The following is a 57,671-nucleotide window of genomic DNA, read 5'->3' on the forward strand; positions in this document are numbered from 1 at the left end:
AGATCATTCTCTGCAGCAATGGCCGTCGCAGCGCCGCCCCTTAAGATGACTTGGGTGTTTTCCCCGAAAGTCACCAGATCCCCATCCGCAAGCTCTATGACTACAAAAGCGGGCGGTGCGCCTGGCGCTGCCGGACCTGTGCCGGAGCCCGATTCAACGACGGCTTCAACGCGATCGCTCAATTGCTCAAGTTTTCTATCAAACACAGCTGAGATTTCAGACAGTCTTTTTTCCACGTAGCTCTTTGTTACAACCGGATCCGTAGATGTACCTGGATCACCGGAAGTTGCGACTGAAACCGCTCCAAAAAGCGCAAGCGCCATAATAGCGCCAAGTGCCATGTGACCCAGATTTTTTATCACTTTGTTCAATTTTTTACCTCCTACAACCCTTGTACCGGCTTGGCCCTACAAATGGTTGAGATTCCCATATTTAAAATCTCAATGTGAGAGGCCTCCAGCTAACGCCGGACGCCTCCGCCAAGATCATATAGTCCTAAGCTGACCAATAAAGCCACATCTATCTTCTCCATAACTTCAGGACTCAACGCCCCGAGCTTTTGGATCAGTCTCTTCTTGTCAATGGTACGGATCTGTTCAAGAAGAACAACAGAATCCTTGACGAGGCCCAGCTCATCTTTTGAAATTTCCACGTGGGTTGGCAGCTTTGCTTTGCTGATTTTGCCCGTGATGGCAGAAATAATTACCGTTGGGCTGTATTTGTTTCCCACGTCGTTCTGAATGATCAGTACAGGTCTTTGCCCCCCTTGCTCGGACCCTACGACTGGACTCAAATCAGCGAAAAATACATCACCGCGTTTAACATTAGAAAAAGGCATCTTCGTCCTCTTCTACTTCAAGCATGTGTTCGTAACGCTCATAGGTACAATTGTCACAACGGAAGCCGACTTCACAGTAGTCCAGATTAAAGCTGGCCATAGTCTGATAACCGCTTTCGAGTTCAAAAACCTTCTCTTCGAGCAGCTTTCGCAGACTTTCTACACGTGAGTCAAAGCATACGACAAAGTCGTTTTCATAATAGCATTTGATGTCCGGATCATTCTTGATATCATCCATGATATCTTCCGGGTACTCAAGCCTTGTAAGGCAATGACTCTTGCCATGCATGCCCATGACCTCTTCGCCCATTCTGAACACCTCCTGTCTGACCTGGGGGATCGATTCAATTTATTTTACACCATCCGGACGTGTTCGTAAAGTCCAGTGCCATGTAAACACAACTACCATGTGAAATGTGAATTCTGAAACTGCAACATCCTGTAAGAAAAAAATCCTAATCAATCATAGAAACATAGTCTTTAACCGCTGTGATCTCGCCGCTTCGGACATAAACTCTCGGTACCCGTTTGTCAATCATACAGACCATTTCGTAATTGATAGTACCCAGCTTGTCTGCGAGGGATTCCACAGGCAGCACGTTTCCCTCTCCGTCTTCGCCAAAGAGTATGGCCACATCCCCAGGCTTGGCGCCAAGACCAGTCACTTCAAACATGCACTGGTCCATGCAAATTCGGCCGGTGAGAGGTCTAAGCTGCCCTTTAAAAAGAACTTCGCCCTTTCCGCTGAGCATACGCGTGTAACCATCGGCATAACCGAGAGGCATTGTGGCGATTTCCTCAGTGCCCTGAGTGATGTATTTCAGTCCATAACTGATCCCGCTGCCGGCCTCGAGGGTCTTGACATGGGAGAGGCAGGCTTTCAGGCTCATGACCGGCTTCAGGACAACACGGTCTTTAATCACATCCTGTGACGGATAGAGGCCGTAGAGCATGATCCCCGCCCGCACCATGTTGTAGTTGAGTTCAGGCAAATCAATGATGGCAGCACTGTTTGACACATGATGGATCGGAATCATGAGACCGCCAGCTTCCAGCCCTTTCACCACAAAATTATATTTTTCGACTTGCTTCATGGTATAGGCTTTATCCACCTCATCCGCGACGGCAAAGTGCGTGAAGATCCCTTCAATCACAAGACCCGGCAGCTTTGAAATCTCCAGAATTTCTCGGATCGTCTCCTCATTGGCAGGCATCCCGATTCGGTGCATGCCCGTGTCGAGCTTGATATGCACCCGAATTTCTACGCCATTTCTGACAGCAGCTTCTGAGAGCGGTTTAGCGTGGGACATGCTGTAAATGGTCTGAATGATACGGTTGGCAGCCACCTGATCATATAGATGCGGCGGCGTGTAGCCCAGCACCATGATGTCAGTTTCCGGAAACGCCTGGCGCAGCTGCAGTGCTTCATTGAGAACCGCAACAGCGAGTCGGTCTGCGCCGGCTGCGAGCAGCGTACGTGAGGATTCAACCGCGCCGTGGCCATAGGCGTCCGCCTTGACGACCGCCATGACCATGGCATCCTTCCTGGTCAGCCGTCTGACTTCAGTCAAGTTGTGCGACAGGTGCTCCAGGTTGATTTCCGCCCAAACGGGTCTTGGAATTTGAGTCAAATCGATCATATTAATGCCTCCATCACATTGGAATGAGCAAAACTGGGCAGCATCGCAATTGACGACAACGCAGTCATGCGAAATTTCATTCTGTATTCAGTCTGGTTTTTGTTTTGCCGGACACTAAGTCTCCACCAATTCACGAATGGCTTTGGTCAATCCAAATACCAAATCGCCTGCAAGCAGTCCATGCTCACCGCGCTCAGCCACCATGAGGTCCCCGGCCCGGCCATGCAGATAGACGCCAATCACTGCGGCACCCACAGGGTCGAGTCCCTGGGCGATCATGCTGGTGATGACGCCGGTCAGCACATCGCCGCTTCCGGCAGTGGCCATGCCCGAATTGCCATTGATATTGACATACACTTCACCCTCCGGTGTTGCGATGACCGTGCGCGCACCTTTGAGTACAGTTACAGTTTTCCAGGTCTTTGAAAACTGAACTGCTGTCCCGATGGGATCCGCGTTGATCTCCTCTGCACTGAGTCCGGTCAGACGGCACATTTCTCCGACATGTGGTGTAAGTACCACCGGGCATTTTTTGTTTTCCAGCCAGTGAAGGCTCTTTGAAAGTGCGTTGAGGCCGTCTGCGTCAATGACCATCGGCACACTGGTTTCGTTCAGGAGGCGCTTTATAAGCTCTGAAATCTCGGCATTGACGCCGCATCCGGGACCAATGGCGATGACGTCCGGCCAGCAGGTATCTTCAATAATTTTTTGGAAATTACTGATCCCTATGACCCCGCGTCGAACTTCGGACATTGGCACAGTAATGACTTCAGGAACGCTGGTCGTGATCAGCGTATTTAAACTTTCAGGGATATAGAGCTTCAGCAGCCCCATGCCGGACCTGAGCGCCGCCCGACAAGCCAATATTGCCGCGCCGGCCATGCCGATGGATCCTGCGATGATCTGCCCCTTACCATAGTCCCCTTTGTGAGAGTTGCGCTTTCGATGTGGAATCAGCGGTGTGATGATGTCGCTTGTAATCAAATTATATTTGATGCCGACCTTTTCGATAATGACATCCGGTACGCCAATGCCTTTGATAATGACTTCGCCATTGTAATCTGACCCCGGAAACATAATATTTCCGACCTTGGAAATGACCAGTGCAACAGTCTTGTCCGCGTCAATGGCCGTACCCAAAACGTGGCCTGTATTGCCGTCAATACCGGAAGGCAGGTCGACAGACAGGACTTGATGAGCCATCTCGTTAATGGCATCAATGGTGCGTTCGTAAATGCCCTCTACTCTTCTCGTCATCCCCGTTCCAAATATGGCATCGATAATCAGGTTTCCGGGTCTTAGAAAACGCTCAAATGCCAGGATGCTGGCGTCATCTTTAATTTCGTCTATTTGAAACTCAAGCTTTTTGAGAATGGAATAATTCAGCATGGAGTCGTGATTCAGTTCAGACACTTTTCCGACCACAAAGACTTTGACGGGTACATTCAGATTGAAGAGGTGGCGCGCAATGACGAAGCCGTCGCCGCCGTTGTTCCCGGGACCACAGACAATAACAGCCTTCTGGAACTCATGTCTCATTTTCATTATTTCATCTACGACGACCTTACCGGCATTCTCCATGAGGACAATGCTGGGGATTCCGTATTCTTCTATAGCTTTTCGGTCAATCTGCTGCATCTGATGATTCATGGCGAGTCTCATAATTCTATATTACCTCCTTTGACCTGTTGCGAAAGCCAGAGCTTGTGTTTTTGAATGGGAAAGCGAAATCAGAATCTCTTCGATTTCCAGTTGCTCGGCGAGGTCAGCCGCAGAACCTGAAAGCCTGACATAGGGCTTTCCGGACATCTCTCTCAGGATCTCAATATCCTTCCATGACAGTCCTGTAATGCCCGTTCCCAAAACCTTCAGTACAGCTTCTTTGCCGGCAAAATTCGCAGCAATACTGGCCATGTCCATGCCCCGGCTCTCGAAAAGATCAAGTTCATTCCTTGTAAAAACCCGTTCCAAAAACCGGCTGTGACGCGAGATTGCACGCCGGATTCTATCTATTTCAATTATATCAGTACCAATGCCAGTCAGCATATTATTCCTCCCGCAGTCACTTCTGCAGTTTGAAGCAGTCGCATTTTTGCCACCTATAGTATAATCTTTTTTATATTATTTGTATATCCATACTTCGTAAGAGGAAATGGTGATCGATAAGCGTGACAGGCGTCAGTCGCAATAGGCATCAGTCGCAATAGGCATCAGTCGCAATAGGCATCAGTCGCGATAGGCATCAGTCGCGATAGGCGTCAGCCGCGATAGGCGTCAGCCGCGATAGGCGTCAGCTGCTGACACCAACTCCCACCCAATCAAGACCGTCGCCTCCCATCAATAAAAAGGCCCCCGGAACAATGTCCCGGAGACCTTTGGCTTACTGGCTTTCTGGCTTTCATACTAATAACCCGTTCTCAATTCAATGTTGACACCCGGAATGTCACGCTCCAGCTGAGCCTTCCAGGCTTCCAGCGTCCCCATGGGCGGAGACGCAAGGGTCTCCTCCTCAGGAATCGATGGTGCTGGCTTATAAGCCTGCAGTACCCATTTCCCTGCTCCCGCGACGCGAACCCCAATCCGCCGGACTTCTTCGTAATCATGCAGCGGAAAGACCACCGTTGTCCTGAATTCGTGAGCCACCGTTGAGCTCATCAGCAGATCCATGCTCCGCTCCACTGCAGCCCGATCCCCCGCTTTGCCGCCGGTTACCCGCTCATGTCGGTCCGCAGAGCTTTTCACGTCCATGGCCACATAATCCAGCAGCCCCCTGTCCAGCAGGCGTTTCAGCACCTCCGGCCGAGTGCCGTTGGTATCCAGTTTAACCTTGTACCCCAGGTTTCGGATCTCTACAACTGCCGCTTCAAGTCCCGGCTGCAGCGTAGGCTCCCCGCCGCTGATTACCACGCCGTCACAAAGCCCAGCCCGTTTCTCGAGGTGTGCCATGACAGTGCCTTTGGTCAGCGTCTCGGCAGATGGCAAAATCAGCGGCCGGTTATGACAATAGGGACAATTGAAATTGCATCCCGTTGCGAAGAGTACCGTGGCGACTTCGCCCGGAAAGTCGATCAGTGTCGTCTTGATGAGTCCCCCGATCGCCATGGTTTCCATTAGTTCGCCACCTCAAACTCGACGCGCTCCTCGTACTCCTGCTGCTTGCCGTCGTTCCAGTTCTGAACCGGTCTGTGATAACCAACGACGCGCGACCAGACTTCCGTGACCTCGCCGCATTCCGGACAGGTTTTCTGCTCGCCGCGAAGGTATTTGTGCGTCGGGCAAATACTGAAAGTCGGCGTGATGGTGAAATATGGCAGCCTGTACCGACTTGACACCTTGTGAATCAGGGACTTGAGCGCTTCTTTTGAGTCGATCTTCTCAGGGATAAAGGCGTGGAACACCGTCCCACCGGTATAGCGCGTCTGAAGGCTGTCCTGGTGGTCCAGCGCGTCGAACAGATCCGGCGTGTAGCCTACAGGGAGCTGTGTGCTGTTGGTGTAATACGGCACGTCTTTGCCGGCCGTCATGATTTCCGGATACTTCGCGGTGTCGAGTCTCGCAAATCTGTAAGCCGTTCCCTCTGCAGGGCTGGCCTCCAGGTTGTAAAGATGCCCCGTCGAAACCTGGAACCGCACCAGCACTTCGTTCATGAAGTCCAGTACCCGCTCAGCCATCGCTCGTCCGGCTTCCGTCGTAATGTCCTCCCTGCCTTTGGTGAAGTTCTGAATGCACTCATTCATCCCATTTGGGCCGATGGTCGCAAAATGGTTAAACCAATACGCGCCATGTCCCTCGTAAATGTCCTGAAGATAGTACCTGGAATAAGGATACAGGCCTCGCTTCATATTGATCTCAAGAATGTCCCGCTTCAATTCCAGCGACGACTTCGCGATCTCCATCAGGCGCTCCAGGCGCTCGCAGAGCTCATCAAAATCTCTGGAAAGGTAGCCCAGTCTCGCCATATTGATGGTGACGACACCAATGGAACCCGTTTTTGGATTGGCGCCGAACAAGCCGCCGCCGCGTCGCCTCAGCTCGGTATTGTCCAGTCTGAGCCGGCAGCACATGGACCGCACGTCTTCCGGATCGAGATCTGAGTTGACGAAGTTGCTGAAGTACGGAATGCCAAACTTGCCCGTCATCTCCATGATTTTGTCCGTGACCGGATTTGACCAATCCCAGGACCGGGTAATGTTGTAAGTTGGAATTGGAAAGGTGAAGACGCGTCCCTTGGCGTCGCCTTCCATCATGACCTCGCAGAACGCCATATTGATCATGTCCATTTCTGCCTGAAACTCGCCGTAGGCCTTGTCAAAGTGGTGCTTCCCGCCAATGATGACCGGTAGGTCCTTATGAGTGGAAGGTACCTCTTTATCCATGGTAATGTTGAAAAACGGCGTCTGGAAACCCACGCGCGTCGCGATGTTCATATTGAAGACAAAGGCCTGCATAGCCTGATAGACGTCGTCATAACTCAGGTTGTCATGGCGTACGAACGGTGCCAGCAGCGTATCAAAGTTGGAAATGGCCTGAGCACCCGCTGCTTCACCCTGAAGTGTATAGATAAAGTTGACCACTTGCATCAGCGCCGACTCAAAATGGTTTGGCGGTCCTGACTCAACTTTGCCTGGAACGCCGCCGAAGCCCCTCAGCAGCAGGTCTTCGAGACTCCACCCGCAGCAATAGGTCGACACGAGACCAAGGTCATGAATGTGCAGATCCCCGTTCTCGTGGGCATTTCGAATGGTCTCGTCATAGACGTGGTGCAGCCAGAAGATCTGGGAGGCCTTGGCGATAATATGGTTGTTCAGCCCTTGCAGGCTGTAGCTCATGTTGGAATTCTCCCGGACCATCCAGTCGCTTTTTCCTATGTAATCGTCAAACATATTGAGTATATCCTTGACCGACTGCCGCTCCTCGCGAATCTTCTTGTGTTCATAACGGTATTTGATGTAGGTGCGCGCCGTATCATGCTCGCCTATAGACATCAGCGTGTTTTCAACGAGATCCTGAACTTCTTCAACTTTTGGAATCCCGCCTTCAAAAGCACGACTCCCTGCAGCCTCTACCACATAGTCCGTCACGACCTCTGACAGCTTCTTCAGACTGCTCCTCGATCTTTGGGGATGCGTGGCGACCAGCGCCTTTAAGACTGCCTGTTCAATCTTGGATCGATCAAAGAAAACGATCTCTCCGTTGCGCTTTTCAATACTCGTCATCATAGTCTTGGCAAGCCTCCCAACACAATATGTAGAATGTTTTTAGAACGTATACACTAGATATAGAACATCAAAGCCGAAAAAATCCCCCACCCTGTTCAAGCGGGAGTGCGGTGACCGTTTGATCTTTGAACTTATCCTACCAAATTAAGGCTGTAAAATCAAGGTCATCAAAACGTCCATATTGCCCTCTCAAACCTGTGGACAAGTCCCTTGAGACCTTATTATTGGCTGGCCAAATTGTGGAAATCCTTAACGCTTGCCTCGAAAAAAAATTATGCCGATGGTCATTTGAACGACCATCGGCACAAGCTCTTGCTTTATACGCCCAGCAGACTCCGGATCAAACTGGCCAGCAGCACTGTCGCCACGCCGGTCAACCCCATGGAGAGGCCGCTCGCCGCTCCGGCTTCGCTGCTGATCTCAATAGCCTTGGCAGTACCGACCCCATGGGAAGCCGCCCCAAGGGCAATCCCCTTGGCAGTATCATTGTGAATACGCGCTGTCCTGAAGACCGCAGTGGAAACAGAAGCACCAAAAACCCCGGTGATAATCACTGAAGCCACGGTTATGGCGGGGATCCCCCCAAACATCTTGGTTACCTCAATAGCCATGGGATTGGTAATGGACTTTGGCATCAGCGAGACGATCAACTCCGGCGACAGACCAAAGGCTTTGGAAAGCCCATAGACCGTCCCTGCGGAAATCGCAATGCCCGACGCGATACCCGCCGAAATTGGCAGGAAATGCGTCATCAGGGTTTTGCGGCTCTGATAGAGGGGAACCGCCAGCATGACCACCACCGGTCCCAGGAACCAGGTCACCGTCTTGCCCGCCTGATCATAAGGTTCATAGGGAAGCCGAAACATCAAGATCCCGCCAATCACCAGCGAAGTTCCAATCAGGAAAGGATTGAGCAGAGACAGACGGACGCGTCCGCTCACCCACCATCCAAAGGCATAGGCCGCCAGCGTCACGCCCCAGACTATGGCCACAATGGGAAACTCAGATAAAATCTCTGTCACGAGCGCACCTTCTCTCTTTTCGCCAGCCACTGCACGATCCAGCCGACGCCTGTCATCACTGCCAGGTTGGACAGGATCAGCAGAAACGTCATCTTCATCCAAATAGGTGCGATCAAATCCACCGCCCCGAGAAATCCGACACCCAGCGGAATAAAGAAAAAGCTCATATGTTTCAGGAACACACCTGTCACTGGGGTGAGCCATTCCATTTTCACCAAGCCCGTCAACAGCAGCACAAACAGCATCAGCATCCCGAGAATGCTCCCGGGAATTAAAATTATTGGTTCGATCAGACGACTCAGCGCGTTTCCGGCTTCAAACATCAGCCAAATCAGCCCGAACGCCATGAAATATTTCAAACGATACACCTCCAAATTCCAATAATGACCGGTATAAACCGGCCTTTCAAACAGAAGAAACGGCCGCCATCACTTGGAAGCCGTTTCCTATGATACCTCAAGTTCTGTTTACTTGGCAAGGTAAGCGAGGATTCGATCCGCCACTTTGTCCGGGGTAAATCCAAAATGAGCCATAACAGCCTCTCCCGGTCCGGACTCTCCGAAACGGTCAATGCCTATAGTCAGGCCCCCTAGGCCTGTAAAGCGCTCCCAGCCCAGCGTTCTGCCCATCTCAATGGTAACCCGCTTCTCAACCGCCTTTGGAAGCACGGTTTCAATATAAGCAGGGCTCTGCTCAAGAAACTGCTCCACACAAGGCATGCTGACAACTCTCGGATCCTTTCCCAGCGCCCTGAGCTTCAGAGCCGTCTTAACGGCCAACTCCACTTCAGAGCCCGTCGCCATCAAAATCAGCTCCGGTTTCTCACCCTCTTCAGACAAGATCACGTAGGCCCCCCGATCGACCTGCGGGTCGCGCTCCCCGAGGCTGCCCAGGTTCTGCCGCGTCAAAATCAGCGCAGAAGGTCCTTCAACGCGTTTCAAAATCTCGATCCAGCTCGCAGCGGTCTCGATCCCGTCCGCCGGCCGATAGACAAATAAATTCGGAATAGACCTGAGGAGCAGCAGATGCTCGATTGGCTGGTGCGTCGGCCCGTCCTCCCCAACGGCGATGCTGTCATGAGTGAAGACGTAAACCACCGGAACGCCCATGATCGCGGACAGGCGGATTGAAGGCTTCATATAATCGGCAAAGACCAGGAATGTGGAACCAAAGACCCGCAGCCCCCCATGAAGCGCCATGCCATTCAGGATCGCGCCCATGGCATGCTCCCTGACACCAAAATTAATATTCGCGCCACCGCGGTTCATGCGGCTAAAGTCGCCCTTGCCCTTCAGATAGGTCTTCGTGGAGCTGCCCAGGTCCGCTGAGCCCCCCATCAGGTTTGGCGCCAGCCTGACCAGCGCGTTCATAACCTCTCCGCCTATGTTGCGCGTCGCGTCCGCTTTATCAAATAGCCTGAAGAAGGACGCTGCGTCAAAGCTGTCATGCATCAGTTCATAGTCAAACCACTGCTTCCACTTCGCCGCCTTTTCGGGATAATTTTGAATATAGGACTCGACTTTTTCCTCCCACATGAACCGGTCGATCTCCCGACGGTCAATAATGTCATTCATGTGGGCGAGCACCGCTTCAGGTACATTGAAAAACTCATCCGGATCCGCCTCCATGTGCAGCTTCGTCATGGCGAGCTCCTCAGTGCCGAGCGGCGCGCCGTGGGCAGCGGATTTTCCAGCCTTATTCGGACTGCCGTAGCCGATGGTCGTCTTTACCGAAATCAGCGACGGCCTCGACGTATCCAGCCTCGCCTCTCGAATCGCATCATGAATGGCCCTCAAGTCATTGCCGTCCTCGACCTTTGAAACGTGCCATCCATAAGCATCAAAGCGCTTTTGGACATCCTCCGTAAAAGCGATTTCCGTACCGCCGTCAATGGTAATTCCATTGTCGTCATAGAGAACAATGAGTTTTCCGAGCCTCAGATGCCCGGCAAGGGAAGCCGCTTCAGAGGCAACCCCCTCCATCAGGTCGCCGTCACCTGCCAATACATAGGTGTAGTGGTCCACCAGATTAAAATCCTGGGTATTGAATTCCTCAGCCAGCCTCATCTCAGCAATGGCCATGCCGACGGCATTGCCAAAACCCTGACCCAGGGGTCCGGTGGTCGTTTCAACCCCCGGTGTCACATCGAACTCAGGATGGCCTGGGGTGATGCTCCCAATCTGACGAAATTTTTTAAGATCCTCCAGGGTGACCTGATAGCCAAACAGGTGAAGCAGACTGTAAATCAGAGCGGAGCCGTGCCCCGCGGAGAGTACAAATCGATCGCGATCAGCCCAATGGGGGTCTGTGGCGCTGCCTTTCAAAAAGTCCTTCCAGAGAACATAGGCCATAGGCGCCGCGCCCATAGGAAGCCCGGGATGTCCTGAATTTGCTTTTTCAACCGCATCCGCTGACAACAGGCGAATGGTTTTAATGACTTCTTGGTCCATTGAATACATAGTGACACCTCCCAATGAATCTGTTTTATATATACACCATCTCAGAACTTTGAAACTTCATCTGAAAGGCGTATAATGAAATGGTTGGGACATTCAGACAACCTTTTGGGAGGCGTCATGTCATGAAACTCTATGAAGCCATTCACACCATCATGAAGGCACATCAAGGTCAGATCCGCAAGCTGGATGGGGATCCCTACGCAGTTCACCCCATAGAAGTCTCTCTAATGGTTTCTAAGTGGGGCGCTGATGAAAGTGTTGTTATTGCCGCCTTGCTGCATGATGTCGTCGAAGACACACTATGGACGCTTGACGAAGTGGCCGCGCAGTTTGGCTCAGACGTCGCGGCCTTGGTCGCCTTTTGCTCAGAGTATGATAAATCGCAGACCTGGAGTGTCCGAAAACAAGCTATGATTGAAAAGGTCAGTCAGCCCGGCAATCTGGATGCAAAGCTCATTATTCTGGCGGATAAATTATGCAACCTGAAAAGTATAGCCCGCAGCCTTGAGGAAATGGATGAAAGCGATGTGTGGTCGAGCTTTAATGCGCCAAAAGAGGATCAGTACTGGTACTACAGGGAGATGACCCACGCCCTGAAAGCCCTTGAGTCCAATCCCCTGTGCAGGGAGGATTACGGCTTGCTGACACGCATGATAGAAAAAATCTTCAATACACCACTTTAAGTGCAGTGCTCATGTTCACATGTATAGTCAATTTGCTCAAACAAACAGGGACTGCCGCAGACTGATCTCAAATCATGTCGCGGCAGTCCCTTAAATTTTGAGCCAAAGTGGAAGCGGGTGTCTGACACCGCCTTCCGCCTTCCACCTTCCGACAGGCGCAAGCCGTTGGCACACCCCTCCGCCCGTCACCCACTTCTGAAACTTATAACTCGTTCACCGGACCAAGCGCTTTAGCGATCTCCGCTGCCAGCTTCGCATTATTCAGCACTAAGGCAATGTTGGATTCAAGGCTCTGACCCTCCGTCAAAGCCTTGACTTTGGCAAGCAGGAATGGGGTAGACTCTTTGCCCCGGATGTGGTTTGCGGCAGCCTCTTCCAGCGCTGTCTCGATGGCGTCGTTGATCAGGTCCTCATCCATGGCAAAGGCTTCCGGAATTGGATTGGCAATGACGACGCCCCCGTTGAGTCCCAGAGCCCATTTCGTCCTTAAAATTTCCGCTGCATCTTCCGGAGACTCCAGCTTTGCATCCACGCGATAACCGCTGGTTCGCGTATAGAAAGCAGGAAAATCCTCTGTTTTATAACCCAGTACCGGCACGCCCATGGTCTCCAGATATTCAAGGGTGAGGCCAATGTCCAGAATGGACTTTGCTCCGGCACAAACCACGGCCACATTAGTTTTCCCGAGCTCCTGTAAATCCGCAGAAATGTCAAAGCTCTCGGAGGCACCCCTGTGGACACCGCCAATACCACCGGTGGCGAAAACTCTGATCCCTGCCATTTCAGCCAGGATCATAGTCGTGGCAACGGTTGTAGCGCCATTCAACTTTCTGGCCACTACGGTTGCCAGGTCTCTTCGGGAAACCTTGACCACATCGTCAGACTTTCCGAATTCTTCGATTTCCTCTGGCGTCAGACCAATCTTAAGCTTACCGCCCATGATGCCGATGGTCGCAGGAATCGCCCCCGCCTCCCTGACCTGCTCTTCAACTTCCAGGGCAGTCTGGACGTTCTGTGGATAAGGCATCCCATGCGAAATGATGGTGGACTCGAGAGCGACAACTGGAAGTCCCAGTGCAAGGGCTTCCGCCACCTCAGGATGGATCTCAGGTATTAGTTTCATAATTTTAGTTGCTCCTTTCTCTACTCGGCAGAGACATTCACAGTCTTATGCCGGTCACAGGTTTTCACTTACAGTCGATCTTCGATTTTATGGGTATTGAGTCGGTTCATCAGCAAATTTTCATTCAAATTCTGAGCAATGGCATCCACACTTTCAAGGGTCAATTCTGCCATGGACATGGCGCAATCCATTGCGGCGCGGTCATCAAACTTGTTGATGGCACTGTAGATGAGCCCCGCCATAAAGGCGTCACCTGCACCTGTGGCATTCGCTGATTTTACAGGCAGTGACTTGAAAAATTGAACTGTCTCACGGGTCGCGAACAGTGCACCTTGAGCTCCAATGCTGACGACGACTCGCCGAATACCGCTTTCGCACAAGACCTTCGCCGCTTTCTTCGCCTCGTCTAGGGTGTCCGTCTTCATTCCGGACAGCGCCTCCAATTCTTTTTGATTGGGTTTCAGTGTATCTATACCCTCCAGCGCGCCTTTAAGCCGCTCGGATTTTGGGGCGGATACCGGATCGACGTAAATAGGGATATGGCGATATTGTGACATCAGGTAGGTCAGCGTCTTTTCCGGCAGATTTGTATCCGCTATGATGGCCGCCGCCCCGCTGAGCAGCGCGTCCTCCCGGCGCAGCGCTTCCACATCCAGCTGATCCATGACCGCCATACTCGAAAGCGCCAGCTTCATCTCCCCATCCGGTTCTATCATGGCCAGATAAAGAGAAGTGGACGCTCCGGGAATTTTCAAAGTCGAGCGTGTGTCAATGCCTGCCTCTCTGCAGCGCTCCAACAGCTGCTGGCCATAGAGGTCCTGACCGACCGCCGTCATAAGATGAACTTCCAAGCCCAAACGGGCCAGGTTTTCAGCGATATTGCGCCCCACACCGCCAGGCGACAGCAGCGTCCGTCCCGGGTTGGATTCTCCGTCCAAAAAGGTTCGGTCCGAGAATCCCATCAGATCCATTGTCGCACCGCCGATCACCACCACATAATCACCGGTATTCAGGATGTAGCCCTTACCGGCGATCCAGCCTTTCTTGATCAGGTTCGAAATGTGTACCGCCACAGAGGACCGTTGAATCCCGAGTCGGTCTGCAATCTCCTGCTGGGAGACCATAGGATTTTCGCGGATGAGTTGGTAGATTTCCTGTTCTCTCTGAGTCATGCTTCACCTGCTTTCATGAATTGCTTTAGAGCAAAGCTCGTAATCATTTGTTTACTTCGTAATCATTTGTTTATTTTATTATATGAACCTCTTTCCGATTTGTCAATACCTTAAACAATAAAAATCGAATAAGACATTGGAAGAAGGTGTCAGACACCCGCTTCCTTATGTTCAAAAAAAACCAGCCCAAATGTCGTCATTCCGACATTTGGGCTGAGCAATAATTGACCGATTTGACTCTTCCGCCTTTTATTCCAATCGATTCTCCGGTCGATTCAAAATCAAAAATCCATTGTCATTCTTGATCTTCTTTGTGTTGTACTTGAATAGCGTGTGATCGAGCTGCCTGAAATAGCCTCCCGCCTCAGTCACGATCAGATCCACAGGTGCCGTGTCCCACACCATGGTGTGACCGAAATTATAATAGATATCATAGTCTCCGCGGGCGATCAGGCAGCCTTTATAAGCGCTCCCCATCCTGTGAATGACTAGAATGCGCTCTGAGTGTTTTGCCAGAAGCTCAGCATAGCGAATGGTTTCATGGGATCTGGATTTCAATGCGTACAGGTCGACCAATCTCTCGGACACGTGAAGGCGGGTTAACTGTCCCTCTTTTTCCATATATGCCCCTTCTCCACGAATTGCGAAAAACAGTTCTTCCTTGACCGGCGCGTAGACGATCCCCATGACGATCTCACGGTCTTTGGCCAATGCGATATTGATCGTAAATTCACCATTTTTCTTGATAAATTCCTTAGTGCCGTCCAGCGGATCTACAATCCAGCAATATTCCTTTTCCAGTCGGATTGGATCATCAATGGATTCCTCCGAAAGGAAGCCGTGATGCGGAAACGCGTGAATCAACCGATCCAAAATCAGCGCGTTGGAAGCGTAATCCGCTCTTGTCACAGGCGTATCATCACTTTTCAGAACAACTTCAATCTCTTCAAAGTAGACCTCAAGAATAGCGCGTCCCGCTTCCAAAGCCGCCTGTCTGGCGACTTCCAATTCATAGTCATACGCCATAACATCACATCCAAACCGTTAGTTTCAGACCATCAGTTCACTACAACCTGAACCCGGGTGCCCGAGACACCAGGCTCAGCAGGTGTCACATCAAGCCTGACCGGGACCCTGGCTTTAAGCGCTTCTACATGGGAGATCAGTCCTACGCTGAGCTGATCGCCAATCAACGTCTCAAGGGAATGCATCACGACATCGAGAAGCGCCGCGTCCAGACTGCCAAAACCCTCGTCCAGCAAAAAAGTCTCCAACCGAATCTTGCCTCTGAGCTGCAGCCTGGAGGACATGGCCAGTGCCAGTGCCAGAGACGCCATAAAGGTCTCTCCGCCGGACAGAGATCTCAGATCCCTGCTGACACCGCCTTGATGATGGTCCGATATCCTAAAGTTACCCCGTGAATCCACTTCTAAACGATAACGATTCGCGGTCATGATCATAAGCCTTCTCGAGGCTTCCTTCAAAATGTAATCCAATTGGTTCATAGCCAAAAACTCAACAAATCTGTTGCCCCTCAGGAGTTTTTGAAGTACTTCAAAATAACCGGCTTCCTGTTTCAAGTCGGTCAACTGTTTTTCTACGCCCCGCTTTTGTTCGAGGGATAAAGTCATCACCTTTAAGGATTCCACGGCTGTACTTCTGGCCTCCAAAGCGCGTGTCCATGCCTCCTGGACTTCAATCGACGCCGTGGCTGCGCTCGCAATGGCATCTTCAGTGATCACAGAAGCTCCAGAAAGGTCCTGATACTCTTCCATTTTTTCCTTCAGTGTCCGCCCCTGCACTTCATAATCTTGAATCCACTTATTCAGGCTCTCTGCCTCATCAGAATTGAGCAATGCCGCCCGCCATTCAAGTACATCCAAAAATCCTGCACCTTTCCACTTTTCCTCAAAACTCTGGCGGCTATCCTCAAGCTGATTCCCACCGGCTTTCAGAGCAGCTTCTGCAGAGATCCAAACGTTTTTAAGCCGCTCACTTTCTGCCTGTAAGACACTTTGCTTCGATTTCTCCAGCGGATATTCAGACTCAGTGACTTCAATCTGTCTGCATAAACGCTTATAAGTTTTTTCCAGCTCCTCTGCGTCCGTTGCTGCTCCGACCTCTGAAGTCAAGCGGTCCAGCTCTGCTTCAATTTGCTTCAGTGCGCTGTCCAGTCGTTCCTTTTCAAGAGTTGAAGCATTAACGTTCTGGAGCTGTATCATCTTCTTTTCATTCTCGCGTTCGCGTTCAGCCTGAATCCTTTGAATTTCGGTCAGCCGCAATTCCGAGTGCAGCTTCTTCTCAGCAAGTGTATCGAAAAACTGCTCGAGTTCTGCATCGGCCAAAGACGCTGACTCTATCCTGCCATGCCATGTCTCCAAATAAGTCTGAATCGCCTTCTCCAACTGTATGAGTGATTCCAGTGTCATGTCCCTTTTGGACTCCAGTACTGCCTTTACCTGTTTCTGAGCTGATAATTGTGCCAGATCCCTATCCGCCTGATCTCTATGTGCCTTAACCTGACTTTGATGAGCAGCCTGGTCTTTTTTCAGGGCTTCCAGCCTTGATTCGCACACAGCGCGTTCCTTTTGCTGCAGCTCCTGTGACAGTGCAAGCGCTTTGACCTCGGCTTCGAGGGCCGCAAGACGTCCCTGTCCTCTGTCACCCTCGACCGCCATCAGTACCTGACGTTTAGTCAGGCTCTCCACCAGTCGGAGCTCTTGGTGTCTTAGGACCGCAATTGCCTGGTCCTCTTCTTCAAACCGGCGCAGCCACGCGTAATCCGCTTCGTCGTGGAAGTCAGTCTCATGAGCGCTATAAAGGTGTCCACACACAGGACAAGGATCGCCCTCATTTAAAGTCGTTCTGAGTCTGGCTGCCAGCGACGCGTTGTATTGATCCCGGCTTTCCTCCAGCCGCTTGGCTCTTTCGCTCAGATCTGACCTCAGCGCTTCCAAAGCCTTTTCTTCATCCATTTGATCGCGCAAATGACCTTTCAGTGTCTCCAGATCAGAAGCGAGGGCCAAACTCTGCCGCTGCATTTTTTCCTGTTGATCTCTGGACTGATCACGCTGAACAGATAATGTCTCAAACTCATCTATGACAGCCTGCAGCTTTGCTTCACTGTCTTTGACCTTCCCCTGAGACTCACCCAGTGTTTGCTCAAATTGCGCCAATACCTTCTGGCTCTCTTCAAGGGATCCTTCGACCGCCTTCAAGCTTTTCATTTCCTCTGCCCGTTTTTCCCACTTGCTTTGTACTGCCAAAAAGGCTTCCGTCGATTTCGACGACATACCCTCTTTTTCCTGAAGCTCAGTCAAATCCTCCAGCTTCCTAGAACACTCTGTCAAGGTTTGATCCAGCGCCTCAAGTTTATGGCGTTCCCCTACCAAATCAAATCGCTGAGCTTCAACCAAAGTTATAAGTTTCTCGCGTTCCAGCTTAAGCTGAGCCACAGCCTGCCCTTGTATCCATTTGTTTTTGGCCAAAGCAGCTTCATGCTTCATAAGCGGCAGGTTTAAAAAGGCTTGCTCCAGATTCTTAAACGCCATACCGTGGGACTCAAAGGCGTCCTTCGCAGCCGCATAATCAGCAGCGGCAGACATCTCCACCCTATGACTCTCCTCAAAAAGCTTTTCACTTTGTCTGAAGTGCCGCTCTGCTTCCGTTGCCGCGGCTGCTTTCCCATAAAGCTCCAGCCGGCCTTTTTTATTCAGATAGTCACTCCTGGCCTCTTCATGGCGCAGGGCTGCCTCCTTCAATGCCTGCAGCCGCTTCTGGCGGTCATATTGCTGCGACAGCGCATCATAAACCGCCTTCAGACGCTGAACCTCACCCTCCAGCTGCAAAGTCTGCCTGTCCCAGTGTGCAGCCTTATCCTTCAGGAGCATCAGCTTGCTCTGATCCACATCAGCATAAGCCGCCAGCTGACCTTCAAGCTGATCCCTCTGGGACTGAAGCTTGCCGAGTACCTTTTTTAACCGCTCAAGCAGCTTGTCACCATAGATCTCCAGCCCAAAAAGATATTGCAGCATATTTCGTCGGTCCTTGGGATCCAGTTGTATGAACTCGCTGAATTTCCCCTGGGGCAGCACCACCATCTTCAAAAATTCGCTGTCGCTCAGACCCAGGATATCCTGAATCCTGTGATTCACTTCATTTTGCTTGTCTTCAATCTGAAGAATCTCTCCCTCGAGGGTCCGCACCACCAGCCGCGACTGATGGGACCTATAGCCTTCCCCCGACCTTCGAAACACTCTTCGGATCTCAATTTCCCTGACAATGCCCTCCAATGCCGTTCGAAACACGAATTCCAGCTCCGCCTGGTCACATTCCGTATTGATAAAATCTTTTGTGCCCCTCGGCATGCTGCCTGGCCCATAGAGGCTCATTACAATCCCGTCAATGATCGTCGATTTCCCGGACCCCGTCGGGCCGAATATCCCAAAGAGGCCCTTTGAAGACAGTGATTCAAAATCAATTGTCTGAGTGGACTCAAAGCTGTTGAGTCCGCCGATGGTCAGCCTGACCGGCCTCATAAAGCCTCACCACCCTTTGTCTCTCCCTCTGACTCTGCCTCTGTATCTTCTGACCTCAGCAGAGACGCAAAGCGGACCATCAGCTCCGGATCCGGCAGTGCGCCATACTCACGCTCATAATAGCGCCTGAACAGCTCATGAACATCCATGCTCTCCAGGGATACTTCACTGGCAACGCTTCCTGTCTGATCCGGGAAGATAGGTTCAATACTCAGCAAATCCGGGTAGAGGGTTTTTAACCTCCTGATTTCACCATTGGTCAACGGTTGTCCTGTCTCAATTTCGAGATAAACCCAGGCTTTCCTGTCCGCCTGGCGGATCAGGCAGTCCTCAGCCTCCTCAAAGGATCCGGCATGCCAGATTTCAATGGGTTTGAACAGCGGAATAAAATGCTCCTGAAACTCCACCGGCAGTTCAGCCTTGGTGTCAATCAGCGTCACCGACTTGGCATAGCCTGTTTCGCTGCGGCTGTACTGGAGAGGCGAACCGCTGTAACGTCCGCGGCCCCTCAGACCTGCCACTGATTGGGGCTTATGGAGATGTCCCAGCGCGACGTAGTTGGCCGAAGCCGGAAACGCATCGCCAAATACTGTATAAGCGCCGCCCCATTGGAGCGTCCGCTCAGAGTCTGACAGCTCCCCGCCGCTCACAAATAAATGCGAGACAACTGCGCCAAAAGTCTCATCGGTAAAGTGAGCGGAGCGTTCCTGAAGCAGCAGTTTGACGCGGTCAGAGTAAGACAGTTGCAGCTCTTCTTCTTTTCCGGAGGTCGACAGCAGCTCCCCAAGTCTGCTTTCACTGGGAAAAGGCAACAGCGCGAGATCAAGTGCGTCGTCCCCTACAGAGACGGTGAGAGCTCCAGGCCCTTTGCCTGCAACGTGGAACCGGCCAATCTGCTGATCCTCCCACTGATCTGTGACGTCCGTGCACAAGATGATCCCGTGCTCCGCTGCCCAGGAGGCCGCCGCGCCCAGGCGTACCGGCTGGTCGTGGTTGCCGGAGACAATGACGATGAGTCTTTGACCACCATCGGCCAGCTTTTTGACTTTCTCAAAAAATAAGCGCTCTGCCCGCGCCGGGGGGTTATAGGTGTCATAAACGTCGCCCGCGACCAGGACCACGTCGACAGATTCCCGCTCTGCAATGTCTATGAGTGATTCCAAAAAGGCAGCCTGCTCCTCCAGACGGGGCTGAGTTTCGATCAGCCTGCCGAGGTGCCAGTCGGAGGTATGAAGTATTTTCAAGAGCGTTCCTCCTTTTCACGACCTGTAATTTCTATGTTGATCCATTGTCTTAAGTGGGCTGCGTAAAGCCACGCGGCTTCCACCCGTCGCCCGGTCAATTTTTCCAGTGCCTCGGCGTACAGTCCAAGCTGCGTGCTGTAGCGCTGTTTCAGAAATGTCTCTGCCTCAGGACCGCCGACTCTGTCTGTTTTATAATCCACCAGTACCAGACCATGCTCATCCTCAAAGTAGAGGTCCACGACGCCCTGAATCAGGCTGAACTCATTTCCTGAGCCGCGTTTCAAGACAAAGGCTTTCTCTCGTTCCAGCACCTGAGCGTCAAGAAGCCGATAAAAGAGCGGGTGGTCGAAAAAACCGGCCAGCGCCGACCATTCAAGATCGTCCGCAAGCGTCTGATCCAGCCTGCCTTCCGCGACGAGCCTCTGCTTTTCTTCATTGAAAACCGCTTCTCGTTCTGCCGGAGTTCTATGTCCCATTTTTGAAAAGTCCATAAACTGAAGTACCGTATGGAACGCACTGCCTCTCGCAGCGCCCATAGCCGCTCTGCTTTCCTGTGCCATAAATCTTGGCGTTTCTGTCAGCTCAGGCTTATAGAGGACCTCTAACGTCATGGCGCGATTCAGCTCAGTCTGCCCCAGAGCTTCGAGCGTTTTAAGATCTGAAACACTTACCTTGGAAGGCAGCACGGAAGACTGGGCGTCAATTTGGTCCCCATGTGCTTCCAGTGGTCGACCGCTGTCCAAACGACGAAGAACAGAGGGATCGAGGGCATGGTCTCTGGCCAGCGCCAAAAGGTCGTCCAAGGCACGGTCAGAAGCTGCTTCAAAAATTTGGGCGCGGATCTGATCCTCAGCGCGGATCAAATTGAAACCCCAGCGGGCAGCGTCTGAGACCTCCTCGCCTGCAGCGTAAGCCCCCATCCAGTCCAGCAAACACTTTGCCTGGCGCATGGCAAAGGCAAGACAGCCTCTGCCATAGTTGCTGAGGGCTTTGTCGACAAATTTAGTCGACCCGGTGACGTATAAGCGGTCCACCGCCCTGGTCAAGGCAACATAAAGTATTCTAAGTTCTTCTGAAAGTGCTTCACGCTCAATAGCTTTCTGAATCGCCAGCTGAGGCAGCGACGTTCTGTAGGTTCGCTTCTGTGCATCGATTTCCTTGAGGGCAATGCCGAGATCCTTGTGAAGCAGCAAATCACCATAAGTATCTCGCATATTGAATTTCTTTCCTGTATCCGCCAGGAAGACAATAGGAAATTCAAGGCCCTTACTTTTATGGATACTCATGATGCGGATGAAGTCCTCATCCTCCGAGAGTGTTTTGGGTACCTCTGCGCTAAACTCCGAGGCATCTCCCTCTTCGAGGACTTTGATAAAGCCGGATAAATCTCCCCTGAGTGCCGCTTCGTAGTCTCCAGCGCGCTCAACGAGCTTCATCAGCTGATTTGCGCGGAGTTCTCCTTCCGGCATGGCGCGGGCGTAGTCCAGGAGACCTGTCTCAATCATCAAGCGCCAGACAAAATCGCCGATGCGCTCATAAGTGGCGTAGCCCGACCAAACTTCAAGGCGTGAAAGAAAGTCCCGCAGCTTGGAGGACGTGCCAGGCTCCGCCCCGGAGCCCTCTTCCGAAAACAGCGTTACAGCATCTCTGAAGGTTCCCTGGGTCGAGAAGGCCCGTATGGCCGCCAGTTCATCCGTACTAAAGCCGCCTATAGGCGACCTGAGCACTGTAAGCAGATCGAGATCCAGGCGGCTGTTGTCGAGGACCTTGAGTAGACTCAAGGCAGCCTGCATCTCAAAAGAAGAGATTCTGGCCCCCACGCCATCTGCCCGCACAGGCAGACCATACTGGCTCAGTACCTGAACATAGGTTTCAGCGGCAGCTTTGGGTGAGCGCATGAGGATGACAACATCTCTGAAAGCCGGCTTTCTATACCGGCCCAATTTTGGATCGTAAATATCCGTTTTCAAAGTGCCCTTGATCAAATCCGCAACGACATGAGCTTCCAGTTCGGCATTCTTCATGTAGGACAATGCCTCTTCAAGCTCGGGATCGGTTTCATCCGCATCGGGCTCAGACACCGCAGTCGCCGAGGTAGACTCTGACACATCCGCGGATCCGACTACTGCCATAACCTCTGCCTCACTCCCGGATTTTGCTTTGCCTGTATCAATCAACGTCAACGACAAAGAGGGAAACGCTTCCGCCGGAAATGACAATCCCGGGTTAAGACGGGCATGGTGGTCATAGACCACTTCGCCCAGGGACAGGTTCATGACCTTCTCAAAAAAGCCGTTGACTCTCTCAATCAGCTCCGGCCTGGTACGGAAATTGGCGCTGAGATCAATAATCCTGTTCCTTGCCCCTTCCTCCCTGGAATAGCTGTTAAGTTTATCCATAAACAGGGTCGGATCTGCCAGCCTGAACTTGTAAATGCTTTGCTTGACGTCGCCGACCAGAAAAACATTGTCTTCCCTGGCAATCGCCCGGACCACCGTCTCCTGGACCAGGTTTGAATCCTGGTACTCATCCAGAAACAGGTGGTCGAACTTGTCTCTGTACATGCCGGCAATTTCCTCATCCTTGAGTATTTCAATGGCAAGGTGCTCGAGGTCGTAAAAATCTATGACCCCGGCTTCTTTCTTCAGCAAGCCGTAATTTTCCTCCAGCGAAATTACCAATTCAGAGAGCGCGCGGGTACCAGGCAGCAGTCTGCGTATGGATTGATCCAGCGCGTCAGGGGATTGTGAGAAAAAGTGCTTTCCAAGGCGCTTGACATAATCCTTAACCAGGTCTCTGCGCTCCAGGACAGCTTCTTTCAGCGCCGGGTCCACCTGTTCGGCGTCCGCCCCTCGAATGGGCTTAAGTTTGTCAAACTTGAGATCTGCAAGCGCCTCATAAGCGGCGGCGTAGCCTGCTTCCAACCTGTCCATGAGACTTTCCAGCAGCCCGAGATCCGATTGGATTGCAGGGAGATAAGCCATGGGTCCCGACGGATCCATACAGAGCCGCTCCGTTTCCCTGTGGGAATCCATCAACCCCTCCAGTTCCTCAGAAATCATCTGCAGCAATGCCTTCAGCCAAAGGCTGTTCTGCGCTTCGCAAACCTCCAAAGCCTCTGTCTGGCTCACCAGCCAGGCTTTCGGCGCCGGTTGGGATTGAATAAAACCGTGGACGTTCCACAAAAGGGCTTCAATTTTTTCATCTGTGCGGTTGCCCGAAAACGCTTCAATGAATTGGCTAAAGTCAGGCGTCATTGCCTCGTAAGCCGCCTCCAAAGTCATCATTGCCGCCTCTTCGCGCAGGGATTTGAGCAAAGTCGCGTCTCCGACTCTGAAGGCAGGATCCATGTCCACTTTATAGAAGTGCTTCCGGACCAGATCATTGCAGAAGGCGTGCAGCGTCATGATGTAGGCGCTGCCGGCGCGCTCAAGCTGTTCTCTCAGCCACAGCGCGTCTGCGCCCGGCTCCTTCAGTTTTGCGGACAGGGCTCTGATAATCCGGGTGCGCATTTCCCCTGCTGCGGCGTTGGTGAAGGTCACAATAAGCATGTTCCTGATAGGGATTCTGTCTTCTGCGATCAGCTGCAGGATACGTTCGACCAGCACAGCGGTTTTTCCCGAACCTGCAGCAGCTGAAACCAGGAGATTCGCATTTCTGGAGCGGATCGCGCTGTCCTGATCCGGGGTCCACTTGACTTCTGTCCGGGTTGTGGAAGGAACGACACTTTGGACTTCGGACCGAGGTGAAGCCTGAACGCCTGACAGGTCTTTCGCATTTGGAGTTTCTGCTGAATAACTCATGACTTCACCTCCTCTTCCCGGTTATCTAGCTCGACCAGGTTGCTATCCTCCCCGGACTGGCTCTCCCCGCCCCTATAGTCATCCATCCACTGGGTGCCTTTTAGCTTCTTAAGATTTCTGTAGTGGTTGCCTCCGTAAGTCAGGTCAAACTGGCAGATGCCCATGAGATCACAATAATCACAGGCGGTTTTCGATCCGAACCTGTAAGGCGCCACATCTATATCCCCTTTTAAGATCTCAGTGCCAAGGGCTGCGATTTTGTCCCGAACATACCGTCTGAGACTTTCGAAGGTCGAGGTTTCAAGCACGCCGGAACCTGCAGTTGGAGTCCCGTCTCGTTTAAGTTCAAATGGAATTCTGACGGATTTCGTCTCAGACTCCAAAGTCTGATCGAGGCGCTTCGCCATATCCGAGCCGCCTATAACCAGACCGTTGAGCCTTAGTTTTTTCAAAAGCTCCCGCTCGACATCCTCTTCCCTGACACTTTCGAGATCCACCATAGGGTCGTCTATTTTGAAGTAAAAGAGACCCCCGGGGTAAATCTGAGGCATGTCTGTCAGAATCGACGGATCGTTGAGAACTGCATCCATGTAGGCGACCAGCTGGAGCTGGAGGCCATGGTGAATTTTGGAAAGATCCAGGGTCTCCGAGCCGGATTTATAATCGACTATTTGAACAAAGGCCACGCCATCATCTGTTTCACACAAATCGATCCTGTCGATCCGCCCTTCCAGCAATAGCCGCTGTCCGTCAGCCAGCTCAATCAGAATGGGCGGCAGGCTGTCAGGTCGGTTTGAGGAAAAAGCGAGCTCAAAAGCTTTTGGCTTAAAATGGCTGTGCGCCAGGTGATCCAAAATGGTCATTGCCGCCCTCGTCCCGGTGCGTTTGACGCGCCTCAGGACATAGCGATTCCGTTCTGAGTCAGCAAAAACGGACTTGCCATGGCGTTCGACACTTTCGTCCACGATTTGACCAATCAGAGCTGCGACCTCTTCCTGGGTTTGAGGGGCGTTCTCGTGACCATCGGCCAAAGCACTGAGGGCAAATCGCTCGACCGCGCTGTGGAACAGTCGGCCTACCTCCGGAAGATCCACCTCATAGGGGACCACCCGGGCAGGTCTGAGGCCAAAATCCACAAAGTGCTTGAACGGACAGGCGGCAAAGCGCTCCAGCCTGGAAATACTGGTGGTCAGCGGCATGCCGAAAAGAGATTCCGTCGCGGCTTGAGAGAGGGGTTTTGGCCGATTGTTGTGGTGAAAGGCCTGTCTCAGCTGACGCGCGCGTGCTTCAAAGGCAGGTTGGGATTCGAAATGACGCAGCATGGCGGCCCATTCCAATTCCGGACGGGACTGTCTGCCATCCAGCCACTCACGAATCTGCCTGGTTATAGGCGCGATCACCGCATTGTAGTTGGACGCGCGTGCAGAAGGCGACAACTCATCCAGCCGCACGTGCTCAATTTTGATTTGGGGAAACAAACTGTCGAGTCTGTCGAGCAGAAAGGAAGGGCGCAGACTCCGTCCCATGCCATCCGCGAACGCACAGCTTACGTATAATGCCTCTGAAGGCTTCGCCATGGCCAGATGAATCGAGAAGGACTCATTCATAGACAGATAGTCGCTGATGGATTTCAAATCCAGCTGGCACGCGCGGAGGCTCAGTTTTTCATCCTCGGTGAGAAGCCCGCTGCCATCCCGGTTGGAGGGCAGAATACCATCTGCCGCGCCTACGAGAAAAAGCGCCTTGATAGGGTGGCTTCTGGAGTGCTCCACTTTTCCAATCAAAACTGTATCAAAGTCCTGAGGCAGCATCCCCGTTTCGTAGGCGGCAAAACCAGCCTCCAGGATCGCCCTGTAGTCGCCCAGTTTCATGGTGGCTTCAGGTGACACCGACACGATCTGGTCAAGGAGGTCGGAAATCATGTTCCACCCCTGAATGAGCTCGAAGGCTGCTTCAAAACCACTATGAGATCTAATTTCTCCCATGAGGACTTCGTAGCGCTCCCGGATGCCGGCATTGACGAGCCATTTAAAGAGGGCTGTGCTGTATCCTGCTGCGGAATCCGTTTCTTTAAAGGCCGACTCGAACTCACCAATAATGTTCGCAAGCTTTTCCCTGAGGGGTTCCAACTGGGCATCCTCAACCGGACGTTTCCACCGCTTGCCCCGGATCCCATTCTCAATGGCAAAGATCTCCAGCCGTTCCCATTCCTCTTTTTTGAGGTCTGTGAGACCTGTTTTGAGGCCCCGGAACAATGGTTCGAGTCTGAAATCCTTCTGATAAGCCTCAAGCATGGCAAGGATCAGCCTGGCAAGGGGGTTGCCTGCAATATCCCGCCGATTGTCATGGAAGGTTGGAATCTGATACTGATTGAATACACGCGTCAGGAGATCGTCATAAATCTCAGGGGCATTGCTGACAACAGCGACATCCGAATAGCGCCAGCCCTGTTCAGCGACCAGCCTTCCAATTTCCAGCGCCACAAATTCCGCCTCGTCCCAGGTGGTATCGAAGGTCATGAGGTGAATCCCGTCCGGGACCCCTTCATAGAGGACTTGCGGGAACTCAAAGAGCTGCTGTTCTATATGACGAAGGGGATTTTCAGGCTCAAGGGGCGTTGGCCTATGTGTGGATGTAAATCCGCAGCCAGTGTCCTGAGCAATGGTTTCAAGCCGCTTATAGGTTTCTGCCGTCGCCAAAAAAATCCCAGACTGTGTCAGATGCTCTGGGTCCAACGTCAAGGCTGTCCGCAAGCAATTACAGGTTCTGGCGAGGCTCTCGATCAGTTTGAACTCCTGACCTGTAAAGCCGGAAAACCCGTCGATGCAAACCGTGGAACCGGCAAGCCCCGCCAGAGTTGAAAGGCGTTCAGCCGCCAGGTCATAGCGGTCCTCCTCATCAATCAGCGCGCCGGCCTTGAGCGCTTCAAACTGCTCAAAGACGAGTGCAATATCGCTGATTTTGGCGGCGGTCAGCCTGGGAAGACCCTCACCTGCATCCCGAAGCTTTGCCGGTCCTATGCCTGACCGCTTGAGCTCAGCAAGAAAGTCCCCCATCATAGTTATAAATCCGGGTTTTCGGTGGGCTGAGCGGTACGCTTCCAGACGATCGGCAGACTCCAGCAGAATGCGTTTGAGCAGCATGTGCCTTCCAAGCTCGTCCAAATACAGTTGCTGACTGGCCTGAGTGGAGTCGAGCACCCTGTCCACCAGTTTTCTAAAGCTGAGCACCTGCACCCTGAGCAGGCCTTCCAGGTTCTGATAGCTGATCAGCTCCCGTTCCGCCTGCAGCGTGAACTGCTCCGGTACGATCAGCCAAACTGTAATGCCAGGATCCCCCGCAATACTCGATTCACGTTCCAATTGAGCGAGAAACTCATAGATGCCTTTGGTTTTACCGCTGCCTGAGCGGCCTGTTACCACCTGAATCAATTGCCGCACCTCACTTTTCAATCCTGTGTTACAGGTGAAAGAAGCCAGGAGGAAGACGGCGACAAAAGGAAGCCCGGAGAGCGGCTTCCACTGCACGATCTTCCTCCCGTTTTGCTACGCTCGCTTAAAACGCCCTGCGCTTCAAGCGCCTTAAAAAAATGGTGCCGATGGTCGCCATTACAACATTCAAACCAATATAAAGTCCGAAGATCCGAATGGCAATATCCACAAAAAATTGTTCTTGAAGAATCACAATCAGCAAATCCGTTTTGGGATTGAGAAGCCACAAATCATTGTCAAAAAAGAGTTCATGAAACAACGTAAAGTATTTCGTGAAATCAATGGTGATCAACAGCAATAAAAATCCGGCTGCTGCTATACCCAGCAGACCGGCGCCAATCATACCCCGGTAAAGCAGGCCGCGGTCCCTGCTGAGCTGCAGGGCGACAAAGGCAGCCAGGGCAAAAGCCGAAATGGCGATCATTTTGATTCTGTCATTCAGCTGAAAGAGCACCAAAACATCCACCATATGGGTCTGCTCCCGCTCATTGAAGAGCTGGACCTGCTTCCCGTTTCTTTCAACTTCAAATTGAAACTCAGGTTCCTGCCCTTTGAGATAACCTATGATCATGTCCGAGACGCCGCCCAGTTCTTCCGCCGTCAAACCGGTAAGTTCGGTTGTGCCGAGTTTTTCAAACTCCTGGTCATAGTAGCTGCGACTCATGGAAAAAACATCAATGCTCAGGCTCAAGATAAATAAATTTGCTGCGACGGCCATAATCAGAACGAGAAGCCATTTTGCCGCACTTGGTAATTTAACTGCAGGAACCTGCTGTGGTACCGATGCTATTTTCATTGAGTTTTCATTGCCTCCAATACTTGTTCAGCGTGTCCCGCCGCTTTCACGCCTCTGAAGACATGGATCAGTTTTCCGGATTCGTCAAAGACGAACGTGGATCGTTCGACGCCCACGACGTCCTTGCCGTACATCTTTTTCGCCTTCATGACATCAAAATAGTTGTGAGCGGTCTGATCAGGGTCGCTTAGAAGTATAAAATTCAAGTCCTGCTTTTCTATAAATTTTAGGTGAGATTTGACGGAGTCCCTGCTGATCCCCACAACCTCTGCATTCAAAGCCTCAAAAGCTTCTTTCAGTGCCCGAAACTCGAGCGCTTCCTGCGTTCAGCCAGAGGTGCTGTCTTTGGGATAGAAAAAGAGCACCAGTTTTTTCCCTTTGGCTGCATAGTCAGACAGTCTGACGGCTTCGCCGCCACTGCCTTCAAGCACTAGTTCAGGCACCGCTGCACCGATCTCGATCATAAAATTGCCTCCTTCATATGGATGACGCCAGACACACCGTGAATGAAACGGGCGTCTGACGTCATCTTGCCGTGATCCGTTTTATTTGTTGAGCACTTTGTCAACTCTTGGTGCCCTGAGACGGTGTGCTTGCTCAAAGCCTGAGCCAATCAAAGGTCTCAGATAATATTTAAAATCGTCAGTGACGTGGTTGCCGGCGAGGTTGATGTAAGCATCCGGCATCAGACGGGTCTTGGCTGCTACGGTTTCAAGCGGTACCAATTTGTAGTCCACAGAGTAGAACCCCGTTCTCTCAATGGCGATTGAACCGTCGACGCGGTTCCAGATCGCAAATTGAGCAGCTTTCTCGCCGACTTCGCGCGCTTCTCTCTGGTCGACATCTGAAACGCAGCCCAAGAAGGACCTTTGCAGGTAACCAAAGGTATCTGCCCTGACGCGGCTGATATTCAGGCGTGTTTTGATAAGATCCGCCAGGTAATCGCCCAAGACGCCGGATCCGGAGAGCTGAACATTGCCATGAGCGTCGAACTCCTGCTTCATGCCGGAATGCTGGCTGATCGGTTTGCCGTTTGCGTCCACAACCCCTTCCGAGATCGCGATAATGCAGCGGCCATACTTATCATAAGTCTCCTTGACGTCTTTCAGGAAGTTATCAATGTCAAAGGTGCGTTCCGGCAAATAGATGAGGTGTGGACCATCATCCGGATATTTCTGCGCCAGAGAGGCTGCAGCTGTCAGGAAGCCTGCTGACCGGCCCATGACAACGCCTATGTAGACACCGCCCATGGCGCGGTTATCCAGGTTGACCCCTGAAAAGGCGCTGGCGACATAGCGGGCAGCTGATCCATAGCCAGGCGTGTGGTCGTTCATCATCAGATCGTTGTCGATTGTTTTTGGAATGTGAATTGCCCGGAATTCATAATTGGCAATTTCTGCGTATTGATTGACAATCCGGACTGTATCGCTTGAATCATTGCCGCCAATGTAGAAGAAATAGCGGATGTCATGAGCTTTCATAGTTTCAAACATTTCACGGCAGAATTTTTCGTCAGGCTTGATGCGCGTTGACAAAAGCGCTGAGGAAGGTGTCTTGGCGACCTGCTCCAGGTTATGTGTTGTCTCCTGTGTCAGATCGAGAAAATTCTCGTTGACGATCCCTTCCACACCATGCTCCGCACCGTAAACCTTCGTGACCTGGCTAAATTTTCTGCTTTCAAGAACAGCGCCTACCAAGGATTGGTTGATGACAGCCGTAGGGCCGCCGCCTTGAGCGACTAAGACTTTGCCTCTTAATTCCATAAATGATCGCCTCCTAAAATGACATTTGAAATATTGATACCCGAAAAGCCATTAGATTGACATTCTCAGGAAAACTTTATTGCTGCGTTTCAGCGGCACTTTTATCCTAGATCATAGCGTTCCTTATATTTCGTTTTCAGATCCTGGATGTAGTATTGGGGATTAAAAGTTGTCCCGGTAGCTGCCTCTATGAGCTGCTCCGGCTTTAACCGCTTGCCGTGGCTATGCACATGAAGTGTCAGCCACTCCAAAATATCGCCAAAGTCCAAAGATCTCAGCGCCCGTTCCACATCGACCTCCTGCTTCATGAAATGCAGAAGCTGCGACGCGTAGGCATTTCCCAAGGCGTAGGATGGAAAATAGCCTATAAGACCGGCTGCCCAATGGACATCCTGAAGCACCCCTTCTCCGTGATGGGCAGGCTCCACACCAAGGTAGTCTCTCATCAAGCGATTCCAAGCCTCCGGCAGATCCTCAACTTCCAGCGTCCCTTCGAAAATGGCTTTCTCAAGTTCATAGCGCACCATGATATGCAGCGAATACGTCAACTCATCCGCTTCAATCCTAATCAATGTCGATTCGACACGATTGATTGCTTCTATAAACGTGTCCAGCGGTATGTCATCCAGCACCGGGCTGAATTCTGCCTGCATGTCACCATATAGTTTTGTCCAAAAAAATTTGTTTCTGCCAAAAGCATTTTCAAACATTCTCGACTGAGACTCATGGACCGCCGAGGACGCGCCTCCGTCCAAACCTGTATTGGCAAGCACCCTGTCAAAATTTTGCTCATAGATGCCATGCCCGCCTTCGTGAAGGACGCTGAAAATGGAGGAAACGAACTCATGCTCATAGTAATGGGTGGTCATTCGAACATCATCAATAGACATAGCATTTGTAAACGGATGCTCACTTTCTTTCAGAAAACCGCGGTTCAGGTCAAAACCTATGACCGCCAGCAATCGTTTGGAAAATGCCTCCTGTTTCTTCTTTGGAATCGCCCTCGAAAGAAAGTCATAGCTCTGAGGATTTTCGGAAATTTTCTCCCTGATTTCGCTGAGCAGCGGTACTATTTCCGCGCGAAGCTCGCCAAAAAAGCGGTCCAGTTTTTTGACCGTCATTCCCGGTTCAAACATTTCGATCCAGGCATCATAAGGATGTTGATCATACCCTATGTAATCCGAGAATTTCCTCGCGGTATCAAAAATGATTTTGTAGTGGGACTTAAATCCCTTAAAATCACCTGTCCGTTTCGCCTCTTCCCATTCCACTTCTGATTTCGAAAGGAAAGTCATGAACTCGGTGTAGTCATCTTTAGGAATTTTTTCGATTCGCTTGAGTTCAATCAGCCATTCCCTGGCTATGTCGCCTTCAAGGGTTCCTGTCTCCCGAGAAAATGCTTCCAGCAGCGCCCTGAATTCCGGGGCCGTGAGGTAGCGGTAATGTTCCCGTGTCAAGACACCATACCCTTTGCTCCTGAAGCCCACACCTGCGATTGGTGCGCCACTCACCGTCTGATCCCAATTAATGGTGTTCATGGCCAGCCGGTAGGCAGACAAAATTTCAAGAAACTCAAACAGTTTCTCCTGACTGGTCCGGCGTTCTTCAGTTGAGCACCAGAGCTCTTGGACGGTCAGGCTGTCGGTTCTATGATCAGTGCAGCACCCAGGTCTGTCCATCCGATCAGCGCTCCAGTCTCACACAAACCTTATCCCGCGTGATTTCGCCGATGGTCCCGGCACCCGTCATCAGCATAGCCTCAGTCAATTCTGCCTTAAGTTTATTTAAATATAGTCCGACACCCTCTTCAGCCCCGCCATAAATGGCGTAGGCGAACGGCCTGCCGATCAAGACGCCCTGCGCACCTAAAGCAATGGCTTTGAAAACATCCAATCCTGTACGGAATCCCCCGTCGACCAGGATCGTCATTTTTCCGCCGACTGCCTTTACAATATCCGGCAGCACTTCAATAGTCGACGGCGTCTCATCCAACACACGCCCGCCGTGATTGGAGACAATAATGCCGCTGGCGCCGGCTTCGAGCGCTTTCTTTGCGCCTTCAACTGTCATGATCCCTTTCAGGATAAAGGGTACTTTGATCTGCGCAATAATTTTTGAAAGAGTTTCGACCGACATAGGTGCCACCGGTTTGCCCTGAGCTGCCAAAATAGCAAGGCCGGCAGCATCGATATCCATAGCTACAGCGAGCGCGCCCGAGGCTTCGGCCATCTTCGCCTTGTTGAGGACCTCTGCATAACTCCAAGGCTTGATTGTGGGAATGCCCCAGCCTTCGAGTTCGTAGATGGCTTCAATGGTCCCCTGAAACACTTCATCCTTTACGCCGTCTCCCGTGAATGCCACTGTTCCAGCAGAGTGACAGCCCCTCAGCAAGGCGCTGGAATAGGACAGATCGTCATACAGGTCACTGTAGTGAAGGCCAACTGCGCCAATAGGCGCCGCATAAACCGGCAGTTCCACCGTCTTTCCAAAAAGCGTCGTCTGGGTGGATACCGTTTTGGGTTCATAGATGGTATCCATTTGCAGCCGAACTTTTTTTAAGTCCTGGTAACTTCTGATGAATCCAAGTCCTGAGCCTTTCCCTCCCGGCCCAGGGATCATGCCCCTGCATGCGATGCCGTTGCATTCGGGACAAACTTTGCAATAAGGACCAATATTCTGCTTTGCATTGTTCAACACTTCCTGATAATTCATTACTCAGTCACTCCTTAGGTTAGACTCTCAAGAGGAACGATGCCCTTGTTCTAATCAATAAAAGTATACCAAATTCTACGACAGGAAGACATAGGAGGATAATATTGGCTCCACCTCATCTCCTACATTTTCACGTTGCTTCTGTTCTAAGATGTAAAGGTATGATATAATGTCAAGCGGTTAAGCTCGAAAGACAGACGCCATCTGGCGAAATTAAGCAAGACATTGAAGGGAGTTTTAAGCTTGAAATTATACGAAGCATGGGAAGCACTCGCCGCACAAGAACGCAGCGAAAAGGAGCATCAGTCCTTCTGGCAGGGGTACCTCCTCAAGGAGCAGCACAACTACGAAAAAATGCTGGGTGAAAAGAATACCAAGCTCACAGGCACTATTTCAGAACTCGCAGAAGCATATGACATGGATGCTGTTACTTTTGCCGGCTTCCTGGACGGGATCAATACGAGTCTCATCGAGGCAGTGACTTTGGAAGACCTGGAAGAAACCACTGCTATTGATGCAGAAGTGGATTTTGAAAAACTCTATTTCAATATGCTCGACGCAAAGGCAGAATGGCTCTATAACTTGCCTGCCTGGGAAGACATCTTTTCTGAAGAGAAGCGCAAGGAGATCAAAAAAGAGTTCAACAAGTCGAAGACCGTGGTCAAAGATGCCAAAATTGGCAGGAATGATCCATGCCCATGCGGCAGCGGCAAGAAATACAAAAAGTGCTGCGGCGCCTAGGTATTAGAAAGAAAAAGGGACCAAGTCATTAGCGGAAAAGCCGTTAATGACTTGGTCCCTTTATGTTTACTTAGCCTCAACCATCTCCATATAGACACTGAGACTCGGAAATGCCGGCGATGTGCCGACTTCTTTCATGATCTTCATAACATTCAGCTGAATCCTCTCCCTGATTTCAAAGAAGAGGGCCAGATCATTGGTGTTGATGAAGCAGTTCACTAAAACATCCAGGCTGCTGGCGCCAAATTGATCGAAGCGAACGATCTGGCCATCCGGCAATACCATGTCCTCAGTGTCAAAATAGCTGAGGATTTTATCTCTGAGGTTTTCAAGATCCTCAGGCCCTGCATCGTAAGTCACACCCAAAGTAAACCGGAGGCGTCGAATTCCCCTGCGTGTGAAGTTTGAGATTGGATTGTTGGCCATAATGGAATTGGGCACCACGACAACCTCTTTCGTCGCCGTTCTGATTCTCGTACTTCGAAAAGACAATTCCTCAACTTCACCTTCTACGCCGCTGCAGGAGATCCATTCCCCAATGTCATATGGCCGGTCCATAATCAGCGTCATTCCCGCGATCATGTTGCCCAGTGTATCTTTGGCCGCCATGGCAAAGGCAAGGCCCGCTATGCCCAGTCCGGCGATAAAGCCGTTGACGTCAAAGAACTCACTTGCTGCCATGCCAATGGCAAGTACCATGATCAGCGTTCGAATCACTTTGACCGTCAGCTGCTTCACGAGCACGGTCGATCCAAGATTCAAACGATCGTCCAACTTGAAGAGCACGCTCGAGTACACCCTGTCCAGATTGTAGAAGCCCGTCGCCATAGTTAATATCACGACCACGCGCATAAGCTTGTCCACGAATCCGGAAGCCGCTGCCAGCGGGAGATACTGGATCATCAAATACTTGTAAGCCAGGTAGAGGCCTAAAAAAGCAAACAGATACTTTAACGGTTTTTCAAATGCTTTTACAATCGACTCATAAACTTCGCTATTCATTTTTTTCGCCACAACGCGTAAAATTTTGAACAGCAGTTTCTCAAGGAGCCTGTGACCTGCCACAAAAACGAAGACAATACCCGCAGCGATCAGCGCGTTCCACCCTATTGAGGATAGATCCGTACCCATGCCAAACGCGGCAGATAAAGCAGCTGCGACTTCAATCATGCTTACTCTTCCTCCCCTACTGCATAAGATGGCTTATAGACTCTCCTGTAATCAATGGATTGAACCCCATCGCTGAAAGTCCCCGGCGCAATGCCGTCGATTGCCTTAGCCATGTCATACATGCGCGCATCGATCATATCCAGATAATGGAGCAGCTCCCCTTCGGGAATACTCGGCTTTTTAGGGCTTCCATACTCCGGCTCGTAGTGGTGGGTCAGAATTAAATGCTGAAGCAGCAGTGAAATCTCACGCTCCAAACCAATTTCCTCAGCGACAGCATCTATTTTCTTGATGCCCATGATAATGTGTCCCAGCACTTGACCTTCAAAGGAATAGGCACTGACAATCCCGAGCTCATCCGCTTCCATTTCGTTGATCTTCTCAATGTCATGCAGAATTACGCCAGCATACAGAAGATCCTTATCCAGATTTCCATAGATCCCGCTTAGAACTTTAGCGCTTCTAAGCATTCTTAGCACATGATACAGCAGTCCCGAACGAATGGAATGATGATGTTTCTTTGCGGCAGGATAAATTTCAAACTTGTCCGCATACAGCCCTATAATTCGCTCCACCAGTTCGCGCAGCTTCTCTTTTTCAATTTCAGCTATATAGCCCCTAAGCTCCAGCATCATGGACGCACTGGATTCAGGCGCGCTCTGGACGAGCATTTCTACCTTAACTTCATCAGCCGGCTCGCTGAGCCGCATCTTGGTCACTTTCATCTGAAGAGAATTCTGCCAGCTCGTTACGGTGCCACGAATTTTGACGACATCCCCGACCTTGAACATTCCGACCAAATCATCCGGCAAGTCCCAGTACTTAGAGTTGATTTCTCCCGAGTTGTCAGAAATTGTAAAATCAAGATATTTTTTATTGTTGGTCGACGTCTTCAGATTCAGGCTCCTAATTAGGAAAAATCCCTGGACTTCTTCACCGGCCTCGAAGTTTCTAATCGTTTTTTCTCCCATTACTGTCCTCCCGGATCATTAAACAAACGTTTGGAACCCCTGTGGTCGACAGGGGTTCCGCAAGTGGTCTATTTTCGCTCTATAGGATAAGATGCCTTGAGCGCGTTCACATGATTCATGTAAACACTGGACTGCTTTCTCATGACCAATTCACGGTGAAGGTCATCTCTGACCTCTTCAAGTGACATTCTGCCCACTTCGTCACGCTCTGTCACTTCGATCAAATGGTATCCAAATTGAGTTTGAACCGGCGAACTCAGTTCACCAATGGCAAGCGTAAATGCAGCGTCTTCGAACTCAGGCACCATTTGACCCTTGCCAAACTTGCCAAGGTCCCCGCCTTGTTCTTTGGAAGGACACATGGAGTGCGCTTTTGCCGCCTCTGCAAAATCTTGTCCGTTCTTAATGGATGCTGCAATTTCCTCAGCTGATTCAAGTGACGGAACGAGGATATGTCTCGCGCGAACGCCGCCCTCAGTCTCAAATGCCTTTGGATTCTCATTGTAAAATGCTTGAAGCTCCTCTTCGCTCACTTCAACGGCATCCAGGAGATTCCGAATGGCGAAGCGCTTTAAAAGGTTGACTTTTTCGCGCTCGACGTCTTCCAGAAACGCCGGTGACTGGTCAAGCTTTTGATTCAAAGCTTCTGCATAGAACAGCTCCTGGTGAATCAATTCGTCCACTAGGCGTGCTTCACCTTCAGGTCCTTGAAAATTTGCGGCCTGCGGTCCAATTTGCATTTTGAGATCTTCTACGTCCTGACGCGTGATTTCACGTCCGGCTACGATGGCGAGTACTTCATTTTGCATGATGAATCTCCTTCTATGTAAATGAATTTGTCGTGTCGACTACTTTTGGAGCATTTCCTTTAACTTGGCGAACAGGAATTCCTTGAGGGGCGCGCCCTCAATTTCAGGGCCATTTCCGTCAATCACGCCTGCAATTTTGAAAAAGTTGACATAGAGATGATTCCCAGCTTTATACGCCGTATCAATGTGACCCGGAAGAAAGACCACATCTAACTGCTCAATATTCTCTTCGGTTTCCAGAGCCGGAATTAAATAATCCAGATTCAGCGTTTTCACAGATGCCGTCATAGCCTCCATTACGCCAGGATCTTCCATCATCCACATTTGGTTGTTCCAGAAGCGGCCTTCTGCTTTGGTTTCCGGTTTGAAAATCTCTCGGTTGGAAATGGCGCTGAGAACCTTTCTGGCGCTCTCTTCTGTAAAATCACTGCCATACAGGGGCTTCATCAGCGGACTGGAAACCGTTGCAATAATGAAGGGCTCACCAACTTTTTGTTTTTCACTGGTCGCTTTCCAATAATAGATCATGCTCTCTATCATTTCAAGATTGATTTTAATAGACTGAATCACTCAGATCACTCCTCGATTTTATTATCTGATGACTATTATATCCATTTTTTTATAAGATGTGAACGTTAAAAGCAAAGATTAGACAAAGTTTGTGAAAATCACAACCAAAATTTGCAATATTTTTGGCAATCTCCTTTACAAGAGATGAACTAACATTGTATAATTATGAAAATTTGAATCGATTAAACAGATAGTGCGTGCCAGAGGCCGCGGTGAACAAGAGTACGGAAAACGCCATTGAACGCGGATCCGGAAAGGGAACACTGCCGAAGCGTCCTTGCTGGGGTCATGCTGAATAAGCATGGCACTGTCTGTCGGAAGCAACCCGGCTTCCGGCAGGCGAGCTGACACGCGCGGGGTAAAAGTATCGTCATGCGCATAATTCGCAGCCGAGTCTTTTACTCTGGCTGTTTTTTTTGTACCCTGAACTATATATGAGGAGGACCATCATGAGACTACTGGGGACCATGCGCATCAACGACATGGACAATCTGGAAATTGGCGGCTGTGATGCCGTCATTCTGGCTAAAAAGTACGGTACACCGCTCTATGTGTTTGATACCGCACTGATTCGCAGCAACTGCGAGACTTATCTGAAAACCTTTAAATCCTCAAAGACAGAAACTGAGGTCATTTACGCCTCCAAGGCATTTCTGACTCTGGCTATGTGTCGCCTGATCAAAGAAGCAGGCCTCTCCCTGGATGTCGTGTCCGGGGGCGAGCTCTTCACAGCCATGAAAGCTGAATTTCCGCCGGAAAGACTCTACTTTCATGGAAATGGCAAAACCGTCGAGGAATTGATCACCGCCCTTCAATACAACGTGGGCACAATTGTCGTCGACAACGAATTTGAAATTGAAATGCTTCAATATCTCTGCGCAGAACTGGACAAGCGTGTCAAGGTCCTCCTCAGAGTCAATCCCGGGATTGAGGCACATACCCATGCCTATATCCAAACGGCAAATAACGACTCAAAATTTGGCGTTTCCATATTTTCTGAGAACATTTACGATCTCATCCGCGCCATTCATGAAAGCTATTATCTCGACCTTCGCGGCTTCCACTACCACATTGGATCACAAATCCTGGATCATACCAGCTTTGTCAAGGCAATCGAGTCCATGGTTGGATTTATCGACAAGGTCCGCACTGACAGCGGTTACGAGACCAAAGAGCTCAACATGGGCGGCGGCTTTGGCGTCTACTACTCTGAGCACGACAACGATCTTGATCTTCAGCAGACACTGACCGCTATGGTGGAAGCTGTTGAGACGGAGTGCAAATCCCGGCGGTTCCCTATTCCGAAGCTGCTGATCGAGCCCGGCCGCAGCATTGTCGCCAACGCCGGAACAACGCTTTATAAAGTCACAGCGACCAAGGAAACCTACGGCGGCAGAAAATTTGTCTTTGTTGATGGCGGCATGACTGACAACCCACGAACCGCTCTATACGACGCGGTCTATGAAGCATCCCTGGCCAACCGTATGAAAGACGAGCCGGACACGACTTTTACAATTGGAGGCAAATGCTGCGAATCCGGCGACATATTGATCAAATCCATCCAGCTGCCTTATCCAAAGCAGAACGATATCCTTGCGGTTGCTTCTACGGGCGCCTATAATTACAGCATGGCCAGCAATTATAACCGGATCAGAAAGCCGGCAGTCGTCTTCGTCGAAAACGGAAAGTCCAAGGTTGTCGTCAAGCGCGAAACCTACGAGGACATACTCAGAAATGACCTATGATAAGGAGTGTCGACCAAATGAATCCTTATGTATTGAAATATGGCGGTACCTCCGTCGAAACAATAGACCAGATCAAGGCAGTTGCGAAGCGTCTTGCTGAAAGAAAAAAACTGGGACAGGATCTCGTTGTCGTTTTGTCAGCCATGGGACAAACCACGGATCAGCTCTTGGAAATGGCTTCATCCATCAGCGAAACCCCAGACCGAAGAGAAGTGGATCTGCTCCTCGCCACCGGTGAACAGGTGTCGGTCGCTCTCCTCAGTATTGCCCTAAAATCGCTGGGGGTCAGCTCAGTAGGCCTAACCGGCCGTCAGGCAGGTATTTTCACGGATGACGTGCACACCAAAGCCCGCATTTCCCGCATAGAAACCGACCGGATCCGCCAGCACCTTGACGCAGGCGAGATCGTCGTCGTTGCTGGCTTCCAGGGTGTCAACGAGAATGGCGACATCACTACCCTCGGACGCGGAGGTTCGGATACAAGCGCGGTTTCACTTGCTGCGGCCCTCGGCTGCACTTGTGAACTCTTTACAGACGTCGACGGCATTTATACCGTTGACCCGCGAATTTTGCCGGAAGCCAGAAAGCTTCAAAGTATTTCTTATGAGGAAATGCTGGAGATGGCCAGCCGAGGCGCGAAAGTCATAGAGACGCGCGCTGTTGAATTCGCCCACAAATACAAAGTGCCTGTCATTGTCGGCCTAAGCACCGGTGACTATCCCGGCACACTGATAAAGGAGTTGGATGAATCCATGGAAAAACGCGTGGTAACGGGAATCTCAGTGGATGAGGACTGTCTCATGGTCACAGTCAATACAGTCCCTTTCGAGTCTAAAAATATCGCCAAAATCTTTGCCGCAATCTCCGGTGAGAACATAATGGTCGACATGATCAGCCAGACGGCACCTTACAACAGCTTTGTCAATTTGACTTTTACATCTAAGATTCAGGACAGGTTCCAAATCAAAGGGATTTTGGAAAAACTGAAACTTGAATTCCCAACGATCGACTATGTCATTGACGATTCCGTGATCAAACTCTCAGTCGTCGGCATAGGCATGGTCAGCCAGGCCGGCGTCGCCTCCGCCCTCTTCAGCCTCTTCGCAGAGAACGACATTGACTTCTATCAGGTCACGACTTCAGAGATCAGTATATCCTATACCTTGAACGCCTATGACCGCGACAAAGCGGTTCAGATGATCGCATCAGCTTTTGATTTGTAGTAGCATCCAAGAAACAGAAGAAGGTGTCAGACACCAATTTCCCCGGAAATTAGTGTCTGACACCTTCTTTTTGTTTTACAAAAAAACTCGCCACCCTTTGCTTAAACTTCCAACGATGACTTCCATTCCTTGATTTCAACCGTTCTTGATCCGTGAAGACAGACCGGATCCTGCATGACATAGCCCGACGCCGCTTCAAAATCAGATGCTTTGTAAATAATCAAGCCGCCGCTGTGATCCGTGAATGGTCCCTTCGCGACAATGACGCCATCATCCATCAATTTGTAAATGTAGTCGAGATGTGCCTGTCTAATTTCTTCATCCAGCGCAGTATTCACCGTTTTGAAATATGCAGAGTAAAGAATCATAAGCCGCCTCCTAAGTGTTTTTCACAGTGTAGCACAATCCCTTTCAAGATGCATTCACTAATAACTCCAATTCGTCCATCAATTCAGACCAGTGAAAGAAAAAACTTTTGTAGATCTCTTCCGATTCAAAGTCAAAGCCGGCTTCAGCCATGAGCGCTGCGCCGCTGGCAGAGCCGCCGGCCGTCATCAGGCGCGTCCAGTTTTCAGCAGCCCCAGTCTGACCAGTTAAAAGTCCCCGGGCCAAAGGTGCCCCCGCCACGATCCCGGTTGCATACTTGTACATATAAAAATCCCAGTAAAGATGGGGATAGGACACCCAGTCATAGCCGTCAATCTCAGTGATTTCATAGGCTGGTCCCATATACTTCGCCGTCAGGTTTCGCCACAGATCCTTGAGCGATTCACCGCTCAAATCTTCACCAGCCTGCGCCAGCCTGTGCGACTCAATTTCGAATTCCGTCGCAAGCATCTGATCGAAATAGGTCGACGACAGGAAATCCAAATAATTCGCCAGTGCCGCTATTTTGTCTTCCCGCGTCTCGGCGCGACTAACGCGGTCCTCGTGATAGAGAATTTCCGTCACTGAGGCTGCCCATTCAGAGGCGGCAACATCCGCATAATAGGTGTCAAAAGGCTGATTCTGGGCACTGAGGGTCATATGCACCGCGTGTCCAAGCTCATGGGCCAATTCTTCGAGACTGTCCGAATTCCCGGTAAAATTAAGGAGCAGGTATGGATGGGACTCATAAGCCCCGTAAGTATACGCCCCGTCGTATTTATCCGCCCTGGGATAAAAATCGATCCACGCCTCGTCAAATGCCCGCTTCACAACGGTTTGCCCGGTGTCCGGCAGCACAGAAAAAATGCGCTGCATATACTGGCTCGCCTGATCGACGCCAATCTCGACCTCAGTCTCATCCGACCCCTGCGGCAAGTCCATAAATAAATCCGAAAAACGCATAGCCCCATCCAGTCCCAGCAGCTCTGCCTTGAGGGCGATCCAGCGGTGATTCAATATCAGATGCTGCTCCGTCACGGACATGAGCTGCTTGAACGCCTCAGGCGAAAACTCATCCATAGCCAAATACGCCTCCGAAGCCTGATTTTCCCCGTACATGAGCGCCAAATAATTGTTGAATCCGACCTTACCCTCATAAATATCTGCAAAGACTTCTGCCGATGGTTCCTGCAGCGCCACCCATTTCCGAAACGCCTTATAGCGGCGGTCCGCATTTTCGCTGAACAAGTCAGGATCTTCACCAAATTCAACGCCGTAACTATGACTAAAGCTCTGATAAATACGTTCGTAGGCACCGGAAAGTTCAAAAATGGACGGTCCGCTCTCACTGACCAACGCACTTTGACTGAGACGCGTCACTTTGTTGACCAAAGTGTCCACCGAAGTTTGAAACGCCTTTGCTTCCGCACTGCCCAAATCCGCGTCGCGCATCAGAGTGGCGTAAACTTGAAGTCGCTCCGCCGTCCTCATGAACCGGTCCAGAGATGCCTCATCTGCGGAAGTTTCGCCATTCAGCATCAGGCTTACCTCGCCTTGAAGTTTAGCCAACACCTCTTCCGCCTCTTCCAGACCACTATAGACGGGGGATAAGTCCCACGTGGGCTCGGTGTCTTCCAGGACGAATGATGCGCCTGGCTGGGTTTTGGCATGAAACCATCGGCTAAAAGCACCTCCGGATAGAACGCCGGCCACCGCTCCCGCCGTTATGGCGAGGACCAGAATCCAGGCAACACGTTTTAAACGCTTGGCTCGCCGAACTTTGAGCGCTTCCAGTTCTTCCTCATCACCCACTGCCGCCTGAAATTCCCCCTCAGACGGGTCTTCCAGGTCTCTGAGGTCACCATCTGCGCCTGTGTCTGATTCTGCATCTGCGCCTACTTTTTCGCCTTTCAGCGAAGGCTCTTCATTTTCTATCCGCATGGGACCATCCTCCCGCGACAGTTCTTCTTCTCTATTCACCGGACATCCCCCTATTCTTTGTCATTCTAATACCTGGTTGTCCCCTGCGTCAACCGAATAAAGCAGTCATTCGGGTCGCAGGTGAAAATTCGGGAAAAACAGCTTGAACACCCGCAGGTTCAGAGACCAAACCCCTTTCCTACTTCCTGTCAAAAAAAACATACGGCCCGCAAAAAATTCGCTGCGGGCCAAAAGGGTTGGGAGTGAAGATTGTCAAGTAAAGGGGGATTCATTTGACACTTCCATGATACCCATTCACTGTTAAGGTTGTGTTTAAAATTCCTTAAATTTTCATTAAAGAAAGAGGAAGACAGGGCAGTTCGGGCATCAACATCTCGCTCCCGTTCCACGCGTCTTCCTCAGGCCTTCTTTTTCGCTACAAAATCACGCGGATATGTTCTATCGTATCGTCCGCCAGGTCGGTCAGCAGAGTGTTCTGACCTTTCAAAAATTCAATGTAATCAATCATTTCCGAGGTGATCAGCTCTCCCGGCGTCACAATTGGAATGCCTGGAGGATAGGCCATCAGAGACTCCCCGCTTATTTTTCCAACGGCGTCGCGCAGTTTGACAGAAACTTTCTGGCTGTAGAACGCGTCGCGCGGCGTCAGCACTGTTTGCGGCACCGTCATTGGGATGTTGACAAAGCTGAGCGGATTGCCGGTGTAGAAACGGCTGCTCAGATCCCTGAGGGCATCCACAACAGCATCAACGTGTTCCTGGGTGTCACCAAGGCTCATGATGCCGAGAATATTATTGGCATCTCCGAGCTCCATCTGGATATTGTACTCATCTCTCAAGAGATCATAAACTTCGAAGCCTGTCAGGCCGAGGCCGGTCACCTTGACCGTGAGCTTTGTGTCGTCAAAATTAAACACGCCCGGTGTCCCAATCAACTCCGAACCAAAGGCATAGCAGCCATCGATTTCATTGATGCGGCGCTTGGCATCCTTCGCCATTTCGAGCACGTTGCCAAGAATAGCCGGACCATTCAGCACCAGGTTGCGGCGGGCCATATCCAGGCTGGTCATCAGCAGATAGGACGCGCTGGTGGTCTGTGTCAGGTTAATCATGGTTCGAACCGTTTGACGGTCGATCCGGCCTTCGTTAATCAAAAGCGCTGAGCTCTGAGTCAATGATCCGCCCGTTTTGTGCACGCTGATGGCTGCAAGGTCCGCACCCAAGCTCGCCGCAGACGCCGGCAGTTCCTGATGGAAGTGAAAGTGCGCGCCGTGGGCTTCGTCCACCACTACCATTTTTCCGAGGCCATGGGCATAATCAATGATGGCTTTCAGCTCAGAGGCAGCCCCAAAGTAAGTGGGATTAATGACAAAGACACCCTTGGCCTCCGGATGGCGCTCAAAGCCCTCCTGAACCGCTTTCAGGGTAACACCCATAGCTATCCCCAGCTCGACGTTGATCTCCGGCTGTATGAAGGCTGGGACAGCCCCAGTCAGTATAATCGCATTGATCGCAGACTTATGGGCGTTTCTCGGAAGCAAAAACTTCTCCCCAGGCTTGCACATGCTCATGACCATGGCCTGAACCGCAGAACTGGTGCCGTTGACCATAAAAAAACCATAATCGACGCCGTAGGCGTCCGCGAGAAGCTCTTCAGCATCCCGGATCACTCCGGATGGGTGGGAAAGGTTGTCGAGGCACTTCATGGAATTGACGTCGAGCTGGAGGACCTTCTCCCCAAAATACTCACCAAACGCCTGGAGCCCGCGACCGTGTTTGTGTCCCGGCACGTCAAACGGAATGACCTGCCTTTCATGATAATCTTTCAGAGCCTCAAACAGAGGCACTGCATGATGGTTCATCTGCTCCACTCCTTTACAACATTAATAGCGCCATTTCACGGACCAGCTTGCACGCCACAGCTGTGGATACACCACTGTGATCATAGTGAGGCGCCAGCTCAACCGCGTCAGCCGCGACAATATTCAATCCCTTCATGGCCTTCAGTGCTTCAATCAGCGCGTTGAAGGACAGACCTCCCGGCTCAGGTGTACCGGTACCGGAAAATATCGAAGGATCCAAAACATCTAAATCTATGGTTAAATAAACCGGACGCTGGCCAATGCGCTTCACCATCTCCGGAAGTGTGTCCGCAGTAAATTTTTCTAGATAAGTATGAGATTTCGCCCATTCGAATTCCGCTTTCAACCCCGAACGAATGCCGAACTGGTAGATCGAAGCATCACCCACGTGATCCCAGATCCGCTTGATGACCGAAGCGTGAGACAGCTTCTCGCCCATATAGTCTTCTCTTAAATCCGTATGGGCATCCAAATGGATGATCGCCAGGTCAGGATATTTCTCAAAAACGGCTTTAAAAACAGGATAGGTGACCAAATGCTCTCCGCCGATGGAAAAGATCTTTTTCCCATCCTGTGCTATTGGCCGTACGAAACTTTCAATGGTCTCCATCACACGGCCGGCGTTGCCGAAGGGCAGCTCGATATCACCAAGATCGCACAGTTTGTAGTCCTCAAGATCCTGATCAAAATAAGGACTGTAGGTTTCTATGCCAAAGGAATCCTGACGAACCGCCGGAGGACCGAAGCGCGTTCCGGGACGAAACGAGGTTGTGCCGTCATAGGGTATTCCGAACAACACCAACTCGGCATCTTCAAAAGTTGATTCGAATGCAATAAACTTATCCATCTCTTACTCCTCTAAAAGTTTTTTAACATACGTCGGCAGCATAAATGCGCCGGCATGCAGTTCCGTATTGTAGTAATGCATGTCCAGATTCAGCGCTTCAAATCTCTCCGGCTGCATATCCAGCACCGGATCCAACCCTTTTGAAGAAAATCCGAAAGACCAGAGCGATGAAGGATAGATGCCGATATAAAACGTATAGACTCTGGACAGGTCAAAGATTTCCCGTGTCTTTTCCGCAGCTTTAATCATGTTTTGCCGGTAGATTTCATAAAAAGGACTTTCGTTTTGATTGATCAGAATCCCATGTTCGGTAAGCGCTTTATAACAATCGGCATAAAACGCCTTTGTAAACAGACCTTCGCCCGGACCAATAGGATCGGTGGAGTCAACTAAGATGAGGTCATAAGCCGCTTCCTTTTCCTTCACGAACTCAATGCCGTCTCTAAAGTATAAAGTGACGCGCGGATCATCCAGCGCGCAGGACATAGTCGGCAAATACTTTCTTGAAACTTCAACGACCAGCTGGTCAATTTCAACCATATCTATTTTTTCAATAGTTTTATAGCGGGTAAGCTCGCGGACGGTACCGCCGTCACCGCCGCCTATGACCAAAACCCGTTTTGCGTCCGGAAATACAGTCATAGGCACATGAACCATCATTTCATGGTAGGTATGCTCCTCTTTTTCGCTGCACATGATCAAACCGTCCAGCAGCAGCGTCTTTCCAAATTCGACAGTGTCGATGACATCCACTTTCTGATGTTCACTCTCACCTGAAAATAAATGTGCCTGGACTTTAAGGCTGAACCTGACGTTAGGTGTATGTTCCTCAGTAAACCAAAGTTCCATGGAGAACCTCCTTGTGGGATGCCACTTGGTTGATTTATACCTGATTTTTTCTTCTATAAGTAGTTACCCACCGCCAGACGTTTTAAAAGGACCGCCTGCCACTGGAGAAGATTTATTAAAAAAAGAGCACTTTTAAAAATATTTCAAGAAATAACGGCATAAAAAATGAGCTTTTTCAAGCATTTTGAGATTTCCTCAAAATTGCCAAGCCCTTTAGAACGCGAAGTTCTTATCGATTTGTTTAGTATGAGTAAACTTGAAAGCAACGTTTACTAGGTCAATTCGTTTTGATTAGAACTATTAACCTTATAGTTTACTAATACTAAATATACACAACGTGCACCGTATGTCAACGGCTTTTTAGAAAGGAAATGTCCAATTATTTACATCAATTACAGCGATTGATGCGACGAATGACTTTTTAAGCCTTTTGCAGGGCGGGAAATTTCCAATGGATTTCACAAAAAATCATAAAAAAAATGCATTCAACCCACGCTCCCAAGCGGTTTTGACCTTCCTTCCCACCTCTTCTCCAAAGGAAGAGCTATCCAGATTTCCCGATCCTCAACGATTCGGCATCAAGGCACTGGACAATCCCATGATCTTGAGCCTTGCGCCACAGCTGCGAAAAAAGGAAGCTGGCACCCGCAAGTCTGAATCCGACCTCCGGCGCGCCAGCTTCCTAAATAAATTCTGAAAAGGCGGTTACTATGATAATGAAAAGCCTTCGTTTGGAAGAATTAAACTGCAGCTGTTATTTTCAGCATAGACAATTTTTTGATCTGTCTTATCAACTTCATGACCAATATATCCGCCGTTGAGTGCTTCTACCTGAGAACGGAAATCCGTCAGGCTGAGAGTGATCAGTTTGCTGTATTCAGCACACACTTCTTCCTGCAGGTCCCTGTGAAGTATGAATCTCCATTTCCCATCGCTGTTATCAGGCATTTGGCCATACTTCTTTTTCAAACCTTTGACTTTCAGTTCTGCCGACATGACGTTGGCAAGACTGAAAACATTTTTTGGAGAAACGGTTGAAAACACGTGATAATATCCTTTTTCTTTAATAAGCTCAACCGCAAAATCAAGTGTCATTTTTTGAAGCTTGTTACCTCTGAAGTCCGGATGAACGACTGTGGTTTCCAAATTGGCGGAATGCAGCAACACTTCAGGAGGCATCCCGAGATCCAGTCCAAGGTTCTTCTCGGTTAAGCCCGGGAAGCTGACATACCGGTAGGAGATCAATTCATTGTCGACGTAGACGCCGAGAACAAATCCGCCCTGCTTCATGTCCTTGAGGTAGTCTTCTTTGGTATCTGTTGCAAAAATGTCCTTATCACGAAGATTCGAGTAGATCAGATCCTGAAGCTTCATGACGTCGTCCAGTTTCGAGTCATCCAGCATCAGCATCTGATATTCTTTTTCCTTTTTCTGCCCCTCTGCTCTTGAAACGAGCTTTCCGAAATCGATCAACTTCACGATTGTCACCATCCTTTATTGGTTTAAAAATTACTCATATTAGTTGTTCTTCAGTTCCCTCTGATGAAAAACCAGCCATGGGATGCATCCTCAGCAAGATTGAGTGAAGGTCGCATTTTGGCCGGAGTAGGGTTTAATGGATTCTATCACGGTTTCATTTTCGTTGTCAATATTCAGTCATTCGCATTTTTTAATTCACGATTGTAATTTCTTTGTTTCTATTTATATCTAAAAACCGCTGTGTCCCTCCAGGCTACTGCATTTGAATTTCTTATACCCAAATAACCAAACGCCATAAACGCCTTTATTTTGGCTAATTATTAAATTTCTCTTAAGCACTTTTAGAGCACACCATAAGTTTTAGTGATACGCGAAATTCTTTTGTAACTTTTGCGATTTGAATACTCACGACTCAAAACTTGCATCTTCATGTTTTTTTTACTCCCAAAACGAAAAAGAAAAAGCGCAAAGTTGCATTTTCATGCAACCTGCACTTTTATAATTGATTTCACCTTATTTTGTCGCTTCAAACTGCTCTCTGACATAATTGAGGGATTGCTCCATGGTCTCATAAGACATCATGCCAGCCACATAACCAATAACCCTCTGGTCTGGCGTCACAAAGTAGGAGGATGGCATTCCTGTCACATTGTACTGCCCCGCAATTTCACCTTTTTTGTCCAGCACCGTCAGCATAGTCAGATTCTTCTTCTCAAGATAAGCTTTAATTTCGTCTTCGCCTTCCTGCACATTTACCAGTAAGACGACGAGATCATCACCATATTTATCCTGCAAAGCCTGAAGGTCCGGCATCTCCTGATCGCAGTACGTACACCAGGTCGCCCAAAAATTAATCAGGACAAACTTTCCTTCAAAGTCTGCTATGGACACCAGGTTGCCTTCCAAATCCGGAAGCTCAAAAGGGATCACTTTGTTGTAGGGTTCGTCAGCCGAATCCGAAGGCTCAGCCACCCCGCCTTGACCATCACCTGCAATCGACTCAGGAGTCTCTGCAGGTTCTTCCTGAGGTGCGCAGCCGGCAAATGCAAGAACCAGAATTAATAACAGACTCAGGAACATTAGTGAGCCCGGTCGCCGTAAATTTTTCAATCTTATAATCACATTTCTTCCTCCTTGTCTGTATTCCGTTTAATCCTTATGAAACTAAACCAGCAGGCCGCCAATTTTGACGATATAGCCCGTCGCGACCAAAATACCAAAGAGAATTAATATAAAGCCCGCGATCTTTGTAATTTTTTCTGCGCCTCTCTCAAATTTCGATATCCAGGCGCTGATTTCAGTAAGAAATATGGCAGAAACCAGAAACGGAATCGCCATACCAAGGGAATAAACCAGTAGGAGAATAAATCCCTTCGCAACCGTACCACTTGCACCGGCGTACAGCAATATAGAAGCGAGCACAGGTCCAAAGCAAGGCGTCCAACCCGCTGCAAAGGCCAACCCAAGAACAAATGCCCCCGAGTAGGAATTCTCCTTTGCGTGCGTCCTGAATCTGCTGACCTTCGCCAGTCCGGAGAATTTTAAGATTCCAACGAGATTCAAACCAAATAGAATGATGACCACACCGCTGATTCTCTGGATCCATACGCGGTTTCTGGCAAAAAAGGTTCCCAGAAAGCTGGCACTCGTTCCCATAATCAAGAAAATCACCGTAAATCCCGCCACGAAAACCAGTGTTTTTAGAAAGGCGTGACGACGTGTCACCTGATTTCCACTGTCAAGCTGGCTACCGGTTATATACATTAGATACGCCGGAATCATTGGAATGATGCACGGTGAAAAGAAAGACAGAAGGCCTGCTATAAACGCCACACCATAAGACACATCCGGGGCCAGATTAATCACGCCCGCACCTCCTATCGATATTTCGCGCGTTCATACTGCTTTGGCCAAACGACCTCGTCACCAAGATTTCGAGCAGCTGCCAACGGCCAATAAGGATTCCTCAGCAGCTCTCTGCCAAAAAAGACAAGATCAATGCCCGGCAATGCCAGGACATCCTCCGCATGGATCGGATCCGTCATGCGCCCGCCAGTGATGACTGGGAGTCCCGTTACAGTACCTATAATCCGGGCAAATTCAAGCTGGTATCCCGGAAAATCCTGTACGGTTGTGGCGACGACACCGCCTGAACTGACGTGCAGCAGATCCACGCCCAGATCTTTGAGATTGGCGTCCAGAATCCCTCGGGCAAGATCTTCCGCATGTAAACCGCCCTCTGAATATTCTTCAGCAGAAATTCGGACACTCAAAGGCAGTTTCTCCGGCCAGAACCTTCGCACCGACCTGACCACTTCAATCAAAAGTCTGAACCTATTCTCTTCGTTTCCACCATAGTGATCCAACCTGAAGTTCGTCAGTGGCGAGAGGAATTGATTGATCAAATAACCGTGCGCCCCGTGGATCTCAACGAGGTCAAAACCTGCCTTAAGCGCACGTAAAGCGGCCTGCCCGTAGGCGTCGACGACCTCGTCGATCTGCTCTGGAGTCATAGCCTCAGGCACAGGAAATTCCTCATTGAAACGCACCGGCGACGGCGCGTGAAGCGGGCCGCCTGTCACAGTTGACTTGCGTCCGGCGTGAATGAGCTGAATACCAATTTTTGCACCGGCAGCATGAACGCGTTCCACCACTCTTGCAAGGGCATCCCCTTGCTCATCATGCCACAGTCCCAGGCAGTGGTCCGAAATTCTTCCCTGAGGAAGGACGCCGGTGGCCTCGACAATAATCAAGCCCGCGCCGCCCATAGCTCTTGTGGTGTAGTGTGTTTCATGAAACGCGTTTGCAACGCCATTTTTCGCACTGTACATGCACATTGGCGGCATGACGATTCTGTTTTTTAGTTGTAATGACTTAAGTTCAAAGGGCTTGAACAACCTTCCCATAGCAGTTCCTCCTGATAATTGATCTGTTTCAGATATTTCTTTTTGAGATATATTCTCATTTAATTATGCCCTATTTCGTCCTAAATGAACAGAGCATTTTGGGAAAACGAGAAAATAATTCCCCCGGGAGGGGTAGGGGGTATTCTGAACGTTAATTAAAGTATGATATAATTTGATTATTAAGATGAGTTATATGACCTATCCATTTCTGTGAGGTGCCCACCAATGCCAAAGACGAAATCCGTCATGCCAAATACGCCCCCCTCCTTACTCCAAGCCCTTCCGGAGGCAGTTTTATCCGAGTGGACCAGCACCGGCACTGCCCATTATGTCAAATTTGATGAAGGCGCGCTGATTTATCTCGCAGGCGATCCCTGCACTGCAGTCGACGTGGTTGTGGAGGGTCAGATCGCGGTTGAAAAAATGGACGAAGAAGGCCGGCTGACGAGAATCAGCCAATTTGGAACAGGTGACGTTTTTGGTGCTAATTTGATTTTTTCAGGCTTGAAGGTTTTCCCCTTCGGTGTGTCTGCGCTAAAACCTTCAAAGCTGCTGCGCATAGAGCCCGAAGCCCTGATCCGGTTAGCCATGGCAAACCGCGAAGTATTGCTTTCCCTTCTAATGGCTATCTCTATCAAATCTTTCGCACTATCACAAGGTATAGACTATTTAACCGGCAGAACCATTGAAGACAAGGTGTTGATCTATCTCAGACAAAACCTTCAGAGTGGACAGATCCGGCTCCAGCTGGCGATCTCCAAGAAGGCCCTTGCAGAATATTTGGATATATCCAGAACCTCGCTCTCCAGGACACTGAGACAAATGAAAAGTGGCGGCCTGATCGACTATGACCGGTCGAGCATCACCCTTTTAAAGCCTTAATCAGCGGTTCACAACACCGCTGCCTGAATCAAAAAAGCCTGTTCCCCCTTCCGAAAATTCAGAAAGAGGAGCAGGCTTTATAAATGAGAACTGTGCACTACATTTCTTGGAGCTTTGCTTCCAAAGTTTCCAGAAGCAGCACATATTTTTCACGTGACGCAGTTGCCTCTTCAGTCGCTTCAAAGGCATCATAGCGGGCCTCAATGGCTTCTTTTGCTTCAGGAGACAACTCACGGTCAGCAAAAGTAAAGACGACGCCATCCTCTTTATCGATATGGCGATGCAGCAAGTAAGTGTAACCCATAGCGTTGGAAATCAGGTCCAGCTTGGAAGCCTCGTCGCCGGCCTCCACTTTTTTCAGAGCCGCCTCCATGTCCGCAAGCAGAAGTCTCCCGAGGTCATGCTCCACCAGCATCCCCATCTTGACCAGTTTCTCTGCAAGCAGGCCAAGCTCATCCATCATATAGCCAAAGAAGATGTCCTCTTCTTTGCCATGGTGGTGCTTGTCCGCGTAATTGCGAACGAAGTCAATCATGCTGTGAAAATCTGCAAGTGCCACCTCTTCGCCTCTGAGGACCTTTTGGCAGTACCCCCGCATGACGCCCAGCATTCTTTTAATGTAGCGGTGTTCTTCATTCATCAGAAGTACAGAAGGCATCATGTTAAGCACTCTTCCTTTCGATCCATCTCAATTGATCAGCACTTGCGCCAAATTCATATTGATCCGAGGCACCGGAGACAAAGCCTTTAATCCACTCGTGGCGGAGTGTATAGAAGAGTTCCACATCACCGCCAACGGCATCCCAAACCGGTTTGTGAACGCACTGCATCATTTTCCAGACAAACTTGTGCGACTCGCTTGAAACGATCTGATTCACGCGGTCACATGGCATGCCGTCGAGAATATAATCGTTGAGACCGTTAAACAGGCTTTCAGGGCTGGACGTATTGCCCTCATAGCTGCGTCCTGCGGTCAGACCGTGCTCGTGGAACAGCTTTTTAAGATCCTCTGATACGTCAGTCGACTGAGAAGTCAAGCGCGTCAGGAAAGCTGCCTGTCTGGATTCAGCACGGGTGATGCGCTCCTGGAGCCATCCGTGGATATTGCTTTGATCGATGATCTCTTCCAGAGGGCGTCCGCCGGTAGATGCGCCGTACAGGGCTTCGAATTCCCGCTTCCAGTCCTGGGCTGGGATCCCGCGACCATCGGCATAAACAGCAATGGCGTCCTCAAGGTGTTCGAACCAAAGAATTTTATTGTAGAGCCAAAAGTGAACTTTTCCTAAAAATAAACTCATAGAAGTCATCCTCCAATTTATATCCTACTGTTTTACTCGTATTTGCTAAGGACATACTAACACACTAAAGCAACCCAAATCAGTAACCCAGGTTACGCGCGAAAAAAAAGAGGAGATCAGGGATCCAAAAGTCGATATCCGGCTTTTGAATGACCTCATTTCCTCTTTGATTTCCTGATGGTTTTATTGCCGTGCGCCGACCTGACGCTCCTTGATGCGAATCAAATGATAAAGCATACGGTTGTAGGGCAGGTCAATACCCAGCTCCTCCCCCATTTTCAGCATATGTCCGGAAAACAGCTCAACCTCAGTCGGGCGGCCGGCCTCGATATCCTGATGCATGGAGGTCTTGCCCTTTGGATCATGTTTTTTGACGCTGCTCAGATATTCATCAATGGCACTTTCTGACAAATTGATCCCCTTGAGCTGCGCAAGGCCGACGACCTCTTCCATAACTGCCCGAAGCAGCGCCTTCAGATCCTCATCCTCCTGGAAATACTCGTAATTGAGTTCCAGAACCGCAGATAGCTGATTACCGGAAACGTTGATCATGAATTTCTTCCACATCATGGCGAGGACGTCTTGAGGCACTTCATAGGGGATGCCCGCTTCCTCAAGAATTTGTTGAGCCTTGAGCACCCGAGGATCCTCTGGCCCCTGAGGCACCGCCCCAAATACAATTCTGCCTATATTTCTGTAGTCGACCCTGTCACCGTGTTTGACCGTGTCAATCCCCATACAGAAAGAATGAAGCACCCGCGCCTCACCCAGGATCTCAATAGCTGAGATTTCACTCAAGAGACCGTTTAATACCGTCATGACCAAGGTTTCTTCGCCAGTGAACTGACGCGCGACCTCAAGTGCGTCATCAAGTGCCGGATATTTGCAGGCAATAATCATCAGATCCGCCGGTCCCTCAAAGGCCCCTTCCCTGTTGGAGGGCGACGCCGCCTTGAAATGAAAGGGCTCGCCGTTTACTTCAATGATTTTATCCTTATAAACAGAATACCTCGAATCGTCCACCAGCACGCGGATCTCAGTGTTTCCGAGCTTTGACGCCACCGCACCGTAAGCGGCACCAATTGCGCCCAGCCCAATTATATCCACTTTAAACATGAATAAAGCCTCCCTAACTTGATCCGACGCCATCCGAAAGTTTACAACCTCGGTTCACCGGATTCCACCTTAATTTCCTCTGTGACAATACTGATCACTTCAAACCGGCCGTCCCTGTCCAGTCCTCTCAGTGCCGTCTCCCGTAACTCAGTCGCGTGATGAAGCGTACTTGAAATCGCTGTCAACCCAAGAATACCGAGATTCAACGTCCCATCCGGACTGAGGTCCGCCGCTGCCAAGTGATTTGCTTTGCCGATGGTCGCAGTCAGGCTCTGCATCACCCGTCTTCGATCCTTCAAACTATAAGACTCAGCTATAACCATTTTAACTTCTGCGCAAGCTAGAAACATCCTCGGACCCCCTCCCAAAGGGCACTCAAAATTTCACACTTCCTTAACTTTTCGATAAGAAACATTTGAGATAATAGTAACATAGAACACATAAGTTTAGACAGGAGGTTTGCCAAATGTTTAAAAAAAGTCTGCTCATCTGTGTCATGATTGCAGCCATCCTCGTCGCCGCCGGGTGTAATAAAACAGAAGCGCCCGCTGATTTGCAGAGCGAAATTGATACTTTGAAAGCCCAGGTCATTGAGTTGTCAGAGGAAAACGAAACATTAAAGGCTGAGTTGACCTCCCTTCAGGGTTCAGACACTGAAAGCCTGCTTGAACTGCGCAACACCCTGGACAGCAATCTTTACGGCACACTGAATGCCCTTATTCGAGGTGAGCACGCCGCAGCCCTGCAATCCTTTACCTCCTCCGTTGAAGTCAAAGACGACAATGTGGTCAGCCTCTACGGCAAAGGGACTGTTGAATTCACCATTCCTGAGCGCCCCATGAATTTGAGACAGCGCGCCTTCTGGCAGGACGGTACCTCTTATAACGCGATCTACGAGATCTTTGATGCCGGCTATGATCAGCCGGACGAGCGCCTCAACACATTAAACGTCCTCTATTTGAAGCAAGATGGTGTTTGGAAAATCGATGCGATATTTATTGACGAATAAACCGTTGCCGTATAAACATTAAGATAATTGGAGACAGAAAAAAAACAGAAGGAGATTGGCGCAGCAGTCACCGGCAAAAGCCGGCCGTACATAAGCGTCAATGTCCTTCTATTTCAATTTCCCATTATTCATCCGGGTCACAGAATTTCTTTAACTTTCCCCAATCTGCTGATATAAAAGCTGCGCAGCGTGACAGCCAGGACAACGATCAGACCACCCAGCAGTGCAAGTGCGCCAGGCTTCTCCCCTGTCGCGAGGAAGACCCAGATAGGATTCAGGATAGGTTCAATTACAGGAATCAATATAGCCTCTAGGGCGCTCACATGACGAACTGCCAGTGAAAATAAAATGTAGGAAATCCCGAGCTGAAACACACCTAACAGAAGGAGGCCTACTATGCTCTTAATATCAGGGGTAACTTTGAGAATAAACGGAATACCTACCAAAAAAGTCATGATGTTGCCCAGCAGTGTCATTTCTATTTGTGAGCCGTCTTTCTGAAGCCTCAGAAAAATGACAGTCAGCGCCAGAAACAAACCCGACAGTACAGAGAGCAGATTTCCCGCTAGAGCACCGCCTCCCAAATCCCCAATAAAGAACATCACCATACCGGCCATGACCGCGAAGATAGCGAGCCAGTCGGCACGAAGCGTCTTTTCTTTCAGGATCCAGGTGCCAAGTACAGCCACCCATATTGGAGCGGTATACTGCAACAGTATTGCGTTTGCAGCAGTGGTCAATTTGTTGGCTGTGACGAAAAGTATGACTGTTGACATATAAAAGGCCGCACCCGCGAACTGGGTTTTGGACTTAGTAAACTTTGGCTTTCTGACAAACGCGAGCATCACCAATGCTGCAATGCCGCTCCTGGTGCCTGCTATTGCGACAGGATTCCAGTCGACCAGCTTGATCAGCATACCTCCTGTACTCCACAGCACGGAGGCAATCACCAGATACAAAATGGCTTTAGCTCTGGGTGTTTTGACGAGTGATAAAACGTTCAAATTTTCCTACCTGCTTTCATTATTGGCTATTGTATGTTGTTATTGTTTTAAAATTTACATAGCACTAGAATCATACAATATTTGTAATTCTAAAACAACTAAAATTCTCTGTTTGAAGCCACTCTGTAATGAGTAAGAAAACAAACAGAGGAACAGACTTTTATTTCGCCTGTAAGCTTTTGTCATAGATTGCCCACGAGGAGGTTCTTACATGAAAAGAATTACGCTTACTCTTTTGATCCTTTTAATCATGCTTACTCTAACCGCCTGCCTGCCCGGGGATGGCAGTTATACCGCGGATCATCCGGCCGGCTTCCTGTCAGGGATCTGGCACGGCTGGCTCGCCCCGCTGTCCATGCTCCTTGGGTTCATTCGCGGCGGCTACAGAATTTACGAGGTCAACAACACCGGGCTTGCCTATGATTTCGCGTTTTATATTGCCATTATTGGTGGATTTGGGAGCTTCTCATTATTCAGAGGAAGGAAAAAGGACAAATAACATGGTATAATAGAACATCTCAATTTTGATCAAGTGGAGGTTGACGCATGATTCTTCTGCGAAATTTGACCAACAACCTGGGCTACGTCGTCCTTCTCGCCTTTTGGCTTTCAAGACTGTCACTCTTTAAGAAAATTATGCTTAAAGAAAAATTTTCATTTAAGGAAAAACTGATCTTGGCGTTTATTTTTGGCGCCTTTGGCATTTTAGGCACTTATATTGGTACAGAAATTCAAGGTGCCATTGCAAATACGCGGCTCATAGGCGTCATGGTCGGCGGGATATTGGCCGGTCCCTTTGTTGGCATTACAGCAGGGATCATCGCAGGGCTCCACAGACTGACTATGCAGGTGGGGTCACTGACAGCAGTACCATGTGCAATTGCGACCATCGGCGCAGGCATTGCTGCTTCCTTTATCTATCATAAGTCCACCAGAAAAAACAAATGGATGCTGGGACTCGCTGGCGGCTTTGTCATGGAAACCTTCGAAATGCTGCTGATTCTTCTGATGTCAAAACCTTTTCCGGCAGCCCTTGCTGTGGTTAAGAGCATTTATCTGCCCATGAGCATGACCAACGGCATTGGAATCAGCATCTTGATCTTAATTATTCAGAACCTCTTTGACGAGAAAGAGAATATTGCGGCACGTCAGGCCAAGACGGCTATGGATGTGGCCAACCAGACACTGCCTTATTTCAGGGACATCACGCCTGAATCTATTGAGAAAATCTGTCAGATCATCCAAGCTTCTATTCAGGCGGACGCGGTATCAATTACTGATCGTGATACGATTCTTTCTCACGTCGGCCTTGGCGCGGATCATCATGAAAGCGGCAGCCCCATTGGAACAGAGGCGACTCGCATGGTCATCGATTCAGGTGAGATTTTGTTTCTGAACAAGAAAACGGACATTCAATGTGATTTCGAGAACTGCCCACTGAAATCCGCAGTAATAGTCCCTATTTTTGAAGGCGAACAGGTCATGGGAACACTTAAAATATATTATGGCAAAGAGGGTATGATTTCAGAAAGTACGGCACAGCTTGCCATTGGACTGTCTCAGATCATATCGACACAGCTGGAGATCAGCAAAATACACAAATTGGAGGAACTGGCGACACAATCTGAAATTAGAGCCCTTCAGTCTCAGATTAACCCGCATTTTCTCTTCAATGCACTCAACACCATAACCGCATTCACACGAGATGAGCCCGAAAAGGCGCGACAGTTGATTGTCGATCTTTCCACTTATTTAAGATACAATTTAGAATCTGCGGATCGATTGGTGAGCATCAGCCGTGAGATCGAACAGGTAAAAGCCTATGTGGATATTGAACGTGCCCGTTTTGGTGACAAGCTTAAAGTTGAATACATCATAGATTCGGATCTCGAACTCTCCATCCCTTCCCTCATCATTCAGCCACTTGTTGAAAACGCTGTCAAACACGGGATCATGGAAGGTATTGGCCGAGGCACGATCCAACTCATAATTCAAAAGACAGGAGAAGGTACGGCAAAAATCACGGTGGAAGATGACGGAAGAGGCATTGATCCTGACCTGATTTCGCAAATTGAACAAGGGACACTGCCTAGCCATCACATTGGACTATCCAATGTGCAAAATCGACTTCGTTTGATTTATGGCAGCGGTTTAATAATAGAACGCCTGAACAAAGGCACTCGCATATCCTTTGAAATTCCAAGCCAGACGAAAGGTGTGGTCGCTTGAATTGTATCATTGTAGATGACGAAATGCCCGCGCGCAAGGAGCTTGCTTATCTGATTGAACAAAACAGCGACATCACAATACTTGAGGATTTTGACGACGCACCGGAGGCTTTGGAATACGTCCGTCAGACAAAACCCGACCTCGTCTTTCTG

51 protein-coding genes and 1 riboswitch (2 of these 52 only partly in view) are annotated in these 57,671 nt (G+C 50.0%); of the genes, 10 read left to right on the forward strand and 41 right to left on the reverse strand.

Annotation, left to right across the window (positions count from 1 at the left end; genetic code table 11):
* The 11 genes from AC4PHM_RS09915 to tkt form a co-directional block, all read right to left on the reverse strand.
* Positions 1-371: the 5' portion of a hypothetical protein gene (locus AC4PHM_RS09915; protein WP_492017653.1), read on the reverse strand. 160 nt of this gene lie to the left of the window's left edge; only the first 371 of its 531 coding nucleotides appear in the window; the start codon lies at positions 369-371; the stop codon falls past the left edge of the window.
* 89 nt (positions 372-460) lie between these two features.
* A complete protein-coding gene (locus tag AC4PHM_RS09920; RefSeq protein ID WP_492017654.1) occupies positions 461-838 on the reverse strand; it encodes a type II toxin-antitoxin system PemK/MazF family toxin in 378 nt (125 codons plus the stop codon).
* Positions 825-1,148 carry a hypothetical protein gene (locus AC4PHM_RS09925; RefSeq protein ID WP_492017655.1) on the reverse strand — a complete coding sequence of 108 codons (324 nt, stop codon included), beginning with the start codon at positions 1,146-1,148 and terminating at the stop codon, positions 825-827. Before AC4PHM_RS09925 ends, AC4PHM_RS09920 begins: the two co-directional genes overlap by 14 nt.
* 145 nt (positions 1,149-1,293) lie before the next feature.
* Positions 1,294-2,478, reverse strand: a complete 1,185-nt coding sequence (alr, locus tag AC4PHM_RS09930; RefSeq protein ID WP_492017656.1) for an alanine racemase — start codon at positions 2,476-2,478, stop codon at positions 1,294-1,296.
* Positions 2,479-2,592: 114 nt separating this feature from the next.
* Complete coding sequence (locus AC4PHM_RS09935) at positions 2,593-4,140, reverse strand: NAD(P)H-hydrate dehydratase (RefSeq protein WP_492017657.1); 1,548 nt, start codon at positions 4,138-4,140, stop codon at positions 2,593-2,595.
* A 9-nt stretch (positions 4,141-4,149) separates the two neighbouring features.
* Positions 4,150-4,524, reverse strand: coding sequence for a holo-ACP synthase (acpS, locus tag AC4PHM_RS09940; protein ID WP_492017658.1), 375 nt, complete (start codon positions 4,522-4,524; stop codon positions 4,150-4,152).
* A 357-nt stretch (positions 4,525-4,881) separates the two neighbouring features.
* Entirely contained in the window at positions 4,882-5,589 is a 708-nt protein-coding gene (locus tag AC4PHM_RS09945) for an anaerobic ribonucleoside-triphosphate reductase activating protein (protein ID WP_492017659.1), read from the reverse strand.
* Entirely contained in the window at positions 5,589-7,697 is a 2,109-nt protein-coding gene (locus AC4PHM_RS09950; protein ID WP_492017660.1) for a ribonucleoside triphosphate reductase, read from the reverse strand. The genes AC4PHM_RS09945 and AC4PHM_RS09950 overlap by 1 nt, the downstream gene beginning before the upstream one ends.
* 317 nt (positions 7,698-8,014) lie before the next feature.
* The gene (locus tag AC4PHM_RS09955) at positions 8,015-8,719 is read right to left on the reverse strand and encodes an LrgB family protein (RefSeq protein WP_492017661.1); all 705 of its coding nucleotides are present in this window, start codon (positions 8,717-8,719) and stop codon (positions 8,015-8,017) included.
* Entirely contained in the window at positions 8,716-9,078 is a 363-nt protein-coding gene (locus tag AC4PHM_RS09960; RefSeq protein ID WP_492017662.1) for a CidA/LrgA family protein, read from the reverse strand. The genes AC4PHM_RS09955 and AC4PHM_RS09960 overlap by 4 nt, the downstream gene beginning before the upstream one ends.
* A gap of 108 nt (positions 9,079-9,186) precedes the next feature.
* Positions 9,187-11,178, reverse strand: a complete 1,992-nt coding sequence (tkt, locus tag AC4PHM_RS09965; RefSeq protein WP_492017663.1) for a transketolase — start codon at positions 11,176-11,178, stop codon at positions 9,187-9,189.
* Between the two features lie 122 nt (positions 11,179-11,300).
* Between tkt and AC4PHM_RS09970 the strand changes: the two genes are divergently transcribed.
* On the forward strand, positions 11,301-11,861 hold the full coding sequence (locus AC4PHM_RS09970) for an HD domain-containing protein (protein WP_492017664.1): 561 nt from the start codon (positions 11,301-11,303) through the stop codon (positions 11,859-11,861).
* 202 nt (positions 11,862-12,063) lie between these two features.
* Here the strand turns inward: AC4PHM_RS09970 and AC4PHM_RS09975 are convergent, their stop codons facing one another.
* The 12 genes from AC4PHM_RS09975 to AC4PHM_RS10030 form a co-directional block, all read right to left on the reverse strand.
* Positions 12,064-12,984, reverse strand: a complete 921-nt coding sequence (locus AC4PHM_RS09975; RefSeq protein ID WP_492017665.1) for a pseudouridine-5'-phosphate glycosidase — start codon at positions 12,982-12,984, stop codon at positions 12,064-12,066.
* A gap of 68 nt (positions 12,985-13,052) precedes the next feature.
* A complete protein-coding gene (locus AC4PHM_RS09980) occupies positions 13,053-14,156 on the reverse strand; it encodes a PfkB family carbohydrate kinase (RefSeq protein ID WP_492017666.1) in 1,104 nt (367 codons plus the stop codon).
* A 249-nt stretch (positions 14,157-14,405) separates the two neighbouring features.
* Positions 14,406-15,182, reverse strand: a complete 777-nt coding sequence (locus AC4PHM_RS09985; RefSeq protein WP_492017667.1) for a 3'(2'),5'-bisphosphate nucleotidase CysQ family protein — start codon at positions 15,180-15,182, stop codon at positions 14,406-14,408.
* A gap of 32 nt (positions 15,183-15,214) precedes the next feature.
* Positions 15,215-18,694: an AAA family ATPase gene (locus AC4PHM_RS09990; protein ID WP_492017668.1), complete on the reverse strand. Its 3,480-nt coding sequence runs from the start codon at positions 18,692-18,694 to the stop codon at positions 15,215-15,217.
* Positions 18,691-19,938, reverse strand: coding sequence for an exonuclease SbcCD subunit D (locus tag AC4PHM_RS09995; RefSeq protein ID WP_492017669.1), 1,248 nt, complete (start codon positions 19,936-19,938; stop codon positions 18,691-18,693). Before AC4PHM_RS09995 ends, AC4PHM_RS09990 begins: the two co-directional genes overlap by 4 nt.
* A complete protein-coding gene (gene addA / locus AC4PHM_RS10000; protein WP_492017670.1) occupies positions 19,935-23,741 on the reverse strand; it encodes a helicase-exonuclease AddAB subunit AddA in 3,807 nt (1,268 codons plus the stop codon). The genes AC4PHM_RS09995 and addA overlap by 4 nt, the downstream gene beginning before the upstream one ends.
* Positions 23,738-27,268, reverse strand: coding sequence for a PD-(D/E)XK nuclease family protein (locus AC4PHM_RS10005; RefSeq protein WP_492017671.1), 3,531 nt, complete (start codon positions 27,266-27,268; stop codon positions 23,738-23,740). The genes addA and AC4PHM_RS10005 overlap by 4 nt, the downstream gene beginning before the upstream one ends.
* A 28-nt stretch (positions 27,269-27,296) precedes the next feature.
* Positions 27,297-28,028, reverse strand: a complete 732-nt coding sequence (locus AC4PHM_RS10010; protein WP_492017672.1) for a TIGR01906 family membrane protein — start codon at positions 28,026-28,028, stop codon at positions 27,297-27,299.
* Complete coding sequence (locus tag AC4PHM_RS10015) at positions 28,025-28,492, reverse strand: peroxiredoxin (protein ID WP_492017673.1); 468 nt, start codon at positions 28,490-28,492, stop codon at positions 28,025-28,027. Before AC4PHM_RS10015 ends, AC4PHM_RS10010 begins: the two co-directional genes overlap by 4 nt.
* A gap of 81 nt (positions 28,493-28,573) precedes the next feature.
* On the reverse strand, positions 28,574-29,791 hold the full coding sequence (locus AC4PHM_RS10020) for a 6-phosphofructokinase (protein WP_492017674.1): 1,218 nt from the start codon (positions 29,789-29,791) through the stop codon (positions 28,574-28,576).
* Positions 29,792-29,892: 101 nt separating this feature from the next.
* Positions 29,893-31,470, reverse strand: coding sequence for a carboxypeptidase M32 (locus AC4PHM_RS10025; RefSeq protein ID WP_492017675.1), 1,578 nt, complete (start codon positions 31,468-31,470; stop codon positions 29,893-29,895).
* 4 nt (positions 31,471-31,474) lie between these two features.
* A complete protein-coding gene (locus AC4PHM_RS10030; protein WP_492017676.1) occupies positions 31,475-32,503 on the reverse strand; it encodes an alpha-hydroxy-acid oxidizing protein in 1,029 nt (342 codons plus the stop codon).
* Positions 32,504-32,746: 243 nt separating this feature from the next.
* Between AC4PHM_RS10030 and AC4PHM_RS10035 the strand changes: the two genes are divergently transcribed.
* On the forward strand, positions 32,747-33,244 hold the full coding sequence (locus AC4PHM_RS10035) for an SEC-C metal-binding domain-containing protein (RefSeq protein WP_492017677.1): 498 nt from the start codon (positions 32,747-32,749) through the stop codon (positions 33,242-33,244).
* Between the two features lie 66 nt (positions 33,245-33,310).
* On the opposite strand, the gene AC4PHM_RS10040 is transcribed toward AC4PHM_RS10035, so the two are convergent.
* The 4 genes from AC4PHM_RS10040 to AC4PHM_RS10055 all read right to left on the reverse strand — a co-directional run bounded on the left by AC4PHM_RS10040 (position 33,311) and on the right by AC4PHM_RS10055 (position 36,764).
* A complete protein-coding gene (locus AC4PHM_RS10040; RefSeq protein WP_492017678.1) occupies positions 33,311-34,414 on the reverse strand; it encodes a mechanosensitive ion channel family protein in 1,104 nt (367 codons plus the stop codon).
* 2 nt (positions 34,415-34,416) lie between these two features.
* Entirely contained in the window at positions 34,417-35,385 is a 969-nt protein-coding gene (locus AC4PHM_RS10045) for a 3'-5' exoribonuclease YhaM family protein (protein ID WP_492017679.1), read from the reverse strand.
* Positions 35,386-35,453: 68 nt separating this feature from the next.
* Complete coding sequence (locus tag AC4PHM_RS10050; RefSeq protein ID WP_492017680.1) at positions 35,454-36,194, reverse strand: peptidylprolyl isomerase; 741 nt, start codon at positions 36,192-36,194, stop codon at positions 35,454-35,456.
* Positions 36,195-36,233: 39 nt separating this feature from the next.
* Positions 36,234-36,764 carry a TDE2712 family protein gene (locus AC4PHM_RS10055; protein ID WP_492017681.1) on the reverse strand — a complete coding sequence of 177 codons (531 nt, stop codon included), beginning with the start codon at positions 36,762-36,764 and terminating at the stop codon, positions 36,234-36,236.
* Positions 36,765-36,957: 193 nt separating this feature from the next.
* Positions 36,958-37,119, forward strand: a riboswitch (Lysine riboswitch).
* A 94-nt stretch (positions 37,120-37,213) separates the two neighbouring features.
* Here AC4PHM_RS10055 and lysA point away from each other — a divergent pair.
* Both lysA and AC4PHM_RS10065 read left to right on the forward strand, forming a co-directional pair.
* Positions 37,214-38,509, forward strand: coding sequence for a diaminopimelate decarboxylase (lysA, locus tag AC4PHM_RS10060; protein ID WP_492017682.1), 1,296 nt, complete (start codon positions 37,214-37,216; stop codon positions 38,507-38,509).
* 17 nt (positions 38,510-38,526) lie between these two features.
* Positions 38,527-39,732 carry an aspartate kinase gene (locus AC4PHM_RS10065; protein ID WP_492017683.1) on the forward strand — a complete coding sequence of 402 codons (1,206 nt, stop codon included), beginning with the start codon at positions 38,527-38,529 and terminating at the stop codon, positions 39,730-39,732.
* A gap of 101 nt (positions 39,733-39,833) precedes the next feature.
* Here AC4PHM_RS10065 and AC4PHM_RS10070 read toward each other — a convergent pair whose 3' ends face one another.
* The 5 genes from AC4PHM_RS10070 to speE all read right to left on the reverse strand — a co-directional run bounded on the left by AC4PHM_RS10070 (position 39,834) and on the right by speE (position 45,596).
* On the reverse strand, positions 39,834-40,100 hold the full coding sequence (locus AC4PHM_RS10070; RefSeq protein ID WP_492017684.1) for a YciI family protein: 267 nt from the start codon (positions 40,098-40,100) through the stop codon (positions 39,834-39,836).
* A gap of 43 nt (positions 40,101-40,143) precedes the next feature.
* A complete protein-coding gene (locus AC4PHM_RS10075) occupies positions 40,144-42,078 on the reverse strand; it encodes a M3 family oligoendopeptidase (protein ID WP_492017685.1) in 1,935 nt (644 codons plus the stop codon).
* A 376-nt stretch (positions 42,079-42,454) separates the two neighbouring features.
* Positions 42,455-43,900 (reverse strand): aminotransferase class I/II-fold pyridoxal phosphate-dependent enzyme, encoded by a 1,446-nt coding sequence (locus AC4PHM_RS10080; RefSeq protein ID WP_492017686.1) that lies wholly within the window; start codon positions 43,898-43,900, stop codon positions 42,455-42,457.
* 13 nt (positions 43,901-43,913) lie between these two features.
* Complete coding sequence (gene speB / locus AC4PHM_RS10085) at positions 43,914-44,747, reverse strand: agmatinase (protein ID WP_492017687.1); 834 nt, start codon at positions 44,745-44,747, stop codon at positions 43,914-43,916.
* A gap of 3 nt (positions 44,748-44,750) precedes the next feature.
* Entirely contained in the window at positions 44,751-45,596 is an 846-nt protein-coding gene (gene speE, locus AC4PHM_RS10090; protein ID WP_492017688.1) for a polyamine aminopropyltransferase, read from the reverse strand.
* A 451-nt stretch (positions 45,597-46,047) separates the two neighbouring features.
* On the opposite strand from speE, the gene AC4PHM_RS10095 reads away from it, so the two are divergent.
* Positions 46,048-46,293 (forward strand): hypothetical protein, encoded by a 246-nt coding sequence (locus AC4PHM_RS10095; RefSeq protein ID WP_492017689.1) that lies wholly within the window; start codon positions 46,048-46,050, stop codon positions 46,291-46,293.
* An 11-nt stretch (positions 46,294-46,304) separates the two neighbouring features.
* Here AC4PHM_RS10095 and AC4PHM_RS10100 read toward each other — a convergent pair whose 3' ends face one another.
* The 4 genes from AC4PHM_RS10100 to AC4PHM_RS10115 all read right to left on the reverse strand — a co-directional run bounded on the left by AC4PHM_RS10100 (position 46,305) and on the right by AC4PHM_RS10115 (position 49,981).
* A complete protein-coding gene (locus AC4PHM_RS10100) occupies positions 46,305-47,075 on the reverse strand; it encodes a hypothetical protein (RefSeq protein ID WP_492017690.1) in 771 nt (256 codons plus the stop codon).
* A gap of 513 nt (positions 47,076-47,588) precedes the next feature.
* Positions 47,589-48,197, reverse strand: coding sequence for a TlpA family protein disulfide reductase (locus AC4PHM_RS10105; protein ID WP_492017691.1), 609 nt, complete (start codon positions 48,195-48,197; stop codon positions 47,589-47,591).
* A gap of 42 nt (positions 48,198-48,239) precedes the next feature.
* The gene (locus AC4PHM_RS10110; protein ID WP_492017692.1) at positions 48,240-48,941 is read right to left on the reverse strand and encodes a cytochrome c biogenesis CcdA family protein; all 702 of its coding nucleotides are present in this window, start codon (positions 48,939-48,941) and stop codon (positions 48,240-48,242) included.
* Positions 48,942-48,952: 11 nt separating this feature from the next.
* Positions 48,953-49,981 carry an NADH:flavin oxidoreductase/NADH oxidase gene (locus tag AC4PHM_RS10115; RefSeq protein ID WP_492017693.1) on the reverse strand — a complete coding sequence of 343 codons (1,029 nt, stop codon included), beginning with the start codon at positions 49,979-49,981 and terminating at the stop codon, positions 48,953-48,955.
* Positions 49,982-50,206: 225 nt separating this feature from the next.
* Between AC4PHM_RS10115 and AC4PHM_RS10120 the strand changes: the two genes are divergently transcribed.
* Positions 50,207-50,863, forward strand: coding sequence for a Crp/Fnr family transcriptional regulator (locus AC4PHM_RS10120; RefSeq protein WP_492017694.1), 657 nt, complete (start codon positions 50,207-50,209; stop codon positions 50,861-50,863).
* Between the two features lie 97 nt (positions 50,864-50,960).
* On the opposite strand, the gene AC4PHM_RS10125 is transcribed toward AC4PHM_RS10120, so the two are convergent.
* The 4 genes from AC4PHM_RS10125 to AC4PHM_RS10140 form a co-directional block, all read right to left on the reverse strand.
* Entirely contained in the window at positions 50,961-51,524 is a 564-nt protein-coding gene (locus AC4PHM_RS10125; RefSeq protein WP_492017695.1) for a hemerythrin domain-containing protein, read from the reverse strand.
* 1 nt (position 51,525) lies between these two features.
* Positions 51,526-52,161, reverse strand: a complete 636-nt coding sequence (locus AC4PHM_RS10130; RefSeq protein ID WP_492017696.1) for a hypothetical protein — start codon at positions 52,159-52,161, stop codon at positions 51,526-51,528.
* A 183-nt stretch (positions 52,162-52,344) separates the two neighbouring features.
* The gene (locus tag AC4PHM_RS10135) at positions 52,345-53,277 is read right to left on the reverse strand and encodes a ketopantoate reductase family protein (RefSeq protein ID WP_492017697.1); all 933 of its coding nucleotides are present in this window, start codon (positions 53,275-53,277) and stop codon (positions 52,345-52,347) included.
* Between the two features lie 41 nt (positions 53,278-53,318).
* On the reverse strand, positions 53,319-53,627 hold the full coding sequence (locus tag AC4PHM_RS10140) for a DUF503 family protein (protein ID WP_492017698.1): 309 nt from the start codon (positions 53,625-53,627) through the stop codon (positions 53,319-53,321).
* 116 nt (positions 53,628-53,743) lie between these two features.
* On the opposite strand from AC4PHM_RS10140, the gene AC4PHM_RS10145 reads away from it, so the two are divergent.
* Entirely contained in the window at positions 53,744-54,286 is a 543-nt protein-coding gene (locus AC4PHM_RS10145) for a hypothetical protein (protein ID WP_492017699.1), read from the forward strand.
* Between the two features lie 137 nt (positions 54,287-54,423).
* Here AC4PHM_RS10145 and AC4PHM_RS10150 read toward each other — a convergent pair whose 3' ends face one another.
* Positions 54,424-55,290, reverse strand: coding sequence for a DMT family transporter (locus AC4PHM_RS10150; RefSeq protein ID WP_492017700.1), 867 nt, complete (start codon positions 55,288-55,290; stop codon positions 54,424-54,426).
* Positions 55,291-55,501: 211 nt separating this feature from the next.
* Here AC4PHM_RS10150 and AC4PHM_RS10155 point away from each other — a divergent pair, with 211 nt between their 5' ends.
* The 3 genes in view from AC4PHM_RS10155 to AC4PHM_RS10165 are tightly spaced (at most 47 nt apart) and all read left to right on the forward strand, a layout consistent with a single transcriptional unit that may run on beyond the window.
* The gene (locus AC4PHM_RS10155; protein WP_492017701.1) at positions 55,502-55,789 is read left to right on the forward strand and encodes a hypothetical protein; all 288 of its coding nucleotides are present in this window, start codon (positions 55,502-55,504) and stop codon (positions 55,787-55,789) included.
* Positions 55,790-55,836: 47 nt separating this feature from the next.
* Positions 55,837-57,519 carry a LytS/YhcK type 5TM receptor domain-containing protein gene (locus tag AC4PHM_RS10160; RefSeq protein WP_492017702.1) on the forward strand — a complete coding sequence of 561 codons (1,683 nt, stop codon included), beginning with the start codon at positions 55,837-55,839 and terminating at the stop codon, positions 57,517-57,519.
* Positions 57,516-57,671, forward strand: the 5' portion of a protein-coding gene (locus AC4PHM_RS10165) for a LytR/AlgR family response regulator transcription factor (protein WP_492017703.1). Its footprint extends 552 nt past the window's final position; only the first 156 of its 708 coding nucleotides appear in the window; its start codon is at positions 57,516-57,518; its stop codon lies off the right edge, out of view. The genes AC4PHM_RS10160 and AC4PHM_RS10165 overlap by 4 nt, the downstream gene beginning before the upstream one ends.

This window comes from Acidaminobacter sp. QWL-03, from assembly GCF_058683855.1.

What these genes read in the sequence shown, in the direction of transcription:
- addA (WP_492017670.1), bottom strand. Translation starts at nt 23,741, where the DNA reads ATGAGTTATTCAGCAGAAACTCCAAATGCGAAAGACCTGTCAGGCGTT.
- AC4PHM_RS10120 (WP_492017694.1), top strand. Translation starts at nt 50,207, where the DNA reads ATGCCAAAGACGAAATCCGTCATGCCAAATACGCCCCCCTCCTTACTC.
- AC4PHM_RS10045 (WP_492017679.1), bottom strand. Translation starts at nt 35,385, where the DNA reads ATGGGAGAAAAAACGATTAGAAACTTCGAGGCCGGTGAAGAAGTCCAG.
- AC4PHM_RS09980 (WP_492017666.1), bottom strand. Translation starts at nt 14,156, where the DNA reads ATGACTCAGAGAGAACAGGAAATCTACCAACTCATCCGCGAAAATCCT.
- AC4PHM_RS09920 (WP_492017654.1), bottom strand. Translation starts at nt 838, where the DNA reads ATGCCTTTTTCTAATGTTAAACGCGGTGATGTATTTTTCGCTGATTTG.
- AC4PHM_RS09925 (WP_492017655.1), bottom strand. Translation starts at nt 1,148, where the DNA reads ATGGGCGAAGAGGTCATGGGCATGCATGGCAAGAGTCATTGCCTTACA.
- AC4PHM_RS09970 (WP_492017664.1), top strand. Translation starts at nt 11,301, where the DNA reads ATGAAACTCTATGAAGCCATTCACACCATCATGAAGGCACATCAAGGT.
- AC4PHM_RS10050 (WP_492017680.1), bottom strand. Translation starts at nt 36,194, where the DNA reads ATGCAAAATGAAGTACTCGCCATCGTAGCCGGACGTGAAATCACGCGT.
- AC4PHM_RS09935 (WP_492017657.1), bottom strand. Translation starts at nt 4,140, where the DNA reads ATGAGACTCGCCATGAATCATCAGATGCAGCAGATTGACCGAAAAGCT.
- AC4PHM_RS10125 (WP_492017695.1), bottom strand. Translation starts at nt 51,524, where the DNA reads ATGATGCCTTCTGTACTTCTGATGAATGAAGAACACCGCTACATTAAA.
- AC4PHM_RS10040 (WP_492017678.1), bottom strand. Translation starts at nt 34,414, where the DNA reads ATGATTGAAGTCGCAGCTGCTTTATCTGCCGCGTTTGGCATGGGTACG.
- AC4PHM_RS10070 (WP_492017684.1), bottom strand. Translation starts at nt 40,100, where the DNA reads ATGATTCTTTACTCTGCATATTTCAAAACGGTGAATACTGCGCTGGAT.
- speB (WP_492017687.1), bottom strand. Translation starts at nt 44,747, where the DNA reads ATGGATAAGTTTATTGCATTCGAATCAACTTTTGAAGATGCCGAGTTG.
- AC4PHM_RS10135 (WP_492017697.1), bottom strand. Translation starts at nt 53,277, where the DNA reads ATGTTTAAAGTGGATATAATTGGGCTGGGCGCAATTGGTGCCGCTTAC.
- AC4PHM_RS09950 (WP_492017660.1), bottom strand. Translation starts at nt 7,697, where the DNA reads ATGATGACGAGTATTGAAAAGCGCAACGGAGAGATCGTTTTCTTTGAT.
- AC4PHM_RS09975 (WP_492017665.1), bottom strand. Translation starts at nt 12,984, where the DNA reads ATGAAACTAATACCTGAGATCCATCCTGAGGTGGCGGAAGCCCTTGCA.
- AC4PHM_RS10130 (WP_492017696.1), bottom strand. Translation starts at nt 52,161, where the DNA reads ATGAGTTTATTTTTAGGAAAAGTTCACTTTTGGCTCTACAATAAAATT.
- AC4PHM_RS10025 (WP_492017675.1), bottom strand. Translation starts at nt 31,470, where the DNA reads ATGGACAGACCTGGGTGCTGCACTGATCATAGAACCGACAGCCTGACC.
- tkt (WP_492017663.1), bottom strand. Translation starts at nt 11,178, where the DNA reads ATGTATTCAATGGACCAAGAAGTCATTAAAACCATTCGCCTGTTGTCA.
- AC4PHM_RS10115 (WP_492017693.1), bottom strand. Translation starts at nt 49,981, where the DNA reads ATGGGAAGGTTGTTCAAGCCCTTTGAACTTAAGTCATTACAACTAAAA.
- alr (WP_492017656.1), bottom strand. Translation starts at nt 2,478, where the DNA reads ATGATCGATTTGACTCAAATTCCAAGACCCGTTTGGGCGGAAATCAAC.
- AC4PHM_RS09945 (WP_492017659.1), bottom strand. Translation starts at nt 5,589, where the DNA reads ATGGAAACCATGGCGATCGGGGGACTCATCAAGACGACACTGATCGAC.
- AC4PHM_RS10155 (WP_492017701.1), top strand. Translation starts at nt 55,502, where the DNA reads ATGAAAAGAATTACGCTTACTCTTTTGATCCTTTTAATCATGCTTACT.
- speE (WP_492017688.1), bottom strand. Translation starts at nt 45,596, where the DNA reads ATGGAACTTTGGTTTACTGAGGAACATACACCTAACGTCAGGTTCAGC.
- AC4PHM_RS10160 (WP_492017702.1), top strand. Translation starts at nt 55,837, where the DNA reads ATGATTCTTCTGCGAAATTTGACCAACAACCTGGGCTACGTCGTCCTT.
- AC4PHM_RS10145 (WP_492017699.1), top strand. Translation starts at nt 53,744, where the DNA reads ATGTTTAAAAAAAGTCTGCTCATCTGTGTCATGATTGCAGCCATCCTC.
- AC4PHM_RS10095 (WP_492017689.1), top strand. Translation starts at nt 46,048, where the DNA reads ATGGATTTCACAAAAAATCATAAAAAAAATGCATTCAACCCACGCTCC.
- lysA (WP_492017682.1), top strand. Translation starts at nt 37,214, where the DNA reads ATGAGACTACTGGGGACCATGCGCATCAACGACATGGACAATCTGGAA.
- acpS (WP_492017658.1), bottom strand. Translation starts at nt 4,524, where the DNA reads ATGCTGACTGGCATTGGTACTGATATAATTGAAATAGATAGAATCCGG.
- AC4PHM_RS10030 (WP_492017676.1), bottom strand. Translation starts at nt 32,503, where the DNA reads ATGAATTATCAGGAAGTGTTGAACAATGCAAAGCAGAATATTGGTCCT.
- AC4PHM_RS09990 (WP_492017668.1), bottom strand. Translation starts at nt 18,694, where the DNA reads ATGAGGCCGGTCAGGCTGACCATCGGCGGACTCAACAGCTTTGAGTCC.
- AC4PHM_RS10010 (WP_492017672.1), bottom strand. Translation starts at nt 28,028, where the DNA reads ATGAAAATAGCATCGGTACCACAGCAGGTTCCTGCAGTTAAATTACCA.
- AC4PHM_RS10020 (WP_492017674.1), bottom strand. Translation starts at nt 29,791, where the DNA reads ATGGAATTAAGAGGCAAAGTCTTAGTCGCTCAAGGCGGCGGCCCTACG.
- AC4PHM_RS09985 (WP_492017667.1), bottom strand. Translation starts at nt 15,182, where the DNA reads ATGGCGTATGACTATGAATTGGAAGTCGCCAGACAGGCGGCTTTGGAA.
- AC4PHM_RS10140 (WP_492017698.1), bottom strand. Translation starts at nt 53,627, where the DNA reads ATGTTTCTAGCTTGCGCAGAAGTTAAAATGGTTATAGCTGAGTCTTAT.
- AC4PHM_RS10065 (WP_492017683.1), top strand. Translation starts at nt 38,527, where the DNA reads ATGAATCCTTATGTATTGAAATATGGCGGTACCTCCGTCGAAACAATA.
- AC4PHM_RS10080 (WP_492017686.1), bottom strand. Translation starts at nt 43,900, where the DNA reads ATGAACCATCATGCAGTGCCTCTGTTTGAGGCTCTGAAAGATTATCAT.